At 65.1% G+C, this 57671-nt stretch carries 55 protein-coding genes (1 of these 55 running past the window's edge); 27 read left to right on the forward strand and 28 right to left on the reverse strand.

Annotated features, from left to right (window positions below):
• Nucleotides 1-521 (reverse strand): DUF222 domain-containing protein (locus DFR67_RS19615; protein ID WP_146240484.1); only part of this gene is annotated, 521 nt, incomplete at its 3' end.
• A gap of 100 nt (nt 522-621) precedes the next feature.
• Nucleotides 622-831 (reverse strand): hypothetical protein, encoded by a 210-nt coding sequence (locus tag DFR67_RS19620; protein WP_110471370.1) that lies wholly within the window; start codon nt 829-831, stop codon nt 622-624.
• Nucleotides 832-1523: 692 nt separating this feature from the next.
• Between DFR67_RS19620 and DFR67_RS19625 the strand changes: the two genes are divergently transcribed.
• From DFR67_RS19625 to DFR67_RS19645, 5 genes are read left to right on the forward strand one after another with little or no spacing between them, the layout of a single operon-like run.
• Nucleotides 1524-2060: an alternate-type signal peptide domain-containing protein gene (locus DFR67_RS19625; protein WP_158539994.1), complete on the forward strand. Its 537-nt coding sequence runs from the start codon at nt 1524-1526 to the stop codon at nt 2058-2060.
• Nucleotides 2061-2089: 29 nt separating this feature from the next.
• Nucleotides 2090-2641 (forward strand): hypothetical protein, encoded by a 552-nt coding sequence (locus tag DFR67_RS19630; protein WP_146240485.1) that lies wholly within the window; start codon nt 2090-2092, stop codon nt 2639-2641.
• The gene (locus tag DFR67_RS19635) at nt 2638-3222 is read left to right on the forward strand and encodes a signal peptidase I (protein ID WP_110471202.1); all 585 of its coding nucleotides are present in this window, start codon (nt 2638-2640) and stop codon (nt 3220-3222) included. The genes DFR67_RS19630 and DFR67_RS19635 overlap by 4 nt, the downstream gene beginning before the upstream one ends.
• Nucleotides 3219-3794, forward strand: coding sequence for a SipW-dependent-type signal peptide-containing protein (locus tag DFR67_RS19640; protein WP_110471203.1), 576 nt, complete (start codon nt 3219-3221; stop codon nt 3792-3794). The genes DFR67_RS19635 and DFR67_RS19640 overlap by 4 nt, the downstream gene beginning before the upstream one ends.
• Nucleotides 3775-5241, forward strand: coding sequence for a signal peptidase I (locus tag DFR67_RS19645; protein ID WP_110471204.1), 1467 nt, complete (start codon nt 3775-3777; stop codon nt 5239-5241). Before DFR67_RS19640 ends, DFR67_RS19645 begins: the two co-directional genes overlap by 20 nt.
• A 72-nt stretch (nt 5242-5313) precedes the next feature.
• Here DFR67_RS19645 and greA read toward each other — a convergent pair whose 3' ends face one another.
• From greA to DFR67_RS19665, 4 genes are all read right to left on the reverse strand, one after another.
• Nucleotides 5314-5808 (reverse strand): transcription elongation factor GreA, encoded by a 495-nt coding sequence (gene greA, locus DFR67_RS19650; protein WP_084838414.1) that lies wholly within the window; start codon nt 5806-5808, stop codon nt 5314-5316.
• A gap of 96 nt (nt 5809-5904) precedes the next feature.
• On the reverse strand, nt 5905-6678 hold the full coding sequence (locus DFR67_RS19655) for a queuosine precursor transporter (protein WP_110471205.1): 774 nt from the start codon (nt 6676-6678) through the stop codon (nt 5905-5907).
• Between the two features lie 19 nt (nt 6679-6697).
• The gene (locus tag DFR67_RS19660; RefSeq protein ID WP_158539995.1) at nt 6698-7270 is read right to left on the reverse strand and encodes an LppP/LprE family lipoprotein; all 573 of its coding nucleotides are present in this window, start codon (nt 7268-7270) and stop codon (nt 6698-6700) included.
• Between the two features lie 211 nt (nt 7271-7481).
• Nucleotides 7482-7910 carry a DUF4307 domain-containing protein gene (locus DFR67_RS19665; protein ID WP_110471207.1) on the reverse strand — a complete coding sequence of 143 codons (429 nt, stop codon included), beginning with the start codon at nt 7908-7910 and terminating at the stop codon, nt 7482-7484.
• A gap of 79 nt (nt 7911-7989) precedes the next feature.
• On the opposite strand from DFR67_RS19665, the gene mca reads away from it, so the two are divergent.
• The 3 genes from mca to DFR67_RS19680 are packed head-to-tail and all read left to right on the forward strand — an operon-like array spanning nt 7990 to nt 11157.
• Nucleotides 7990-8910, forward strand: coding sequence for a mycothiol conjugate amidase Mca (gene mca, locus DFR67_RS19670; protein WP_110471208.1), 921 nt, complete (start codon nt 7990-7992; stop codon nt 8908-8910).
• Nucleotides 8907-9158 (forward strand): hypothetical protein, encoded by a 252-nt coding sequence (locus tag DFR67_RS19675; protein ID WP_110471209.1) that lies wholly within the window; start codon nt 8907-8909, stop codon nt 9156-9158. The genes mca and DFR67_RS19675 overlap by 4 nt, the downstream gene beginning before the upstream one ends.
• On the forward strand, nt 9130-11157 hold the full coding sequence (locus DFR67_RS19680; RefSeq protein WP_110471210.1) for a thioredoxin domain-containing protein: 2028 nt from the start codon (nt 9130-9132) through the stop codon (nt 11155-11157). The genes DFR67_RS19675 and DFR67_RS19680 overlap by 29 nt, the downstream gene beginning before the upstream one ends.
• On the opposite strand, the gene rocD is transcribed toward DFR67_RS19680, so the two are convergent.
• Nucleotides 11147-12322 carry an ornithine--oxo-acid transaminase gene (gene rocD / locus DFR67_RS19685; RefSeq protein WP_245938063.1) on the reverse strand — a complete coding sequence of 392 codons (1176 nt, stop codon included), beginning with the start codon at nt 12320-12322 and terminating at the stop codon, nt 11147-11149. The two genes, DFR67_RS19680 and rocD, sit on opposite strands and share 11 nt — an antisense overlap.
• Nucleotides 12323-12378: 56 nt before the next feature.
• Complete coding sequence (ddaH, locus tag DFR67_RS19690; protein ID WP_110471212.1) at nt 12379-13236, reverse strand: dimethylargininase; 858 nt, start codon at nt 13234-13236, stop codon at nt 12379-12381.
• A gap of 133 nt (nt 13237-13369) precedes the next feature.
• On the opposite strand from ddaH, the gene DFR67_RS19695 reads away from it, so the two are divergent.
• Complete coding sequence (locus tag DFR67_RS19695) at nt 13370-13816, forward strand: Lrp/AsnC family transcriptional regulator (protein WP_110471213.1); 447 nt, start codon at nt 13370-13372, stop codon at nt 13814-13816.
• Between the two features lie 232 nt (nt 13817-14048).
• A complete protein-coding gene (locus tag DFR67_RS19700; RefSeq protein WP_110471214.1) occupies nt 14049-15116 on the forward strand; it encodes a 3-deoxy-7-phosphoheptulonate synthase in 1068 nt (355 codons plus the stop codon).
• A gap of 81 nt (nt 15117-15197) precedes the next feature.
• Here the strand turns inward: DFR67_RS19700 and trhA are convergent, their stop codons facing one another.
• Nucleotides 15198-15824, reverse strand: coding sequence for a PAQR family membrane homeostasis protein TrhA (gene trhA, locus DFR67_RS19705; RefSeq protein ID WP_110471371.1), 627 nt, complete (start codon nt 15822-15824; stop codon nt 15198-15200).
• Between the two features lie 103 nt (nt 15825-15927).
• On the opposite strand from trhA, the gene DFR67_RS19710 reads away from it, so the two are divergent.
• Nucleotides 15928-16710: an isoprenyl transferase gene (locus tag DFR67_RS19710; protein WP_110471215.1), complete on the forward strand. Its 783-nt coding sequence runs from the start codon at nt 15928-15930 to the stop codon at nt 16708-16710.
• Nucleotides 16711-16718: 8 nt separating this feature from the next.
• On the opposite strand, the gene coaA is transcribed toward DFR67_RS19710, so the two are convergent.
• Nucleotides 16719-17651: a type I pantothenate kinase gene (gene coaA, locus DFR67_RS19715; protein WP_110471216.1), complete on the reverse strand. Its 933-nt coding sequence runs from the start codon at nt 17649-17651 to the stop codon at nt 16719-16721.
• A 97-nt stretch (nt 17652-17748) separates the two neighbouring features.
• On the opposite strand from coaA, the gene DFR67_RS19720 reads away from it, so the two are divergent.
• From DFR67_RS19720 to DFR67_RS19730, 3 genes are all read left to right on the forward strand, one after another.
• Nucleotides 17749-18954 carry a DUF885 domain-containing protein gene (locus tag DFR67_RS19720; RefSeq protein ID WP_110471217.1) on the forward strand — a complete coding sequence of 402 codons (1206 nt, stop codon included), beginning with the start codon at nt 17749-17751 and terminating at the stop codon, nt 18952-18954.
• 71 nt (nt 18955-19025) lie between these two features.
• Nucleotides 19026-20324 (forward strand): serine hydroxymethyltransferase, encoded by a 1299-nt coding sequence (gene glyA / locus DFR67_RS19725; protein ID WP_110471218.1) that lies wholly within the window; start codon nt 19026-19028, stop codon nt 20322-20324.
• Nucleotides 20325-20364: 40 nt separating this feature from the next.
• On the forward strand, nt 20365-21228 hold the full coding sequence (locus tag DFR67_RS19730; protein WP_110471219.1) for an acyl-ACP desaturase: 864 nt from the start codon (nt 20365-20367) through the stop codon (nt 21226-21228).
• A 3-nt stretch (nt 21229-21231) separates the two neighbouring features.
• Here DFR67_RS19730 and DFR67_RS19735 read toward each other — a convergent pair whose 3' ends face one another.
• A complete protein-coding gene (locus DFR67_RS19735) occupies nt 21232-21909 on the reverse strand; it encodes a GOLPH3/VPS74 family protein (RefSeq protein ID WP_110471220.1) in 678 nt (225 codons plus the stop codon).
• 315 nt (nt 21910-22224) lie between these two features.
• Here DFR67_RS19735 and phoH2 point away from each other — a divergent pair, with 315 nt between their 5' ends.
• Entirely contained in the window at nt 22225-23535 is a 1311-nt protein-coding gene (gene phoH2, locus DFR67_RS19740) for an RNA 5'-3' helicase PhoH2 (RefSeq protein ID WP_110471221.1), read from the forward strand.
• 94 nt (nt 23536-23629) lie between these two features.
• Here phoH2 and DFR67_RS31405 read toward each other — a convergent pair whose 3' ends face one another.
• A complete protein-coding gene (locus DFR67_RS31405; RefSeq protein WP_110471222.1) occupies nt 23630-25210 on the reverse strand; it encodes a serine/threonine-protein kinase in 1581 nt (526 codons plus the stop codon).
• A 15-nt stretch (nt 25211-25225) separates the two neighbouring features.
• The gene (locus DFR67_RS31505) at nt 25226-25579 is read right to left on the reverse strand and encodes a hypothetical protein (protein WP_342766744.1); all 354 of its coding nucleotides are present in this window, start codon (nt 25577-25579) and stop codon (nt 25226-25228) included.
• Between DFR67_RS31505 and DFR67_RS19750 the strand changes: the two genes are divergently transcribed.
• Entirely contained in the window at nt 25569-26027 is a 459-nt protein-coding gene (locus tag DFR67_RS19750) for a L,D-transpeptidase family protein (RefSeq protein WP_342766745.1), read from the forward strand. The genes DFR67_RS31505 and DFR67_RS19750 overlap by 11 nt on opposite strands.
• A 67-nt stretch (nt 26028-26094) precedes the next feature.
• On the opposite strand, the gene DFR67_RS19755 is transcribed toward DFR67_RS19750, so the two are convergent.
• From DFR67_RS19755 to DFR67_RS19805, 11 genes are all read right to left on the reverse strand, one after another.
• Nucleotides 26095-26772, reverse strand: a complete 678-nt coding sequence (locus DFR67_RS19755) for a PIG-L deacetylase family protein (protein ID WP_245938051.1) — start codon at nt 26770-26772, stop codon at nt 26095-26097.
• 88 nt (nt 26773-26860) lie between these two features.
• Nucleotides 26861-28261, reverse strand: a complete 1401-nt coding sequence (locus tag DFR67_RS19760) for a class II fumarate hydratase (RefSeq protein WP_110471224.1) — start codon at nt 28259-28261, stop codon at nt 26861-26863.
• A 3-nt stretch (nt 28262-28264) separates the two neighbouring features.
• A complete protein-coding gene (locus DFR67_RS19765; RefSeq protein ID WP_245938052.1) occupies nt 28265-29974 on the reverse strand; it encodes a fumarate hydratase in 1710 nt (569 codons plus the stop codon).
• A gap of 87 nt (nt 29975-30061) precedes the next feature.
• The gene (gene glpX / locus DFR67_RS19770; RefSeq protein WP_110471225.1) at nt 30062-31069 is read right to left on the reverse strand and encodes a class II fructose-bisphosphatase; all 1008 of its coding nucleotides are present in this window, start codon (nt 31067-31069) and stop codon (nt 30062-30064) included.
• Nucleotides 31070-31123: 54 nt separating this feature from the next.
• A complete protein-coding gene (locus tag DFR67_RS19775) occupies nt 31124-32935 on the reverse strand; it encodes an NAD(P)/FAD-dependent oxidoreductase (protein WP_110471226.1) in 1812 nt (603 codons plus the stop codon).
• A gap of 96 nt (nt 32936-33031) precedes the next feature.
• The gene (locus tag DFR67_RS19780) at nt 33032-34210 is read right to left on the reverse strand and encodes a sigma-54-dependent transcriptional regulator family protein (RefSeq protein WP_158539996.1); all 1179 of its coding nucleotides are present in this window, start codon (nt 34208-34210) and stop codon (nt 33032-33034) included.
• Nucleotides 34211-34319: 109 nt separating this feature from the next.
• Complete coding sequence (locus DFR67_RS19785) at nt 34320-36572, reverse strand: MMPL family transporter (protein ID WP_110471228.1); 2253 nt, start codon at nt 36570-36572, stop codon at nt 34320-34322.
• A gap of 71 nt (nt 36573-36643) precedes the next feature.
• On the reverse strand, nt 36644-37246 hold the full coding sequence (locus DFR67_RS19790) for a DUF4245 domain-containing protein (protein ID WP_110471374.1): 603 nt from the start codon (nt 37244-37246) through the stop codon (nt 36644-36646).
• A gap of 72 nt (nt 37247-37318) precedes the next feature.
• Entirely contained in the window at nt 37319-37594 is a 276-nt protein-coding gene (locus DFR67_RS19795; RefSeq protein WP_211325111.1) for an exodeoxyribonuclease VII small subunit, read from the reverse strand.
• Nucleotides 37595-37656: 62 nt separating this feature from the next.
• Nucleotides 37657-38901: an exodeoxyribonuclease VII large subunit gene (gene xseA / locus DFR67_RS19800; RefSeq protein WP_110471230.1), complete on the reverse strand. Its 1245-nt coding sequence runs from the start codon at nt 38899-38901 to the stop codon at nt 37657-37659.
• A gap of 9 nt (nt 38902-38910) precedes the next feature.
• Entirely contained in the window at nt 38911-39552 is a 642-nt protein-coding gene (locus DFR67_RS19805; RefSeq protein WP_110471375.1) for a lipid droplet-associated protein, read from the reverse strand.
• Nucleotides 39553-39621: 69 nt separating this feature from the next.
• Here DFR67_RS19805 and DFR67_RS19810 point away from each other — a divergent pair, with 69 nt between their 5' ends.
• Complete coding sequence (locus DFR67_RS19810) at nt 39622-40590, forward strand: 4-hydroxy-3-methylbut-2-enyl diphosphate reductase (protein ID WP_110471231.1); 969 nt, start codon at nt 39622-39624, stop codon at nt 40588-40590.
• A gap of 113 nt (nt 40591-40703) precedes the next feature.
• Nucleotides 40704-41117 carry a TIGR03667 family PPOX class F420-dependent oxidoreductase gene (locus DFR67_RS19815; RefSeq protein ID WP_110471376.1) on the forward strand — a complete coding sequence of 138 codons (414 nt, stop codon included), beginning with the start codon at nt 40704-40706 and terminating at the stop codon, nt 41115-41117.
• Nucleotides 41118-41127: 10 nt separating this feature from the next.
• Here the strand turns inward: DFR67_RS19815 and mycP are convergent, their stop codons facing one another.
• Nucleotides 41128-42534, reverse strand: coding sequence for a type VII secretion-associated serine protease mycosin (gene mycP, locus DFR67_RS19820; protein WP_110471377.1), 1407 nt, complete (start codon nt 42532-42534; stop codon nt 41128-41130).
• A gap of 35 nt (nt 42535-42569) precedes the next feature.
• Nucleotides 42570-44054 (reverse strand): type VII secretion integral membrane protein EccD, encoded by a 1485-nt coding sequence (gene eccD / locus DFR67_RS19825; RefSeq protein WP_110471232.1) that lies wholly within the window; start codon nt 44052-44054, stop codon nt 42570-42572.
• A gap of 191 nt (nt 44055-44245) precedes the next feature.
• On the opposite strand from eccD, the gene eccCa reads away from it, so the two are divergent.
• The 8 genes from eccCa (at nt 44246) to DFR67_RS19865 (ending at nt 54507) form a co-directional block, all read left to right on the forward strand.
• On the forward strand, nt 44246-48286 hold the full coding sequence (eccCa, locus tag DFR67_RS19830; RefSeq protein ID WP_245938053.1) for a type VII secretion protein EccCa: 4041 nt from the start codon (nt 44246-44248) through the stop codon (nt 48284-48286).
• Between the two features lie 11 nt (nt 48287-48297).
• Nucleotides 48298-49497 carry a type VII secretion-associated protein gene (locus DFR67_RS19835; protein WP_158539997.1) on the forward strand — a complete coding sequence of 400 codons (1200 nt, stop codon included), beginning with the start codon at nt 48298-48300 and terminating at the stop codon, nt 49495-49497.
• Between the two features lie 185 nt (nt 49498-49682).
• Complete coding sequence (gene rplM / locus DFR67_RS19840; RefSeq protein WP_084838382.1) at nt 49683-50126, forward strand: 50S ribosomal protein L13; 444 nt, start codon at nt 49683-49685, stop codon at nt 50124-50126.
• Nucleotides 50123-50668 (forward strand): 30S ribosomal protein S9, encoded by a 546-nt coding sequence (gene rpsI, locus DFR67_RS19845; RefSeq protein ID WP_110471234.1) that lies wholly within the window; start codon nt 50123-50125, stop codon nt 50666-50668. The genes rplM and rpsI overlap by 4 nt, the downstream gene beginning before the upstream one ends.
• Before the next feature lie 154 nt (nt 50669-50822).
• The gene (gene glmM, locus DFR67_RS19850; protein ID WP_110471235.1) at nt 50823-52160 is read left to right on the forward strand and encodes a phosphoglucosamine mutase; all 1338 of its coding nucleotides are present in this window, start codon (nt 50823-50825) and stop codon (nt 52158-52160) included.
• 119 nt (nt 52161-52279) lie between these two features.
• Complete coding sequence (locus DFR67_RS19855; RefSeq protein WP_110471236.1) at nt 52280-52600, forward strand: type VII secretion target; 321 nt, start codon at nt 52280-52282, stop codon at nt 52598-52600.
• Nucleotides 52593-54119 carry a hypothetical protein gene (locus DFR67_RS19860; protein WP_146240487.1) on the forward strand — a complete coding sequence of 509 codons (1527 nt, stop codon included), beginning with the start codon at nt 52593-52595 and terminating at the stop codon, nt 54117-54119. The genes DFR67_RS19855 and DFR67_RS19860 overlap by 8 nt, the downstream gene beginning before the upstream one ends.
• 16 nt (nt 54120-54135) lie before the next feature.
• Complete coding sequence (locus DFR67_RS19865; protein WP_110471238.1) at nt 54136-54507, forward strand: hypothetical protein; 372 nt, start codon at nt 54136-54138, stop codon at nt 54505-54507.
• Between the two features lie 13 nt (nt 54508-54520).
• Here DFR67_RS19865 and DFR67_RS19870 read toward each other — a convergent pair whose 3' ends face one another.
• Complete coding sequence (locus tag DFR67_RS19870) at nt 54521-55378, reverse strand: dienelactone hydrolase family protein (RefSeq protein WP_110471239.1); 858 nt, start codon at nt 55376-55378, stop codon at nt 54521-54523.
• A 117-nt stretch (nt 55379-55495) separates the two neighbouring features.
• Between DFR67_RS19870 and DFR67_RS19875 the strand changes: the two genes are divergently transcribed.
• Entirely contained in the window at nt 55496-56908 is a 1413-nt protein-coding gene (locus DFR67_RS19875; protein WP_110471240.1) for an alanine--tRNA ligase-related protein, read from the forward strand.
• Here DFR67_RS19875 and DFR67_RS19880 read toward each other — a convergent pair.
• Nucleotides 56879-57671, reverse strand: partial view of a DUF2254 family protein gene (locus DFR67_RS19880; RefSeq protein WP_110471241.1) — the 3' portion only. It continues 635 nt past the right edge of the window; the window shows 793 of its 1428 coding nt (coding positions 636-1428); its start codon lies off the right edge, out of view; its stop codon occupies nt 56879-56881. The genes DFR67_RS19875 and DFR67_RS19880 overlap by 30 nt on opposite strands.

Here is a 57671-nt window from a genome sequence, read left to right on the forward strand (position 1 = left end):
AGGTCGGGGTCGCGGAGCATGATCATCGTGTCGACCATGTCGCGGATGCGGTTTTTCGACCATGATCCGCGGCGGCGTAGTTGTTCGGCGATGTCGCGGTCGATGTCGGCCATGTGCTCGGTGCCGTCGATGAGGTCGGTGCGGGAGACGATCTCGGCGATGTGGTGGGCTGCGACCTGTCCTCCTTTGAGCAGTTGTTTGACGTGGGGGAGACGGTCGCGCAGGGCGAGGGCGCGGGTGAGGTAGTTCTCGGCGCCTTGTTGGGTGATCTGTTGGGCGGCGGCCAGTTGCGCGGCGCAGACCGCGAATGGGTCGACGGCCCGCAACCCGACCGGGCTGTCTTCTAGGGGTGCGACGACGAGGCGGTGCAGCTGGGCGGCGCTGTCGTAGCGGACCCATTCGAAGTAGCTTTGCGCGGCCACCGACCGTTCACAGTTGCGCAGCAACTCGTTGGGCCGCAGCCAGTTGGCGGGGCCGATACCGGCCGCCCGCTGCACTTCGACATCCCCGCCCTCGAACATATGAGCGACTATGCCAGAAGGGTCGGACAATTTAATCGACGCTGGTCAGGGCATATTTGTCACAGTCACCAGAAGCGAAGGGTGACGGAATGGGAGGGTCCTACTGGTCCAGGACGCGTTGGACTGCCTGCGCGCTGATGTCACCGTCGACCACATGGATGCGCTCGCCCTGATGAGAACCATTGACCCAATCGCCAGAGGTCTTCCAGTCGATGATCTTGCCGTCGTTGTCGAAGGCGATGGCGGTGTAGTCGGAGTGTTGTTCGGCGAACTCGGCTATCTGGGTGGCGGTGGAGCTGAGATCAGTCATGAGATGGAACCTACCCATACATTGGGTGCTCGACACATGTCGGCGCATCGAATTCGATTCTGACCTCGATAAATCGCGCACTCGCCAATCTGTCATATCGAAAATGGAACACCTTATCGCTTGAGCAATGAGGGCAGAGATTCCAATGGACGGTCGTTCAGGGAATTATCTTTAATAAGCCTAACAAATAAACTATTCACGAGTCCTTGACCGTTAAAGTGTGCGCTTATGTGCTCCCTGAGGGCACGTTCAGCTGAATTCGGATGCAATAGTTGCGGACGTTTTCTCGGACTCCAACGCCGACCTGCGATGAATTCATCTACGGAACAAATCTGTACAGCAATCATGACCTCGAACTGCGTCGATGCGAAAGATTGAGGCCAGATTTTCTCGGTAAAGGCGTAGTAGTAGAAGTGATGACGATTCTCCAATTGGCTCGCCATAAAGACCCATTTGGCGTAGGGTCGGCATCGAATTGATAATTGCTGTTGAATTTGTGTAACGCCGGGCTCCCCGCGGGCGACATTCCCGGCGAGATACATGTGAACCGCTTCGGATTGAGTTCTTGCTAACCGATGTGGGGACCATCGTCTGGTGCGAATTCCGCGGCAGGGGGGTCGGATATTCACGTTGACCTCACCACCAATCCGATGCGGCTTGAAGGGCCGCCAGAGCTTTGTGAGGTTGAAGACATGAATCGAAACGCCAAAGGCGCTCTCGCTGCCGGAGCTGCTGTCGTCGTCCTGCTCGGCGGTGCGGGTTCGTACGCACTATGGAGTGACTCGGGCACCAACACCCCGGGGAACGTGAGCACCGGTGAGCTCGACCTGACGGCCCAGGGGACGCCATCGTGGACCGATGTGTCGACGACGGGGATCGTCGGCGGTACTGCGGTCGATCCGACGACTGACCTGCTGGTGCCGCTGGACACCTGGGAGTACACCTCGACATACACAGCTATTGCGACCGGCAAGAACATGGAGGCAGAGGTCACTGTCGATCCTGGCACCGCGGGGACACCGCCAACGGGCGTGACGGTGACCCCGGTCGCCACTGTCGACGGCACCCCGGCACCCGGCGGTAGCACCGTCACCATCACCCCCGGCGCACCCCACACCGTCGTCGTGAAGGTCACGGTCGCGTTCGCCGATGTTGGCGGCCAAACCAGCCAGAACGAGGCCGTCGACGTATCCGGGATGTCGGTGAACCTGAATCAGGTTCGTTCCTGACGATGTCCTGGTCGGGTACGACCCGGCTCGTGGTCGTAACAGTATTGAGTGCGGTCGCCGCCCTGTCCCTGGCGGCAGTGCGGTCGACCGACGCTCTGTGGACCGACAACGCCTCCACCGACAGCGCGACGGTGACAACCGGCCAGCTCAAGCTGTTGGCAGGCAGTGGGTCCGGGTCGATCTACCAGTTCGCGGGACTCAATGGGGCGGGAATACTCCCCGGCGACCAACGCCAGGCCCCGTTGGCGATCACCAATGGTGGTAGCACCCCCCTGCGGTATCGCCTCAATGCTGCCGGCCCACAAGTCAGTACGCCCGGCTCGGGCGTCACGTTGTCACTGTCCGGGACCGTCATGGCCGTCGGCAGCACGTGCGGCATCGGGACACTGCCCGGTGCCGCGGCGTTCACGACGTTCACCACAAGCGCTTCCGGTACGGCCGCCAGCAGTCCCTGGCGTTCGCTGGCAGAGGGGGCGACAGAGACCTGGTGCATGAGGAGCACGCTGCAATCGGTCACCGGAACCGGGTCAGCGACCTACACAGTACTTTTCGCCTTCGGGTCAGAGCAGAGGCGAACATGACCTCGAAACAGTCGGATTCGCACACCGCCACCCAAGACACCCCGCACAGAACCGGACCGCTGTGGTGGGCGTTCCAGGTCATCACGTGGGTACTCCTGCTGGCCCTGGTGGGGATCCTTCTCGTGACAATCGTCGTACCGAAGATCGCGGGGGCGCAGCCGTATACGGTTCTCACCTCGTCGATGAAGCCGGAATATCCGCCGGGGACACTCATCGTGGTCCGCAAGGTCGATGTGTCGACCCTCGAGATTGGTGATGTGGTGACCTACCAGATTCGTTCGGGTGAACCCGCAGTCGTCACCCATCGCATCGTCGGATTCAATTTCGACCAGCAAGGCAACAGGCTCCTCACGACGCAGGGCGATGCAGTCGCGGTCCCGGATGCACAGCCGGTGCGGCCGGCGCAGATACGAGGGGAGTTGTGGTACTCGATCCCGTACCTCGGTCACGTGAACAATTGGATCAGCGGCTCGACGCGACTGGTCGTTGTTTACGCAGTCGCTGCAACCCTCTTCCTTTACGCAATCGTTCAGTTCGCGGGCTCGGTCCGCGAACGCCGCGCTTCGCCGAGCGCGCCGTGAGTGCGTGGTTGCGTGCCGCGGGGTTGGTGCTGATCGGCCGCCGACTCCGCGCGGTGCTGTCGATCGGGATGGTCATCGGCATCGGCGTGGTGGGAACGCTGGCGCTGTGGTCATCGACCGTGAACACCCGGTCAGGGGAGTTCACCACCGCCACCGTCAATATCCTCGCCGACGGTGTGAAGGGCGGGTCCTTCAGCTTTGCCCCCAGTGGGATTCTCCCGGGGCAGTCGGCTGCGAAAACTGTCACGGTCACCAATCACGGGACTGCGCCGTTCAGTTACACAGCGTCGGTATCAAGTGACGACGCTCTCGGTCAGGGCGTGACGCTCACGGTGAGGTCCGAGGCGACCGCGACATCCGGCGGAATGTGCAACGGGGGAAACGTAATCACGACCAACAAACCCATCAAGAGTACGAAAGAGCCTTTTACGACTGGTCCCAGACCACTCGCGGGTGCCTCGGGCACTGAAATCCTGTGTCTTCAGTTGAACCTTCCGGACACTGCTTCGGCGGACCTTGCGGGCGTTTCGGGAAAGGTGATGTTCACCTTCGATGCCAGTGCGGGTACCTGAGATGTCCGACCGGGTGAAGAAAGTTGCGGTCGAGATCGCGTTGACCGTCGGCGCGCTCGCCGGACTGCTCTGCGTGATCATCGCGATCGTAGGTGTCTCATTCGGCCTGTCGCCGTTGATCTTCCGTTCGGATTCCATGTCACCGGCGATCGACGTCGGCGACGTGGCGATCTCCCGTTCCATACCCGCCGCCGACGTTGCGGCCGGGGACATCGTGAGTGTCTCGCGTCCGGACGGCACCCGCATCACCCATCGGGTGGTGTCGATCGATGCGCACGTCGGTAATTCCACCACCATGACCCTGCGGGGTGATTCGAACAACGTCGACGACCCGCAGCCGTACACCGTCACCACCGTCGACGAGATCCTCTTCCACATCCCCAACCTGGGCTACGTCCTGAGCTGGTTCGCCAATCCGTACTCGTGGGCTCTTGCAACGTTGTCCACTCTTGGACTGTTGTGGCTGGCGTTCCGACCAGACAAGCTGTTTCGTAAGACAAGCTCTGGTAGGCATGCAGTCTCGTCGCCGGTGCGCTCGCGCGGCACCGCGGTGGCCGCGCAGGCAGTGATTGCCGCGATCGTGGTTGCGGCAGCTGTCGTGGGCTTCGAGCGAACCCATGGCACTCTCGCTGCGTTGACCGACTCCGCGACAGCCTCTGGTTCGGTGTCAGCAGGTCGGCCGATCGTACCGACGGGCTTGACATGTAGGACGCAGGGCTCCAGCGCGGTGCTGTCATGGCAAAACCCGGCCGCGCAGCAGACCTATAGTTATCAGCTCATCTTCGCACCTGCGGTGCTTGGCCAGTCAAAAACCGTGGTCGTGGCGCCTTCATCAAGCAATCCGGCCACATTCGCGGTAACCACCAGCTTTGCTACAGGCTTGTTGGGTCTGCTCGGCTTCTACGATGTCGAGTTGCGAAGTAAGGTCGGCAACTTTCTGTCTGCAGGTGCGGTCACCATCCGAGTGAACGTCTTGTTGCTAAGTGTCCTATGTGGGCCGGGCACCAGTTCTCCCATAGCTCCGAGGGCCGCACCGGACGCAAAAATTTTTTCGTCTACGACACCCGCCGCCTCAACCGCATCCGACCCGGCTGGGTCGTCGACCTCCGCGGCCCCGAGCCCGAGCGCACCCGAGAAAACCACGACAAGTGTGTCTGAGCCGGCGCCGACCACATCCGTCGAGGAGACGCCCACCAGCGCGCCAAAGGTATCGACGGCCCAACCGGTCCCAGTGGCCGATGCGCCGTCGCCCGAAGGAACCTACATTGCCTCCGCCAGCGATGGCACCCTGGTCATCGAGGACAAGGAAGGTACCGAGGTGTTCCGCGCTGACGTGAATGCGGCCGGTCTGATTTGGGTGGACGACACGACGCTGAAGGTGACCGGCGACGACGGCACGGTGACCACGGTGACCCGGGGGGAAGGCACCTGGTCCGCATCTCCCTGAAACCAAAAATGGTGGCTTCTGGCGAACCCGACCTGCGGGTTTGCTCGCCAAAAGCCACCAAAATGGGGTCTTTTACGTGTGGTACGGCTCCGCGCTGACCAGCGTCACGGACACGGTGGCCCCACTGGGCACGGTGTACTTGCGGGTGTCACCGACCTTGGCGTCGATGAGCGAACCGCCGAGCGGCGACTTCGGGGAGTAGACCTCGAGCTTCTCATCTGATGAACCCTGTTCTCGGGTCGCGATCAGGAAGGTTTCGGTGTCTGACTCGTCGCCGTCGTAGTAGACCTTGACCACGGATCCGGGCAATGCAACGCCCGACTGGGTGGGGGTCTCGCCAACCTTGGCGGTGTTGAGCAGCTCCTGGAGCTGACGAATGCGGGCCTCTTGCTGACCCTGCTCGTCACGGGCGGCGTGGTAGCCGCCGTTCTCCTTGAGGTCGCCCTCTTCGCGGCGCTCGTTGATCTCGGCAGCAATCACCGGACGATTCGCGATGAGAGCGTCGAGCTCCTCTTTGAGCCGATCATGGGACTCCTGGGTAAGCCAGGTCACCTCGGTGTCGGTCATGCTCGTCACTCCCTCTCGTTAAATACAGCAACACGGCCCCTCTCGGGACCGTGTATCAGCCAAGAGTACCAGCACAGATGGACGGTTCTCGAATTCTTATCTAATTGTGGCCGCAGTTTCGAGCGAGGAACCGTAGGTGGGCTCGCGTTTTTTCAGCCAACCGACGAACAGGTAGGTCAGTGGCATGATCGCCACCTCGACCAGCGTTTTCCATACGAAGCCGATGATCGTGTAGTTCACGAAATCCGACCAGGTCGAAATGCCCAGTGCGGTAGCGGCAATGGAGCAGAAGACCAGCGTGTCGAAGAATTCGCCGACGACCGTCGAACCGAGTAGGCGGGCCCAGAGGTGCTTTTCTCCGGACCGTTCCTTCATTTTGACGAGTACCCAAGAATTGAGGAATTCGCCGACCACGTATCCGGCCAATCCTGCGGCGAGGAACTGTGGGACCACGCCTGCGACTGTCTTGAACGACTCCTGGCCGTCGTAGAAGTCGGCTGCGGGTAGGTGGATGGTGAGCCAGAAACAGAGGGAGGCGATGAGCAAGACGAAGAACCCGGCGAGGATCGTGCGGCGCATGGCTTTGAAGCCGTAGACCTCGCTGATCACGTCGCCGAGCACATAGGCGAGGGGGAAGAGGTAGAACGCGCCGTCGGTGACCAGGCCGTCCATGGACAGTGGGCCCAGATCGATGTGGAGATCGGTGAACAGCACCACACCTTTGGTGCCGGTGATGTTGCTGATCATCATCACGCCGACGAAGAGGCCGACGAGCATCGGGTAGTAGTGACTGGTGATGGTGGCGAACGCCGGACCCGGTCCCTTGGCGGTGGACGGGTCCGGCTGCCCAGACTGTGTTGTTGGTGTCATGGGTGCCGATTATGGGTGATCAGCACTCGCCGCGAGTGATCGCCTCCGGCAGTTCACCGAGCATGTCGACGCCGGAACCGTTCCAGTAGTAGCTCACATACACCTCTCCCTGCGGGTCGGCATTCGGTTCATCGCCCGTGATGTAGCGGTACCGGACGTCGATTCGGTCGTCTGCCGTTGCGGCCACGGTCTGGTAGCTCAGGTTGCAGGCAGTTCCGGTTCCGAGGAACTCCCCGTCGTGGAAGAGCAGGAGTTGATACGGCGACGACACGGTCCCGCCCTGGGTGTCCAAGGTCACGTAGGTGAGCGACGCGCATGTGTTGACGTTGCTTTCCCCCTCGACCCATCCCGAGCCCGGCATGGGTGGCGCGATCTGGGCGATCGCAGAGTCGATCATCGCCGTGTCGACGTCGCACGTGGCTTGGCTCAGCGGACTGGTCGCGGGACTGTCCTGTGCTGGAGGCGACGTGATCGTGGTGGCCGAGACCTCGGTTTCCGTCAGGGTGGTGATCGCCGGCGATGCGTTGCCCTCGTCGGCGGTACCGCATCCTGTCGCGACCGCCGCAGCGATCGACGCGGCAATGGTAATCACGCAGATTCGTGTCGAAAAACGAGCATTCGCAGTGGTTTTCATCGAGCAGATCCCTTCGTTGCCGACCCACTCCCACCGTCGCAATCGACGGCGAAATAGTTAGTCACAGAAAGGTTTCGAACGGTCCGGCTCAGCGGACGTCGCAGGTCAGGGCCGTGGGAGCAGCGACATGCGTCCGCTGTTCACACGACAGTCGGTCGGGTCTACCGGATCACGGGGCGACGAGGTAGTCAGGCACCGATTCGCTGCAGCCGTAGACCTCGCCGACGGCAGGAGCCGCCGACGTCCGGACCAGTGATGACAATGACAGTTGGGTCTGATCGGATGCAGGGATGTAGACCTCACGGCGGCCGGTTTCAGAGCCGTCTTTCGAGCGTGCTCGCAGGACGCAGGTCGCCGGCTTGCTCGGGTCCTTGCGATTCACCGTGAATTTCACCTCGACGGTAGAGCTGTCGATGATCAGGTAGCCGCTGGCTTCCCCTGAGATGTCGGGGTCGGAAAAGCGCTGGTAGCCGATCCAGGCCAGTAGTACGCCCGCTGCCACCACCAGCGTCGTGAGCACCACGAACCACCGGCGCCGAGATCGTGGTGAACGTTCGGAGGGGTAGCGCCCCTGCGGGAGGCTGCGAGCGCTGGTCATGCGTTCATACCTACCATGTAGAGAGAACCTGTAGGACCGGTGAGGGCGGGTCGCACGTTCGGTGGGAGTATTGAAGCCGATGACCAGCAGTGTGAAGGTGAGGGAACGCGTGGGTGGACTACGACTCATGGCGGTGCATGCGCACCCCGACGACGAGTCCAGCAAAGGTGCGGCCACGATGGCCAAATACGCCGCCGATGGCCATGACGTCTTGGTGGTGACTCTCACCGGCGGTGAGCGTGGCGATATCCTCAACCCGGCGATGGATCTGCCGGGGATCAAAGAACGGATGCCCGAGGTCCGCCGCGAGGAGATGGCCAAGGCCGCGGCAGCGCTGGGTGTGCAGCAGATGTGGCTCGGATTCGTGGACTCAGGGCTTCCCGAGGGCGACCCGCTGCCCCCGCTGCCGGAAGGCTCGTTCGCCACCGTGCCGCTCGAGGTCTCGACCGAGGCGTTGGTTCGGGTGGTCCGCGACTTCAAGCCGCACGTGATGGTCACCTACGACGAACTCGGCGGCTACCCGCATCCCGATCACATCCGCGACCATGAGGTCTCGATGGCCGCATATGAGGCCGCCGGCGATCCGGAGCAATTCCCGGACGCGGGGGATCCGTGGACGGTGTCGAAGATCTATTACACCCATGGGTTCATACGCGATCGCATGGTGTTGTTCTCCGACGAGTACGCGAAGATCGGCAAAGAGAGTCCTTTTGCGGAGTGGCTCTCGAAGTGGGATCCCGAACGCGGGAACCTGATGGGCCGGGTGACCACGCAGGTCACCTGCGGCGAGTTCTTCCCGCAGCGAGACGAAGCACTGCGCGCCCACGCGACGCAGATCGATCCGAACGGCGTGTTCTTCGCGGTGCCCATGGAGTGGCAGCAAAGGCTTTGGCCCACAGAGGAGTTCGAACTCGCTAAAACCAGGGTGAAGACCGCGATACCGGAGACGGACCTGTTCGCCGGCATCGACGCGGCGATCGCGGCCGGAGCCTCCGAATGAACACCACTCTGGCAGCGGCCCGACTCACGGATGTCCTCGCGAAGACCGAGGGCCCGGAGTTCGGCAAAGCCTCACCCATGGGGTTGCTCGTGGTGCTGCTCCTGCTGGCGGGGACCGTCTTCTTGATCTGGTCGATGAACCGGCACCTGCGGGGACTGCCGAAAAAGTTCGATTGGGACAACCCGGAGGCCGATCAGGCCGCCGACGACGGGACCGACGGTGACCCGCGGCAGCAACAGCCTCGCTGAGGCGACCAGCCCGTATCTTCGCCAGCACGCCGACAACCCGGTGCACTGGCAACAATGGAGTCCCGACGCCTTGGCCTGGGCACGTCAACGCGACGTGCCCATTCTGCTGTCGGTCGGATACGCCGCATGTCACTGGTGCCACGTGATGGCCCACGAATCGTTCGAGGACCCGGCCACCGCGGCGGTGATGAACCGGGACTTCGTCTGCATCAAGGTCGATCGTGAGGAACGCCCCGACATCGATGCGATCTACATGAACGCAACGGTCGCGATGACCGGCCACGGTGGCTGGCCCATGACCTGTTTCCTGAGTCCGGGCGGCGAGCCCTTCTACTGCGGCACCTACTTCCCGCCCGCGCCAAGGCAAGGCGTGCCGTCATTCGTGCAACTGCTGGAGGCGATCACGGCAACGTGGACGACCAATCGCGACGAGGTCGACCGGGTCGGTGCGGCCGTCAGCGAGCACCTGCAGGCCAATAACGCAGGCCTTCCTGAACCGCAACACCCGCTCGACGATGCGTTGCTGGCCAAGGCTGTCGCGGATGTGCTGCGAGACGAGGACCGCACTCACGGTGGCTTCGGCGACGCACCCAAGTTTCCGCCGTCGGCTCTGCTGGAGGGCCTGCTCCGCGAGTACGAGAGAGCAGGTGACCCGGCCGCGCTCGGTGCAGTGACCCGGACCGCGGATGTGATGGCCCGGGGCGGGATCTACGACCAGCTCGGCGGTGGGTTCGCCAGGTACGCGGTCGATCAGAACTGGGTGGTGCCGCACTTCGAGAAAATGCTCTACGACAATGCGCAACTGCTCCGCGTCTATGCCCATCTAGCACGAGTCACGTCAGATCCTTTGATGCGCAGGGTGACCGAAGAGACCATCAGATTTCTCGAGCGCGACCTCACAGTGGTCGGCGGGTTCGCGTCGGCGCTGGATGCGGACACCGACGGGCAAGAGGGACTGACGTACGTCTGGACACCGGGCGAACTGACCGAGGTCTTGGGGACAGCGGACGGGCTCTGGGCCGCAGAGCTTTTCACAGTCACGACAGCGGGAACGTTCGAAGCGGGTGCGTCGACGTTACAGTTGCGCGCAGACCCGGGTGATGCGGTCCGCTATGAGTCGGTGCGCAGCCGCTTGTGGGCAGTGCGCACCCGGCGATCGCAACCGGCGCGCGACGGAAAGGTGGTGACCGGCTGGAACGCCATGGCCATCACCGCGCTCGCCGAAGCCGGTGCAGGACTGGGCCGGCCGGACTGGATCGACCTGGCGGCCTGGTGTGGGCGCGAGATCCTGGCCCGTCATGTGGTCGAGGGGAGGCTGCGGCGTTCGTCGCTCGATGGTGTCGTGGGGGAGCCGCTGGCAGCCTTGGAGGACTACGGGGCACTCGTGACAGCCCTGCTGACCTTGCACCAGGTGACCGGGGAAGCGTCGTGGCTCGACGCGGCGCTCGGGTTGCTGGACGAGTCGATCGACCTCTTCGCGGATCCCGGGGCGCGGGGATCGTGGTACGACTCGGGCTCTGACGCCGAGGACTTGCTTACGCGCCCACGAGATCCGATCGACGGTGCGACTCCCGCGGGCACCTCTCTGATCGCCGAGGCCCTGCTGACCGCGGCACCGCTGACGCCGGTCGAACGGACCGGCCGATCCGCTGACGACTACGCGGCGCTCGCCGAAGCGACGCTGTCCAGAGGTGGGGTGCTGCTCGACAAGCTGCCTCGTTCGGCCGGTCATTGGCTCGCGGTGATCTCTGCGCGGCTCGCCGGCCCCCTGCAGGTCGCGGTATCGCAGCCTGGACACGAGGCGACAGAGCTTTTGGTGGCCGCTCGACAGTTGGTTCCCGGTGGCACCGTGGTCGTTGCCGGACCGGTCGACTCACAACCGCTCCTGGCAGGACGCCCGATGGTCGATGGGCGGGCGGCCGCGTACATCTGCCGGGGTTCGGTCTGTGGGCTGCCGGTGACAACCGCTGACGGCCTGGCCGCTCAACTCAAGACTTGAGCACCTTCGCGAACTGGTCCAGGGCCCAATCGATCTCGTCGATGGTGATCACGATGGGCGGCGCGAATCGAAGGGTCGAACCGTGGGTGTCCTTGACCAGCACACCGCGCTGCGCGAGTTTCTTGCACATTTCTTTGCCCGACCCGAGGGCGGGATCGACGTCGACTCCCGCCCAGAGACCCAGACCCCGCACCGCAGTCACCCCGGAGCCCACCATGTCCGAGAGCCTGCTGTGCAGATGCGCACCCATGACTCTCGCGCGGTCCTGCCAGTACCCCGTGCCCAGCATGCTCACGACCGTCGAGCCGACAGCGGCAGCAAGAGGATTGCCGCCGAAGGTGGAACCGTGTTCGCCGGGTGCCAGCACACCGAGCACGTCGTTGTTGCCGACGACGGCAGACACCGGCAGCACACCGCCACCGAGCGCTTTGCCCAGGGTGTACAGGTCCGGCACCACGCCCCAGTGATCTGAGGCGAGAGTTTCACCCGTTCGACCGAGGCCTGACTGGATCTCGTCGCAGATCATCAATACGTTGGCAGCAGTGCACAGTTCGCGGACCTTCGGGAGATAATCCGCGGGTGGCACGACCACCCCTGCCTCGCCCTGGATGGGTTCGATCAACACCGCGACAGTGGTGTCGTCGATTGCTGCAGCCATGGCGTCGGCGTCACCGAAGGGGACGATCCGGAAGCCCGGTGTGAAGGGACCGAAACCGCGCCGCGCGGACTCGTCGTCGGAGAAGCTCACGATGGTGGTGGTGCGACCGTGGAAGTTTCCCGCAGCCACCACTATCGAGGCCTGATCGGTCGGCACGCCTTTGACATCGGTACCCCACTTGCGGGCCACCTTGATCGCGGACTCGACTGCCTCGGCTCCGGTGTTCATCGGCAGCACCATGTCCTTGCCGCAGAGCGCCGCGAGATCGCGACAGAACGGTCCGAGTCGGTCGGAATGAAAAGCTCTGCTGGTCAACGTCAACCGGTTCAACTGATCGTTCACCGCGGCGATGATCTCGGTGTTGCGATGCCCGAAATTGACCGCGGAGTACCCGGCCAAGGCGTCGAGGTAGCGATTGCCTTCGACGTCGGTGATCCACACCCCGTCGGCTGTGGCCGCCACTACGGGCAGGGGCGAATAGTTGTGCGCAGCATGGTCGTCGACCATGGTGATGTGCTCGCCCGAGCTGTAGACCGGTCCGACGGCATTGGCGAGGTCGATGCTCATGATGGTGTTCCTGTCCTGCGTAGTTCGAGAGTGCAACATTTGATCCCACCGCCGCCTTTGAGGAGTTCGGACAAGTCGACCTCGATGACGGAGACGCCGGCGCCGGTGATGGCAGCGGCCAACCGCGGCGCGGCGTCGGTCATCACGACATTGCGACCGTCGGACACGAGGTTGAGACCGAGCACGATGGCATCGGCGTCATCGGCGACGATGGCATCCGGATAGAGGGTCGCCAACGTGTCCTGAGCCGCCGTCGAGAACGCGGCGGGATGGTAGGCGATGGTGTGATCGTCGAGGACCGCGATGACGGTGTCGAGGTGGTAGTAGCGGGGATCGACGAGTTCGAGGCTGATGACGGGCATGCCGGTGAGTCGCCGGACCTGTTCGTGGGCAACGGGATCTGTACGGAATCCGGAGCCCGCCAGGATCCGGTCACCGACGACGAGAAAGTCACCCTCACCTTCGTTGATGCCGTCGAGGTGATGGACGGGGCCCACCGCGGCCCCGGCAAGCCAGGCGGCGTAGGCCGGGCCCTCCGCCCGGCGTTCGGCATGGCGAAACCTGGCGGCGATCGCGACGCCACCCGCGACGAGGCCACCATTGGCGGCGTAGACCATGTCGGGTAGGCCGGGCTCCGCCGGTACGAGGTCCACAGTGTGCCCGAGGTCGAGGTAGGTGCGCCGAAGACGCTCCCACTGCTCGAGGGCCAGTGAGTTGTCGACCTCGATCGAAGGGTCCATCCACGGGTTGATGGAGTAGTTCACCTCGAAGTGGGTCGGGGTGGTCATCGCGTATGTGCGTGGGCGCGAGATCCGTTCACGCATAGGGGTGGGGGCGAAGTCGGTGATGGTCACCTGTTGATCGTATGAGGACTGCAGGCGCAATCAATCGACGGATATTGCGTCTACACCCGGTATCTGTTGTGTCTTCTGGCAGAATGGTCAGATCCGTTGCGTGTAGCGGCTAAAACCTCTGAGGAGGCTGTTCATGGCGGCGCTCGACGAACTCGACGAGTCGATCCTGGCGTGCCTCACGCGCGACGCCCGACAGACCTATGCGCAGATCGGCGAGCAGGTGCGACTGTCGGCGCCCGCGGTCAAGCGGCGGGTCGACCGTCTCGTCTCGTCCGGGGTCATCCGAGGCTTCACCGTCGTCACCGATCCGGCCGCGCTGAAGTGGACGACGGAGGCGTACGTGCAGGTTTTCTGCAGGGGCACCATCGCGCCGGACATCCTCGCGCGTTCGTGGGAACACATCACCGAGGTGGTCAGTGCGGCCACGGTCACCGGGCAGGCGGACGCGATCCTGCGTGTGGTGGCGCGGGACGTACAGCATCTCGAGGCGGCGCTCGAGAGGATCCGCGCGGCGGAGACCGTCGACCATTCCGAGAGCATCATCGTGCTGTCCCGGGTCATCGACCGGGGCCGGCCATGACCGGGATGTAGCCGCCCCGTCGCCCTCGTGCTAGATTGGCCGACGTGAACATCCGCGTACGTGCCTATTGGCGCTTTATCGAGGCTCCGGGTGGAGCCGCCGATACAGCGCTACGCTGACGCGCAACAACACCCGGAGCCCCGAGCAGTGACCGATCGCGGTCGCTGCTTTTTCTTTGTCAGGGCACCGGACGACAGTGTTGCGGTGCCGCCGAATCAGGAAGGCACACAACATGAGTAGCGAACAGGGAATCCTGTCCGGTCCCCAGACCTCCGACCGCCGTATCCGTTCGTTCCGCGAGATCCCGTCCCCGGACACCGTGCGCTCGGAGTTGCCGCTCACCGCCCGCCGAGCCGAGGTGGTGCAGCGCGATCGCGATGAGATCGCCGCCATTCTCGCCGGTAGGGATGACCGGCTGCTGGTGATCGTGGGACCTTGCTCCGTCCACGATCCCGTCGCTGCCCTCGATTACGCCCGTCGCCTCGCGCCGATCGCCACCGAGCATGCCGACCGCCTGAAGATCGTGATGCGGGTGTACTTCGAGAAGCCGCGAACCACGGTCGGCTGGAAGGGGCTGATCAACGACCCCGGTATGGACGGCAGTTTCGACGTCGAACGCGGCCTGCGCGTCGCTCGTTCGCTGTTGCTCGACATCATCGACCTCGGACTTCCCGTCGGCTGTGAGTTCCTCGAGCCGACCAGCCCGCAGTACATCGCTGACGCGGTGGCGTGGGGCGCAATCGGGGCTCGTACCACCGAATCCCAGGTGCATCGCCAGCTGGCCTCTGGTCTGTCCATGCCCATCGGGTTCAAGAACGGCACCGACGGCAACATCCAGGTCGCCACTGACGGTGTGAAAGCCGCAGCCGCAGAACACGTCTTCTTCGGCGTCGACGATTTCGGTCGCGGTGCCATCGTGGAGACCGCTGGTAACACTGATTGCCACATCATCTTGCGTGGTGGCACGGGTGGCCCGAACTTCGATGCCGCATCGATCGAGGGCGCCCTGGCCTCCCTGGCCAAGGCCGGTCTGGCCGAACTGCTGATGATCGACTGTTCGCACGCCAACTCGGGCAAGGACCACATCAGGCAGGCAGGTGTCGCCACCGAGATCGCCGCGATGATCAAGGGTGGTCAGCGGGGGATCAGCGGTGTGATGCTGGAGAGCTTCCTGGTCGCCGGTGCCCAGTCGACCGAGGCCACCCCACTCACCTACGGCCAATCGGTGACGGACAAGTGCATGGATTGGGACGCCACCCTCGAGGTGATCGGGGCCCTCTCGGCAGCCAAGCGCTGCTGAGCAATCCCTCCAAACGCTCCACAAATACAAGGACGCGCCACAAATAAGTGGCGCGTCCTAGTATTTGTGGAGCGTTTGCGGCTATTGGAACAGGACGATCCAGACCGCTATGTAGTGCACGAGCGCGGCGATGACTGTGCAGGCGTGGAAGAACTCGTGGTGGCCGAAGGTGGTGGGCCACGGGTCGGGCCAGCGGGTGGCGTAGAGGATGCCACCGATCGTGTAGAAGAGGCCACCGACCGCCAAGAGCACCACCACGGCTACCCCGACCGAGTCGATCAGCGCTGGTATCACCGCCACGATCGTCCAGCCGAGGAGGATGTAGAGGGGGACCCCGAGCCAGCGCGGTGACCCGGGCCAGAGCACTTTGAGGGTGACTCCGGCCAACGCTCCCGACCAGACGATGATCAACACGATCACCTGCTCAGGTGGTTCGAGGCCCATCACGCAAAAGGGTGTGTAGCTGCCGGCGATGAACACGAAGATCATCGAATGGTCTGCGCGTTTCATCCAGGTCCGCGCGACGTCGGATGTCCATTCGACACGGTGATAGGTGGCGCTGACACCGAAGACGCCGCAGACGGTCAGAGCGTAGATGCCACAGGCCAGGGCAGCCATCGGTCCGACCAGCGCCCACGCGACCGTGACCAGGACCACACCCGTGAGGATGGCGACGAATCCGGCGTACAGGTGGATCCATCCGCGCATCCGCGGCTTGATCTCGGCCAGTAGTGACAGTTCGGAATCGACCACAACTTACGGTACCGTAGGTTTTGGTCCTGCCGCACGGTCGCCGCGTAAGGTGTAGCGGGTGAAGCTGATTCCCGACGCCATGCGTGGACCCATGTACCGGGTCTACGAACGTCGGCTGACGCACTACCTGGACCCGGCGAGAAACCCGCGGCACATCGCCATCATCTGCGACGGCAACCGCCGGTGGGCCCGCGCGGCCGGGTTCGAGGACGTCAATCACGGTCATCGGGTCGGGGCGCAGAAGATCGCCGAGGTGCTGCGGTGGTGTAGCGAGCTGGGCATCGAGACGGTGACGGTGTACCTGCTCTCCACCGAGAACCTGAGCCGTGACTCCGATGAGTTGGGTGCTCTGCTCGAAATCGTTCCGGACATCGTCGAGGAGATCTCTGCACCGGGTCAGCCCTGGCGGGTGAACATCGTCGGGGCGTTGGACCAACTGCCGGATCACGTGTCGGCGCGGTTGAAGGCTGCCCAGCAGCAGTCCTCCGGGCGCACCGGGCCCAATGTGAACGTGGCCGTGGGATACGGCGGACGGCAGGAGATCGTCGACTCGGTGCGTACCCTGCTCGCCGATCGGATCGCAGCCGGCGACTCGCCGGATGAGCTGGTCGATGCGGTGAGCGTGGAAGCCATCGACCAGAACCTCTACACCAGAGGGCAGCCCGACCCCGATCTGGTCATCAGGACGTCGGGCGAGCAACGCCTTTCGGGGTTTCTGCTCTGGCAGAGTGCGTACTCGGAGATCTGGTTCACCGACGCCTACTGGCCCGCGTTCCGGCGCGTCGACTTCCTGCGCGCGCTGCGTGACTATGCCGCCCGCAGTCGACGTTTCGGTAAATAGCCGACGCGTCAGATCTTGCGCAAGCGGACCCGGTTGATCGCATGATCGGCGTCCTTGCGCAGTACGAGCGTGGCGCGTGGGCGCGTGGGCAGGATGTTCTCGACGAGGTTGGGGCGATTGATGCCGTTCCAGATGTCGCGGGCAGCCAACGTCGCCTGGTCGTCGGTCAGAGACGAGTAGTGGTGGAAATGTGACTGCGGATTCGCGAAAGCCGTTGTGCGCATGGCGAGGAACCGGGTGATGTACCAGTCTTCGATGTCTTCGATGCGGGCGTCGACGTAGATCGAGAAATCGAAGAGATCCGACACCATCAGCCTGGAGCCGGTCTGTAGGACGTTGAGACCTTCGACGATCAAGATGTCCGGTTGTTGCACGTGATGCTGGGTGCCGCGAACGATGTCGTAGGACACGTGGGAGTACACCGGCGCAGACACATCACGTGCTCCCGACTTCACCTCGGTCACGAAACGGAGCAACGCCCTGCGGTCGTAGGATTCGGGGAATCCCTTGCGGTGCATGATGCCCCGACGTTCGAGTTCGGCGGTCGGATAGAGGAAGCCGTCGGTGGTGACGAGGTCGACCTTGGGGTGACTCTCCCAGCGGGCCAACAGGGCCTGCAGCACACGGGCTGTGGTCGATTTGCCGACCGCGACGCTGCCTGCCACCCCGATGATGAACGGCACCTGTCGTTCGGGCTGGCGTTCCCCGAGGAAGGTCGAGGTCGCGGCAAACAGTCGCTGCCGGGCGGCGACCTGCAGATGGATCAGACGAGACAGCGGCAGGTAGACGTCCGCGACCTCGGTGAGGTCGATCTGTTCGCCGAGCCCGCGCAATTCCCGCAGTTCGCTCTCGGTGAGCACCATGGGCATGGACTGGCGCAGGCCACGCCACTGCCTGCGGTCGAGTTCGATGTACGGGCTCGGCTCGGTCATCCGTGACATGTCAACACTCGATCCGTGCGGCCCCTGGCATGCATTCAGTCTTACGAACGGGTCTGGACGAGGAAACGTCGGGGTGGTTTCGGTAGCGTTTACGCACATGAACACCGCTGCGCTCGTCGAGCAGTATCTACGACTCGGATTGGCCTTCGACCGCCTCGAACCCGGATTCGTCGATGCCTTCACCGGCGACCTGGCGCTGCGACGCGAGGTCGAGAACGCTCCGGCACCCGATCCGAGAGCACTTGCCCGGCAGGCGGCTTCGTTGCGCACCGAACTCCCGGGTGCAGGACTCGACGAGACCCGGGCGGAGTTCCTCGATTCCGCGCTGCGTGCACTCGAGTGCTCGGCCCGCAAATTTGCGGGGGACGACATCGGATTCGTCGACGAAGTCCGCAACTACTTCGACGTCGACATCGAGATGGGCGACCCGGAGCTCTACCGACAGGCCCACTCCGACCTCGACGCCCTGCTCCCGGGCGCAGGCGACCTATCGGACCGGTACGCCGCCCACCGTCGATCCGAGGAGATCCCGCGGGACAAGGTCGCAGAGGCGGTGTCCGCGTTCAGCGGGGCGCTGCGCGAAAAGGTCCGCGGCGCGTACCCGCTGCCCGCGGCCGAGATCGTCGAGTTCGAGGTCGTCTCGGACAAGCCGTGGTCGGGTTTCAACTACTACCTCGGCGACTACCGGTCGCGGGTCGCGATCAACGGCGATCTCACGCAATACATGTCGTCGCTGCCCCATCTGATCGCGCACGAGGCGTACCCGGGCCACCACACCGAGCACTGCCGCAAAGAACAGTTCCTGGTCGGCGCGGGGCAACATGAACAGTCCATTTTTCTCGTGAACACACCGCAGTGCCTGATGGCAGAGGGACTCGCCGACCATGCGTTGGTCGCAGCCATCGGCCCGGACTGGGGGGCGTGGGCCCAGGACATCTACGCCGATCTGGGGTTGCGATTCGACGGCCAGCGCGCCGAAGCGATCGCCGCGGCCACCGGGGGACTGCTCGGGGTCCGGCAGGACGCCGCGCTGTTGCTGCACGATCGGGGCGGTGATCAGGACTCGGTGGCCGCGTACCTGCAGAGGTGGCTGCTCGCGACCGACGAACGTGCGCGGCAGATGCTGCGCTTCCTGTCGTCGCCCCTGTGGCGCGCGTACATCAGCACGTACGTCGAGGGGTACCGACTGCTGGGGAGCTGGCTCGACGCCGCGCCGACGCCTGAACGGCTGGCGCGTTTCGGTCGACTGCTCGATGAGCCCCTCACACCCGCTGGCCTGCGGGCCGAGCTGGCAGGGGATTAACCCGGGCACGGGCAGGTCTCCTACACTGGCGGTTGCCGAATCTACCGCGCCGCGAGCGTCTAAGGAGACACATGACCGACGTCAACACCGCATCCCTGGCTGAGCTGGACCCGGATGTGGCGGCCGCGATGAATGGGGAGTTGACTCGGCAGCGCGACACCCTCGAGATGATCGCCTCCGAGAACTTCGTGCCGCGGGCAGTGCTGCAGGCCCAGGGCAGTGTCCTGACGAACAAGTATGCCGAGGGTTATCCCGGACGTCGCTACTACGGTGGTTGCGAATACGTCGACGTCGTCGAGGACATCGCTCGCAATCGCGCCAAGGAACTCTTCGGCGCGGAGTTCGCCAACGTGCAGCCACATTCGGGCGCACAGGCAAACGCGGCCGTGCTGGCCGCCCTCATGGAGCCGGGGGAGACCCTCCTCGGCCTGGATCTGGCACACGGCGGCCACCTGACCCACGGCATGCGGCTCAACTTCTCGGGCAAGCTCTACGAGAACGCTTTCTACGGTGTCAGCAAAGAAGACTTCCGTGTCGACATGGACGACGTCCGCAAGATCGCCCTCGACACCAAGCCGAAGGTGATCGTCGCCGGTTGGTCGGCCTACCCGCGCACACTCGACTTCGAGGCGTTCCGCTCCATCGCGGACGAGGTCGGGGCCCACCTGTGGGTCGACATGGCGCACTTCGCCGGGTTGGTCGCCGCGGGCCTGCACCCCTCGCCGGTGCCGTACGCGGATGTGGTCTCGACAACCGTCCACAAAACCCTCGGCGGACCCCGTTCCGGACTGATCCTGGCCAAGAAAGAATGGGCCAAGAAGCTCAATTCGGCAGTCTTCCCGGGTCAACAGGGCGGTCCGCTCATGCATGTCATCGCCGCCAAGGCCGTGGCGCTCAAGATCGCAGGCTCCGAGGAGTTCAAGGAGCGCCAGCAGCGCACCCTCGACGGTGCCCGCATCTTGGCGGAGCGCCTGAACGGCGACGACGTTTCGAAGGCTGGGGTATCGGTCCTGACCGGTGGCACCGACGTCCACCTGGTCCTGGTCGACCTGCGGAACAGCGACCTCGACGGCCAGCAGGGCGAAGACCTGCTCCACCAGGTGGGTATCACCGTCAACCGCAACGCGGTGCCCTTCGACCCGCGTCCGCCGATGGTCACCTCGGGTCTGCGTATCGGTACGCCGGCACTGGCCACCCGCGGATTCGGCGAAGAGCAGTTCCGTGAGGTCGCCGACATCATCGGCACCGCGCTGGCCGCCGGTCAGTCCGCGGACGTCTCGGCGCTGCGGGCCCGGGTTTCGCAACTCGCGCTCGACTTCCCGCTCTATGAGGGCCTCGAGCAGTGGGGACTGCTGAGCACTACGCAGTAGGCGGTTTCACATATGCGGGGTCGACCTCTACGCTGTCCGGGTGAATGATCTGACCCAGGACGAGTTGCTCTACGCCTTGGAAAAGGCGATCCCGGAAATCATGGAAGACCACTACGCAGCCGCGTCACCGTGGAATCCGCATGATTGGGTGCCGTGGGCCGACGGCCGCAACTTCGCATTCCTGGGCGGGGAGGACTTCGATCCCGACCAGCCCCGGCCGTTGCCCGAGGACGTCACGTCGGCGTTGCTCGCGCTGCTGCTGACCAAGGACAACATGCCGTCCTACCACCGGCTGATGGCCCAGAAGGCCTCGATCTTCGGTGCCTGGCAGGAGGTCATCGGCTCCTGGACCGCCGAGGACAACAGGCACGCCATCGCGCTGCGCGACTACCTGGTGGTCGCACGGCTCATGGACCCGGAGGTCGCGGAGACCCTGCGTCTGCATCACATGACCAAGGGCAAGCTGCAAACCCCGCGTTCGCTCACCGACTATCAGATCCTCGACGTCCTGGCGTTGTTGGCCGTTCATGAACTGCAGTGCGTCGCCTTCGAGGAGAAGCTCATCGCCGGGTCCGACAGCGAGGTGCTCGAGGGCATCGTCAGCAGGATCCTGCACGACGATCGAGTCCAGGCCAAGACGTTCACCGCCTTCATCAACGCCGGGATCGACGCCAACGTCACCGAAGCCCTCAAGTCGGTCGACAAAGCGTTGGCCGAACTGGAACTGATAGGCGCGGATGTGGAGAACTTCGGTCAACTGGACGCGATCGCGGAGTTCAACGCGGACGCTGCGGGGTTTGTTGCCCGCGCACTGGTCGAGGACCTGAAGCTGCAATCCCTCGATGGTCTCGACGAGGCCAGCGAAGCCGCCAGGCAACGAGTGCTGGCCGCCGCGGGGCTGTAGAACTCAGCTCCCGGAGGACGCCGCGACGGATGCCACCGTTGCGGCAGTGATCGCAGCTGTCGCCGCGGCGATGGCATCGGCGACCGCCTTTGCCGCCCAGTCGCCCTCCGCGATCGCCTTCGCACGCTTCTTGAGTTCTCGCCGGGGAACCTCGTCGGTGTCGACTGCCATATGCGCGCGGTTGATGCTCGAGAGCAGGGCGATCAGTCCACCGGTCCTGTCGTCGGGCGGGTTACCGTGCACGAGGACCGCGGTGATGTCGCGGCGTAGGTCGAGCTTGTGGCTGCGATTCACCGCAGGCCAGGTGGTATGGGGAAACGCCCCCAAGATGCGATCGGATCGGCGTTCGACGAAGCTCATCTTGGCCAGACGTGTACCGAGCTCGTCCTTGAGTCCCTTTCCGAGACGACCGAGCAGGCTCTGAGCAGGACGCTCCTTCTCCGCGACGATGCCGACGGCGCGACTCAAGACGGGGTCGGTGGCGGCCTCCGCCCGCGCGACCCTGACTTTCGCCGCGGTCCATTTGCTCGGCTTGCTTCCGATGGCGATAGCCTCGATGAGGGCGAGTTCCATCAGGATCGCCCCGCCGAGAACCGTGGGTACCGGCACGGATGCCGGGGTCGTGCCCTTGTCGTCGTCGAGAAGCAGCAACAGCAGGTCTTCGGCGATGAGGGTGCTCATACCTGTCGACGATAGCAACTGCGAGCAGGGCAAAAGGCCGCAAAAATACCACCAGTCGCCACGTCGAACAGTTAACCGATTATTCACGGACACGCGCCACTTCCGCCCTGCCGACACGCCGCATGCGGCGTACTTTGGCGTGTGACGGGCCGCGGGGAAGTGGTTCGTCCGGGAGGTTCGATCGTTGACTTGCTCACGTGAGTGCGAGAGGGCCGGTACCGGCCCTTGTGGAGGCGGCAGCTCTGCCGACTACACCGGAACCGACCGGTCCAGCAACACCAGCCTGTGTGGTGCCACCAGGCATAGGAGCCCTTCGTGACCACAAGCGATGCTCGTACCTACGTCCTCGACACGTCCGTATTGCTGTCCGACCCCTGGGCGGCAACACGTTTCGCCGAACACCATGTGATTCTCCCACTGGTGGTCATCGGCGAACTCGAGGGTAAACGTCACCATCACGAACTGGGTTGGTTCGCTCGCGAAGCCTTGCGGATGCTCGACGATCTGCGGCTGGAGCACGGTCGGCTCGACCGGGAGATCCCGATCGGGGATGTCGGTGGAACAGTTCAGGTGGAGCTCAATCACACCGACCCCGCGGTACTGCCGGCGGGCTTCCGGACAGATACCAACGATTCCCGAATCCTCGCCTGCGCCTTAAACCTTCGCGCCGAGGGCAAAGACGTGATCTTGGTGTCGAAGGACACGCCGCTGCGTATCAAGGCGGGTGCGGTCGGCCTGGCGGCAGACGAATACCACGCTCAGGACGTGGTGACCTCGGGCTGGTCGGGAATGGCAGAGCTCGAATGCGATTCTCGGGCGATCGACACACTCTTCGCCGAAGGCGTCGTCGACTTGGATGGGGCACGGGACATGCCCTGCCACACAGGAATCCGACTGTTGGGCGGGGGTTCCAGTGCGCTCGGCCGCGTCAATCCGCAGAAGCAGGTGCAGTTGGTGCGTGGTGACCGTGAGGTCTTCGGGCTCCGGGGTCGTAGCGCGGAGCAGCGAGTCGCACTCGACCTGCTCCTCGACGACAGTGTCGGTATCGTGTCCATGGGCGGCAAGGCCGGCACCGGCAAATCGGCACTGGCCCTGTGTGCCGGTCTCGAAGCGGTGTTGGAACGCCGCACCCAGCGCAAGGTCGTGGTGTTCAGGCCGCTGTATGCCGTTGGGGGACAAGAACTCGGCTATCTCCCGGGCAGCGAGTCCGAGAAGATGGGGCCGTGGGCACAGGCCGTCTTCGACACTCTCGAAGGGTTGGCGTCGACCGAGGTCATCGAAGAAGTTCTCAGCCGCGGAATGCTCGAAGTGTTGCCACTGACCCACATTCGCGGGCGATCACTGCATGATTCGTTTGTGATCGTCGACGAGGCGCAGTCGCTCGAGCGCAACGTACTGCTGACCGTCTTGTCGCGGCTCGGTTCGGGGTCACGCGTGGTGCTCACGCACGACGTCGCGCAACGCGACAACCTCCGCGTCGGGCGTCATGACGGTGTTGCCGCGGTGATCGAAAAGCTGAAGGGGCACCCTCTTTTCGCGCATGTGACCCTCACGCGAAGCGAGCGCTCGCCGATCGCGGCGCTCGTCACCGAAATGTTGGAGGAGTTCGCACCGAGCGGGATGTAGCGCCTCACCCACCCTGAGATCGCCCGTTTCAAGGTCGTGGAGGGCAATATGCCCTTCTCGGCACCTCAGGGGACGATCTCAGGGCGGGTCGGTATCAGCAATCCGCGGGCCAGATGGGAACATTCGGATCGCTGACGGTGTCGAGTACCTTGCCGTACCGGTTAGGGTAGCCGGGCAGCGCGTTGCAGACGGACGATTTTCCCTGTCCGACAACCACATAGGTCGCGTAGATGAGATTTCCTTGATTGTCGACGGGTCGCAAAGACGGACACGAACGGTCGGTCCGCAGGTACTGTGCGCCCGGGTTCTTCTGCAGCGCAGCGGCGATCACGTCGCGATTGGTCGCCGGATCGGTCGCGTTCTCCACGATGACGATGCCGATCCCGTCGCACGTCGGAGTGCTGATGGGCGTGGCCAATCCGAGGTCGGCGGGATTGGGTGCGGGCGCTGGCAGTGAACTGGTAGGCGGTGTGGCTGGCGCGGGCGTCTGGCTCAGTGGCAGTTCCTCGATGGCACCGGGGCCGATCGAACCCGGGGCCGGCGTCGGTTGGGTCGACCCCGACTGTGCCGCGCGCAGATCGGAGTCGTCCTCCTTCGGCCAGAACGTGACACCCGCGACGACTCCGAGCGCTGCCACTGTGATGACGGCAAGCAGCCCGAGGATCCATGGTGTACGTGAGGGGCGAGCCGGTGGTTGCGATTCGTGCTGGTAGCTCGGTGGCGCAGTGGGCGGCGGTGTGGAGGCGAACTGGGTCGGAGTGTTCTGTTGGGGGTCGGGCTGTGCGTCTGTGTTGGGTCTGGTGGTGGGAAGGCCGAGCAGGGTCGGTGCGTGTGACGCGTGGTCGTCTTTCGTCGAATCCGGGCCTGACGGCGGGGCCGGTTGTACCGGCGGGAGCTCCAAGGCAGCGCCGAGCTCGCTCGCGAATTGGGCGCACGTCTGTTGGCGCTGGGCCGGATCCGCTGCGAGGGCGCGATTGATCACCTGTGCCGCGGCGGGAGGCAGGTCGCGGCCGGCTCCGGGAGGCGCGCCCGTCAACAATGCTCCGGCGGTGGCGCCGAGCGCGTATACGTCAGCACGCGCGTCCACCGGCTGCCCGCGAAGTTGTTCCGGAGCCGCATAGGCGAGTGTTCCTACTGCCAGGCCTGTTTGAGTGATGTCGCCGACGTCGCCGATGGACCGGGCGATCCCGAAGTCCGTCAGCATGACCCGGTGTGGGGTGGCGTCGGTGAGCATGATGTTGCCGGGCTTCACGTCGCGATGGAGCAGGCCCTTGGCGTGCGCGTGATCGAGCGCCGCGGCGACCTCGGTGACGATTTGCAGCGCCAGATCCGGACGAACGCCCTTGGGGTATACCGCGAGTAGTTCCGCGGCATCGGTACCGGGGACGAAATCCATGCTGATCCACAGGCGGCCTTCGAACTCGCCGCGGTCGTGTACCGCCACGATGTTCGGATGCCAGAGTTTTGCCGAGAGATCGGCTTCGCGGACGAAGCGGCGGCGATAGTCGTCGTCGGAGGTGGCACTCGACCCGGGAAGGGAGGCGGGCAAGATCTTGAGGGCGTCTGACCGGGGAAGGCGTGGGTGCTGGGCCAGGTACACCTCACCCATACCGCCGGCGCCGAGTTGACGTTCGATTCGATAGCCGGCAAAGACGCTGCCCGGAGCGAGCGGCATGAAAGACCCCCGAAACTAGTGGAATATGCCAGCAGTGATGTGACGTACGTCGACGACCCCGCCGGCCTTGATCAGAATAGTGCAGCACTGTGACCGCTCCGATACGTAGTACGCCTTACGGCGCTGACATAATTTTGTGGTGCTGAAGTTGTCTATGAGGCGTATGTGGCTGATGTTTGCATTGGCTGCGCTCGTCTGTGCCGCGACCGTGATGGTTGCCCCTGTCCCCGCCCGAGCCGATATGACGACCCCATCGTCGTTTCCGACGTCGACGCAGATGATCACGGTGACCGCGGAGTCGGTCTCAGACACCACCGCGACGCTGACCGCCTGGAATCGCGACTCGTCGGGAGCCTGGGTGAGTGTCATCGGGCCGACCGAGGCGTACCTCGGATCCGAAGGTCTCGGCGTCCCCCGCGACAACGTCTGGCGTACACCGATGGGTACGTTCGCGCTGGATCAGGCCTTCGGCAATCAGCCGAATCCGGGCACCAAGATGTCGTACTTCCAGGCCGACGATCAGGACTGGTGGGACGCGCTGCCCGGATCGCCGACCTACAACAGTCATGTACGGCAAGCGGAAAATCCGGGCGGCGACAGCGAACACATTCTCTCGACCGGAGAGATCTACGACTACGTCGTCAACATCGCCCACAACCCGCAGCGCGTCCAGGGCTATGCCGCAGGCATCTTCCTCCATGTCAGCAATGGCGAACCGACCTGGGGTTGCGTCGCCATCGACCGCGACGTCATGCGCGAGATCGTGCAGTGGCTCGACCCGGCCAAGCAACCGGTGATCAGTATCGGCCTCGCTTGACCCCAAACCCCGAAATTGGGTCGTTCTGGCGAACATGAGGCCAGGCCGGCGTCGCCAGAACGACCCATCATCGGGAGCGGCGCTTGAGTTCGAAACCCACCACCCGCTGGTTGTCGTAGTCCTCGCGGGCGGCTGTGGCCATCTCGACCTGGGCGCGGGCCTGGTCGTTGACCGGAGTGTCGGGGTCGAGCACACTCAGGTACTTCCGGTGGGCAGCGAGTGATTGCACCGCTGTCTCCACGTGGTCACCGACCTCTTCGACGTGCGTGGCCTCCGGACTGTTCTCGAACAGCCACCGAGGTTTGTCGTCGAGGGCGTCATAGGCCTGCAGGACGGCGGCGGCGAACTCGATGTGATCGGACTGGTTCGGCATGTCCGGGCCCCACCCCGGGCCGCCGTACATCGAGACGATCACCTGCGGTCGCACGCGCTCGATCACCTCGGTGACCGCCGCGCGGAGTTCGACGGTGTTCATGATCGCGGAATCGGGGAAGCCCCAGAACTCGATCGACGCGACACCGACGATCCGGGCAGATTCGCGCTGCTCGATCTCCCGTGCAGGACCTGCCTCGGCCGGGGCCATGCCCTCGATACCGGCCTCGCCGCGGGAGGCCAGCGCGTACGCCACGGATTTACCCGCGGTTGTCCACTTCGCCACCGCCGCCGCGACACCGTATTCGGGATCATCGGGATGCGGCACCAGGACCAGAGCGGTCTGCCAGTCGGTCGGGAACGGGATCAACACCGCCCCACGATACCGATTTCGGTGGCTTCCGGCGAGCAAAAGCCCAGGTCGGGCTCACCAAAAGCCACCAAAATCGGGAGGCTGGCAGTTACCGCTCGCGGTCGAGGTTGGCCATCTTCAAGACATCGAGGCGCTTGTCGAGCTCTTCTTCGGAGAGTTTGTCGCCGATCAGGCCACGGTCGAGAACCGTCTGGCGGATGGTCTTCTTTTCTTTGAGGGCCTGCTTCGCGACGGCAGCCGCTTCTTCGTAGCCGATCGCGCTGTTGAGCGGGGTGACGATCGACGGCGACGACTCGGCGAGCTCTCGGAGATGGTCTTCGTTGGCGACGAGTCCCGAGATGCACCGATCCGCGAACAGTCGCGAGACGTTGGCCAGCAACTTGACCGACTCGAGGACGTTGCGCGCCATCATGGGGATGTAGACGTTGAGTTCGAACGCGCCGTTGCCACCGCCCCAGGTGACCGCAGCGTCGTTACCGATGACCTGGGCGGCTACCTGGGTAACCGCTTCGGGCAGAACCGGATTGACCTTGCCGGGCATGATCGATGATCCCGGTTGCAGGTCTGGGAGTGCGATCTCGCCGAGGCCGGTGAGCGGGCCCGACCCCATCCAGCGGACGTCGTTTGCGATCTTGGTGAGCGACACAGCGACCGTCTTGAGCGCGCCGGACAATTCGACCAATCCGTCCCGGGCGGCCTGTGCCTCGAAGTTGTCCTTGGCCAACGCGAGTTCGTCGACGCCGGTCAGCTTGATGAGTTCCGCGACGACCTTGGTGCCGAAGCCGTCCGGCGCGTTGAGGCCGGTGCCGACTGCGGTGCCGCCGATCGGCAGCTCGCCGACGCGGGGGAGGGTGGCGGTGACGCGTTCGACACCCGCTTCGATCTGGCGGGCGTAGCCGCCGAACTCTTGACCGAGGGTCACCGGTACCGCGTCCATCAGGTGGGTGCGGCCGGACTTCACGACGGTGCGCCACGCAGTCGACTTCTCCGCCAACGCCTTGTGCAGGTGCTCGAGCGCCGGGATCAGATCGGTGACGGCGGCCTCCGTGGCCGCCACGTGGGTGGCGGTCGGGAAGGTGTCGTTCGACGACTGCGACATGTTGACGTGATCGTTGGGATGTAGCTCTACCCCGGCGGCCTTGGCAATCGAGGCGATGACCTCATTGGCGTTCATGTTGGAGCTGGTGCCCGAACCGGTTTGGAACACGTCGATGGGGAACTGATCGTCGTGCTTGCCGTCGGCGATCTCGGTGGCCGCGGCGATGATCGCATCGGCCTTGTCGCCGTCGAGCAGTCCGAGGTCCTTGTTCACCTGGGCGCACGCCGCCTTCAGCAGGCCCATCGCGCGGATCTGCGTCTTCTCGAGCGGGCGGTGGCTGATGGGGAAGTTCTCCACGGCACGTTGTGTCTGTGCGCGCCACAGGGCGTCGATCGGCACCCGGACCTCGCCCATGGTGTCGTGCTCGATGCGATAGGACTGCTCACTCAATGTTCAGCGCTCCTTGGATCGGATCCTGACGCCACTCAGCGGAACGCTGACAGCGCCGCCGGGATCGGTGAAAAAGTCGTTGCCCTTGTCGTCGACGACGATGAAGGCCGGAAAATCCTCGACCTCGATCTTCCACACGGCTTCCATGCCGAGTTCAGGGTATTCGATGATCTCTTGGCTCTTGATGCAGTCCAGGGCCAGGCGGGCTGCGGGACCACCGATGGACCCGAGGTAGAAGCCGCCGTGACCCTGACAGGCGTTCGTGACCTGCTTGGAGCGATTCCCCTTGGCCAGCATGACCATTGACCCACCCGCAGCTTGGAACTGTTCGACGTAGCTGTCCATCCGACCTGCCGTGGTCGGGCCGAACGACCCGGACGCCATGCCCTCGGGGGTCTTGGCGGGTCCGGCGTAGTAGACGGGATGGTCGCGCAGGTAGTCGGGCATCGGCTCGCCGGCGTCGAGGCGCTCCTTGATCTTGGCGTGCGCGATGTCGCGGGCAACCACCAAAGGTCCCGTCAGCGACAGCCGGGTCTTGACGGGGTATTGCGACAGCTGCGCGAGGATTTCGCTCATCGGACGGTTGAGATCGACCTCGACCACCTCACCACTGGCGATGTCCTCGGCCACGCCGGCGGCCGGCATGTACTTCGCCGGGTCGGTCTCGAGCTGCTCGAGAAACACGCCGTCGGCGGTGATCTTGCCGAGCGCTTGCCGGTCCGCGGAACAGGAGACCGCGATGGCCACCGGGCACGATGCTCCGTGGCGGGGAAGGCGGACCACGCGGACGTCGTGGCAGAAGTACTTACCGCCGAACTGGGCGCCGATCCCGAAGGACTGGGTCAGCTTGAAGACCTCATCCTCCAATTCGAGGTCCCGGAAGCCGTGCGCCGCCATCGCCCCCGACGTGGGGAGATTGTCGAGGTAGTGGGCGGAGGCGTACTTGGCGGTCTTCAGCGCGAACTCGGCGGAGGTCCCGCCGATGACGACGGCGAGGTGATACGGCGGGCAGGCCGCGGTGCCCAGTGAGCGGATCTTCTCGTCGAGGAACTTCAGCATCCCGGCGGGGTTCAGGATCGCCTTGGTCTCCTGGAACAGGAACGACTTGTTCGCGCTACCGCCGCCCTTGGCCATGAACAGGAACTTGTATTCGGGACCTTTCGGTCCTTGCTCGGTGGCGTAGATCTCCACCTGCGCAGGCAGGTTGGTGCCGGTGTTCTTCTCGTCGTAGGTGGTCAGCGGCGCGAGCTGTGAATACCGGAGATTGAGCTGGGTGTACGCGTCGTACACGCCCCGCGAGATGGCCTGTGCGTCGTCAGCGCCGGTCAGGACACCTTCACTCTTCTTGCCCATCACGATCGCGGTGCCGGTGTCCTGACACATGGGCAGCACACCACCGGCCGAGATGTTGACGTTCTTGAGCAGATCCAGCGCGACGAAGCGATCGTTGCCCGAGGACTCGGGGTCGTCGATGATCTTGCGCAGCTGCGCGAGGTGAGCCGGCCGCAGGTAGTGGCTGATGTCGTGCATCGCCTCTGCGGTGAGCGTCCTGATGGCTTCCGGATCGACCTTGAGAAAGCGCTGCCCGTCCACCTCGAACGTCGACACCCCCTCCGAGGTGATCAGTCGGTAGGGGGTGTTGTCGCCGACGGTGGGGAGCAGATCTGAGTAGAGAAACTCTGGGGCTGAAGCTTGTTCACTCACGCGCAGCATCGTATCGCTGCGGTGTGCGGCGCCTCGTTCGAGGCGCCGTCCTCGCCGCGGCGTCCCGTTGACGAATCGCGGCGCGTCACCGGGTTGTCAGTCCTGAAAAGTGTTCTGAGCGATCTCGGCGACCTTTTGACGGGTGTGCCGGCCCTCGATGTTGCGGATGGTTCCGGACCGTGAACGCATGACCAGTGAGCGGGTCGTCGCACCGTTGGCCCGATAGCTGACACCGCGCAGCATGTCACCGTTGGTGACGCCGGTGGCGCAGAAGAACATGTTCTCGCCGCTGACGAGATCTTCGGTCTTCAGGACCCGATCCAAGTCGTGTCCGGCGTCGAGGGCCTTCTGCTTCTCGGCGGCATTGCGTGGCCAGAGCTTGCCCTGGATCTCGCCGCCCATGCACTTCATCGCCACGGCGGTGATGATGCCTTCGGGGGTGCCGCCGATGCCCATGAGCATGTCGACAGAGCTCTCCTCCTGGGCGGCCGCGATGGCGCCCGCGACGTCGCCGTCGGAGATCAGCCGCACCTTGGCGCCCGCCGCCCGGATCTCACCGATCAGGCCTTCGTGGCGTTCGCGATCGAGCACGACGACGGTCAGGTCGGCGACCTCGATGCCCTTGGCCTTCGCCACGGCATTGACGTTGAACTCGACCGACTCGTTTATGTTGATCAGGCCGGCCGCTTCGGGTCCGACTGCGATCTTCTCCATGTAGAAGACGGCCGACGGGTCGTACATGGTGCCGCGCTCGGACACCGCGAGCACTGCGATGGAGTTCGGGCGTCCCTCGGCCATCAGGGTGGTGCCGTCGATGGGATCGACGGCCACATCGACCTCAGGGCCCTCGCCGTTGCCGACCTCTTCGCCGTTGTACAGCATCGGCGCCTCGTCTTTTTCGCCTTCGCCGATCACGACGACGCCGCGCATCGACACAGTGGAGAGCAGTTGCCTCATCGCGTCGACCGCGGCGCCGTCGCCGCCGTTCTTGTCGCCTTTGCCCACCCAGCGGCCCGCCGCGAGCGCGGCTGCCTCGGTCACCCGCACGAGCTCCATCGCCAGGTTGCGGTCGGGGGCCTCGAACTGGGGGGAATCGGCTGACATGGAGGGCCTCCTGAAATCGCGGCGAAAGGGTGTGAGGCCATCCTTTCATGCCCGTTACTGCAGGTGGTGCACCGGTGCCTGGCCGTAGACGTTGACGTTCATCCCGGCTTCACGCGCCTTCAGTTGCAGCGACAGGTACCGCGAGTAGTGGCGCGACTGGTGCAGGTTGCCGCCGTGGAACCACAGGTTCTGTTGTGCGGTGGGCTTCCACATGTTGCGGAGCTCGCCCTCCCAGGGGCCCGGATCCTTGGTGGTGCCCGACCCCAGACCCCAGCACTTGCCGACCTTGTCCGCGACTTCTTGTGAGATGAGCTTCGCCGCCCAGCCGTTCATCGAGCCGTAGCCGGTGGCCAGCACGATGAGGTCGGCCTCCAGTTCGGTGCCGTCGGAGAGCACCACCGAATGCGGTTTGATCTCGGTGATGTGCGCCGGTGCCTTGAGCTTCACCTTGCCGTCGGCGATGAGCTCGGACGCTCCGACATCGATGTAGTACCCCGAGCCGCGGCGCAGGTACTTGAGGAACAGTCCGGAGTCGTCATCGCCGAAGTCCAGCATGAAGCCCGCGGCCTCGAGCTTGTCGTAAAACTCTTTGTCCTGCTCGCGAATCGTGTTCCACGCCGGGATCTGGAAGTCGGCGAGCAGGCCGTAGGGGATCGATCCGAAGATGAGGTCGGCGGTTTCGTGGTCGATCCCGTTGTCCAGGGCTTCTTCGGAGTAGAGCCCGCCGAGCACCTCTCGCATCAACGATTCGGACTTCACGATGTGCGTGGTGGAGCGCTGGATCATCGTGACGTCGGCGCCGTTCTCGAACAGGTCGCCGCAGATGTCGTGTGCGGAATTGTTGGCCCCCAGGACAACTGCCTTCTTGCCCCTGTACGCGGCGCCGCCTGAATGCTGCGACGAATGAACGAGGTCGCCCTCGAAGGTGTCGGCACCTGGGATCTCCGGGATGTTCGGGATACCCGACATCCCGGTGGCGAGCACCAGCTGGGTGGGTGTGAGGGTCAACGATTCGCCGTTACGCTCCACCTCGACGGTCCACTGCTGCGTCGCGTCGTCAAAGGTCGCCTTGGTGCAGGTGGTGGTGCTCCAATAGTCGAGCTCCATGATCTTGACGTAGCTCTCGAGCCAGTCGCCCATCTTGTCCTTGGGGGTGAACACGGGCCAGTCGTCAGGGAACGGTAGGTACGGCATGTGGTCATACCAGACCGGATCATGAAGGGACAGAGAGTAATAGCGACCACGCCACTCGTCGCCGGGCCTAGGATGCTTGTCGATGACCAGCGTCGAGACGCCGAGGCGGCGCAGGCGGGCGGCGAGGCCGATGCCACCCTGGCCGCCGCCGACGATGAGCGTGTACGGCTGGGTGGTGATGCCCAGGGTCTCTTTGTGCTCGGCGCGCCGATCGAGCCAGTTCTTCCGGCCTGGCACCACGCCGTGCTCGGCGCCCTTGATGCGGCGGGTGCGTTTGTTCTCCGGGAATTCCAGCAGTTCCTGCGCCGAGGTCAGGAAAGTCCAGCACTTACCGTCGCGCAGACGCATCAGACCCTTGCCGCGCAACACGGGGGTCGTGAAGGTGTACCAGGCGGTGGTGACGCCGTCGTCTTCCGTCGCCTCACCCTCGAGCTGGAAGTTGCCCGGGGCCGAGGTCGGCAGGGTCGCGGTCAGCATCGCGGCGAGGTCGTCCTTGCCCTCGGCAGTGGTGAGATTCCAGCTCAATGCCACCAGATCGCGCCAGTAGCAGTCGTCGACGAACAAATCGGTGACGGCTCCGACATCTCCGGTGTCCTGGGCGTGGGCAATAGCCTGCTCCAGGTCGGTGAGAAACGCCTGGGCCGTCTGGGTGGGAGAGACGGTGGTGGTCATGAACAACTCCTTCGCGTGAGGTGGATCACACCTGACGGTAGAAGGGTTCTCCGCTCGCCGGGAGGGTTGCAGGGAGTTGCAGAGGAGAAAGTGCGATCAGTGTGCCCAGGTCGCCGGAACGGTCAAGCGATAGGGGCGTGGTACCAGCAAAGGTCCGAGGGTGCGCCTGATCCGGGAGACCTCGGCCCGGATCGTCACGGTGTGGTCGCCGTCGCCGTAGAGCTCTGTCGACAATTCGCGGGCGCTGCGACCGAGGGGATGCGCGGCGAGGATGCGCAGCACGTCGTACTGACGTCGGGTCAGCGGATGAGCAACCTGTTCACCATCATCGGAAGTGATACGCGCACAGGGCGGATCGGACTGCAGGACCAGGGCGGTCGCGTGCTTGTCCGCCCGCCGCAGGTGCCACAGATCGCCCACCTGCTGCGCGTCGAAGTGGCCGAGGCTCGGAATCCACACGGTCCCGGTGTCGAGGCCGCCGGGGATGAACAGCCGGTCGCTCACCGCTATCCCGCGTGTCGCGATCACCCAGCCGTGCCGATCGATGACGAGGGCGTCGCCTGCACCGGTGTCGAGCAGACCTGCCGCGGCTCCGGACCGACTGCGCAGATCGTCGCGGTGGAGCAATCGCAGTTCGGCATTCACTGCGTCGAGCGTGGAGCAGACCAGCGACAGGGTGTGGGGGTGGGCGGTACGCAACCCGCCGGACAGCGTTATCGCACCGAGCACCGAGTCGTCGCGGGGATCGATGATCGGGGCGCCGGTACACACCCAGCTGTGGTGGCTCGGATGTGAATGCTCGGACCCGAAGATCTGCACGGGGGACCGGTCTGCCATCGCGGTGCCCAGAGCATTGGTGCCGACGGCCGATTCGGTCCAGGAAGCGCCCTCCACGAATCCCAGGTGCTCGGACCGCTTACGTACGTTCGGCGGACCGGCAACCCACAGCACCACCCCGTCGCTGTCGCAGAGGACGAGTTCGGTGGCGGTGTCGGTACAGCTGGTCAGCAGACGTTCGCGCAGAGCGGCCGACGCATGGTTCAGCAGCGGATCGGCGTCGCGGCGAAGGGCGACCTCGTCGGCGGGTCGATAATCGGGCCCGCGGTACCGGGCCGGCTGGCGTTGCCACGACCGGGCGACCTCGTCGCGGACACCTGTCGGGACGGCCCCGGTCGACGCCCACTGCTCGAACAACGAGTCCAGATGACGCAGATGGACTCGCGGATCCTGGTCGATACGCAGCGCGCTCGACGGTCGCATCAGCGGTGGTGGCACACGGTTCTCCGGAAGTTCGAAGGGTCGCCGCAATCCTACGTGAGACAGGTCACAACGCACGAACCCCCTCGGCCGCAGCCGAGGGGGTTCGTGCGTCGTACGAAGTCGGTCAGCTGGCGGCGCCCGCTTTGGTCGCCAGCGGCTTGCCATCGGGTGCGAGCGTGTCGTCGATCGGGATCTCGCGAATCGACGCCCCTTCGATGTCGACGTTCGGCACGATCTTGTCGAGCCACGCCGGCATCCACCACGCTTTGTCGCCCATGAGGGCGAGAAGTGCAGGCACGACGATCATCCGGATGATGAATGCGTCGAAGAAGACAGCCGCAGCCAGGGCGAAGCCCATCATCTTCGAGGTCGTGTCCGGCGCCAGCATGAACGCCGCGAACACCGAGATCATGATGACGGCTGCGGAGGCGACGACACGGGCACCGTGTTTGTAGCCGACCAGCACCGCCTCCTTCGCGGACAGGCCGTGGACGTATTCCTCGCGCATGCGGGTCACCAAGAACACCTGGTAGTCCATCGCCAGACCGAACACCACGCCGATCATGAAGATCGGCAGGAACGAGATGATCGGCTGGGTGTGGGTGATCAGCCCGAAGATTCCCTGCTGGAAGATCGCGACGGTGGCGCCGAACGTCGCACAGATCGAGAAGATGAATCCGATGGTCGCCGTCAAGGGCACCAGGATCGACCGGAACACCACCATCAGGATGATGAAGGCGAGCCCGACGACCAGGATCAGGTACGGGATCAGGGCCGAACTCAGCTTCGCCGAGATGTCCGACATGATCGCCGTCTGACCGCCCACATTCAGGGTCGCGCCCGCGGCTTCGGTGGTCGACGAGTATTCGCGGATCTGTTCCATCAACTCGTGCGTCTGCTCACCACTCGGTGACGTCTGCGGGGTCACCGCGATCAGCGCCGCCGTCGCCCCGGCTTGAGGGTTCGCCTGGTCGGGACCGTTTCCGATCCAGGTGAGCTGATCCGGGTTCGCCACGTTCGACAGTGTCTTGATGTGGTCGATCGTCTCGGTTGCGACCCCGGCCACATCGGCCCCATCCGTCTCGTTGAGGACCACCAGCAACTGTCCGTTGACGCCTTCACCGAATCCGCGCTTGAGCAGTTCGGTCGCCGGGACCTCGGCGTCCGAGGAGAAGGACAGACCCAATTCCAGTTTCGTCATCGGGGTGGCGATGATCGCGAGGAACGCCAGTGCGACCAAGGCGATGGGCAGTGGGTACTTGGTGAGGAACTTCGCGGTCCGTTGGCCGTTCGACACCCGGCTCTCGGGCTCGTCGCCGTGTCGCAGACCCTTGATGCGAGGCGAGAACGCAAATCTGCCGAATGCACCGAGCAGGGCCGGGATGAGCGTGATGGCCCCGAGGACGGCGATGACGACGGCGAGTCCGGCGCCCGCACCCATCTGCGATACGAACGGGATGCCCACGACCGCCAGTGCGACCACGGCGATCACCACTGTCAGACCGGCGAAGACCACGGCTGTACCGGCTGTTCCGACGGCACGTCCGGCCGCTGCCTCACGAGTGCCACCGAGATTGAGCTCCGTGCGGTAGCGGGACACGATGAAGAGCGCATAGTCGATCGAGACGGCGATACCGAGCATCGTGATGATGCCGGTCGCGCTCTCGTTCATGTTGAAGATGCCGGCGCCCAGGGTGACGAGATTGATGCTGATCAACACGCCCAGAATGCCCGTGATGATGGGGATGAACGCGGCGACCAATGCTGCAAAGGCGACGATCATCACCACGAACGCCACGACGAAGCCGAGCATCTCGGCCGTTCCGCCCTGCTCCTGGACCTGCATGAGCGAGCCCGTGCCGCGGACGTCGAGCCCGCCGGTGCGGAACTCGGAGAGGATGTCCTCGAATTGTTCTTTGTCTTCGATCGTGAGGTCTTCGACCTTGATGTTCTGTTGGACCTGGATCAGACCGACCTGACCCTTGTCGCCGAGGACCGACGCGGCGATCGCGGGTTCGGCGTCGGCCGCGGTCACCGGGTTGACGATGGTGTCGGGTTCGAAGATGTCAGGGAGTGTCTTGAGCTTCGCGACGAGCCCGTCGATGTCGGCGGTATGTGCCGCCAGCCCGTCGTCGGCGGCGATCAGGACGCTGGTCGATGCCTCCAGCTGTCGCTCGTTGACCGCTGTGAAGTCTTTCTCCATGATTGACATCGCCTTGTCCGAGTCGGTACCCGGTAGCTCGAAATCCTTGGAGAACTTCGGATTGAATGCCGCCACCAGAGCGATGACGAGAGCACCCAGCAGCAACCAGCTGACGATCACCCACCATTTGTGCCGAAAAGAGAACCGTCCCAGCCGATACAAGAACATTGCCATGGAAAGGGAGCTTATAGGGACCGCAGGACATCGGTCTTCACCCAATAGATGGATATCGAGCGACGAAAGTACTACTTGGTGGGGAGCACCTGTGGTCCGGTGCCCGGGCCCGGCAGGGGCGAGGCCGCCAGGGTGGCGGTCGCGAGGGTCGTGAAGTCCTCTTCCTTGCCCTTGTTCGACATCAGGCCGATCCGGACGTCGCCCAGGTCGGTCACCCAGACCGTGCGCCCACCATCGGGTTTGGCGTAGACGACCCACGACGATCCACCCACCTCGCGGGTGCCGGCCCCGAGCAGTCGTTCGTCTCCGGCGAGGGAGCCGACCAGCGAGTCCTCGGTGGCGTCGGTCTGGCTTAGCTGGATGTACACACCGTTGGACGTGATGTAACCGGAATTGGACACCGATGTGTTCTCGAGAGCGGTCGTCGTTCCGCTGTTCGGTTTCCAATCGTTCGGCGTCGCGGGGAGCCTGATCGGAAAGGCGAGGCTTCTGGCGTCGGCTTTGAGTCCGCTGTCGATGTCATAGGCAGGGACCTTGTCATCACCCGAACCACCCGAGAGACCGACCGAGCAGTTGCCCGACACCATCGCCACGAACACACACAGCAACAGCAAGGGGACCAAAGACCAGATCATGTCCTTGTTGTTGTTCAGGATGCGAGGTTTAGCGGCCACGCTTTCGAGTATTGCAGCACGTGCCGTCGCCACATAAACGTCCGGACCGCGCACAGGGCGTGTGCGCCCCGGTCAGTTCTCCTCGTCGAAGTCCTCGTCGTCGTCGAGGTCGCCATCTGCGTCGTCGCTGCCGAGTACCGACTCGATGCGTTTGCGGGCGCCTTCGAGATGTTCCTCACAGCGCCGAGAGAGGGCCTCGCCGCGCTCCCACATCTCCAGGGACGCGTCGAGGTCGAGGCCACCCTGCTCCAGGGTGCGCACGACGACGATCAGCTCGTCGCGGGCTTCTTCGTAGCCCAGTTCGGCAATCGGCGTGACGTCGTCGTCAGCCGGTTTCTTCGGTGGCACGTCTTCTTCCTCCAAGCATCGGCTCACATCGCGATCTCATCGGTAGACGACCGCGATGGTTCTCAGTTCTTCTTCTCCACGCCCATCACGGCGGCCCTGGTGGCGCCATCGGCCACCCGGACCCGCAGTTGACTGCCGATCGGCATGTCGTGCACAGAGTTCACCACATGGGGCTGCTCGTCGCTGCTGCTCGCCGCTCCCGGGACGCGTTGCACGACGGCGTAGCCGCGGGCCAGGGTCTGCGCAGGACCCAGGGTGGCAAGCCGGGCGGCCAGATGGTCGACACGTTGCTCCTCGCTCCCGACGCAGCGAGCGACGTCGCGCCGGATGTCGCGGGTCGCCCGTTCGATCTCGTCGACCCGGTCATCGACGATCCGAAACGGATTGGCCAGCACGGGTCTGCCACGCAGAGAGTCCAGACCGCGGACCTGCGTGGTCACCCAATTGCGAAGTGCACCAGCGCTTCTGGAACGCAGCTCTCTGATCTGGGAGAGCTCGGCGATGACGTCCGGGACCACTCGCTTGGCCGCGTCGGTCGGCGTTGCCGCGCGCAGGTCGGCGACGAGGTCGAGCAATGGCGAGTCGGGCTCGTGACCGATGGCGCTGACCACCGCCGTGGTCGCCTTGGCGACCGCGCGGCACAGCGCCTCATCGGAGAACGGCAGCAGGTCCTCGACGCTGCCTCCGCCGCGCGCCAGGATGATCACGTCGACGTGCGGGTCCGCATCCAATTGGGCGAGATGCCCGAGGATCTGCGGCACCGCGGACGGTCCCTGGACCGGTGCGTTGCGGACTTCGAATCGAACGGCGGGCCAGCGGGACCGAGCGACCGAGACGATGTCGCGTTCGGCCGCGCTGGCGCGGCCGGTGATGAGCCCGATGGTCCCGGGGAGAAACGGCAGCGGGCGCTTTCGGGCCGTGTCGAACAACCCCTCGGCGGCGAGTAGTTGACGCAGGCGCTCGATACGAGCAAGCAGCTCGCCGATGCCGACAGGGCGGATCTCTGTGACCCGTAAGGACACAGTGCCCCGTCCGGTGTAGAACACCGGCCTGCCGAGCATCACCACCCGGGCGCCCTCGGTCAGGGGAACCTGCGCGCGAGTCAGCAGGTCGGGGCTGCAGGTGACCTGGATGGAGATGTCGGCCGCCGGATCGCGCAGGGTCAGGAACGCCGTCCGGGTACCTGGGCGACGATTGATCTGGGTCAACTGGCCCTCGACCCAGACCTGCCCGAGCTTGTGGAGCCACTCGGCGATCTTCGTGTTGATGGTGCGGACGGGCCACGCTGATTCGGGCGTATTGCTCACGCGGGCAGGCTACTTGCTCGCAGCCGTCACGCGGTTGTCGAGCATCGTGAGGAACGGGGCCCGCGCGCGGTTGCTCTTCTCATACTCGGCCAGCTCTTTGAGTTCGGCCAGCCCGACACCGCGCAACTTCGCGCGTAGCTGCGCGAGTGTGAGGGTGTCGTAGTCGAGCAGCACGACGATTTCCGGGGCCTTCTTCGCGGATCGGCGCGCGGTCGGCGCGTCCTTCTCGATGTCGGGTGTCGAACTGTAGAGCGCGAACCGCCCGGTACCCACGGGTCCAACGGTGTTCTCGGGGTCGTCGTCGGCGGTCCCGGGTGTGTCATCGGCGGGCGTCACGGTGGTCGTGGCCGGGGTGATCGGCGGAGCGGAATTCCCGGTCACGCTGTCGTCGGGCTCGGAGAAGTCGTCGTCTTCGTCGAAGGTCGCCCACTCGGGTTCCTCTTCGGCCTGACCGAGCAGTGCCTCGAAGACGTCGTCCCCCTTGATCGCCATCTCGGCGATGCCCTGCTGGAAGCGCATCACGGCCTGCAGGGTCTGACTGACCGCACTCATCGGCAAAGTGATGGCGGTGGTGGGCAGTTTTCGCGTCTCTTCCAGCACGGTTACAACTACCCCGGCGGCGACCCTGGCGGCATAAGGTGGTCGAATCATGCCAATACTGTGCCTCATGCCACCGGTGGTGACCACCAGTAGGGTCGCAATGCCCGTACGCTGAACACCATGAGTTCGGCCGAGAACAGCCCATCGGGCAAGACAATCCTGCTCGCAGAGCCGCGTGGTTACTGCGCCGGCGTCGACCGCGCAGTCGAAACAGTGGAGAAAGCCCTGGAGAAGCATGGTGCTCCGGTGTACGTCCGTAAGGAGATCGTGCACAACCGCCATGTCGTGGAGACCCTGACAGATCGCGGCGCGGTCTTCGTGGACGAGACCGACGAGGTGCCTGAAGGCGCGCTTGTGGTCTTCTCCGCACATGGTGTCTCCCCGGCGGTCCACGACTCTGCTGCCAGCCGCAATCTGCGCACCATCGATGCCACCTGCCCCCTGGTGACCAAGGTTCACCAGGAGGCGAAGCGGTTCGCCCGCGACGACTACGACATCCTGCTGATCGGTCACGAGGGTCACGAAGAGGTCGAGGGGACCGCGGGCGAGGCGCCTGAGCACGTGCAGCTCGTCGACGGCCCCGAGAGTGTCGACGCTGTCACCGTGCGCGACGAGTCAAAGGTGATCTGGTTGTCGCAGACGACGCTGTCCGTCGACGAGACGATGCAGACCGTATCGCGCCTTCGCGAGAAGTTCCCGCTGCTCAACGACCCGCCCAGCGACGACATCTGCTACGCCACCCAGAACCGTCAGGTCGCGGTGAAGGCGATGGCTCCCAAGTGCGACCTGGTGATCGTGGTCGGTTCGCAGAACTCGTCGAACTCGGTCCGGCTGGTGGAGGTGGCGCTGCAGGCCGGCGCCAAGGCCTCGTATCTCATCGACTATGCCCGTGAGATGGATCTCGGATGGCTCGAGGGCGTGCAGACCGTGGGCGTCACCTCCGGTGCCTCGGTACCGGAGGTCTTGGTGCGCGGCGTGCTCGAGGTGTTGCAGGCGAACGGCTTCGACGGAGTCGAAAAGGTGACCACAGCCGAGGAGACCTTGACGTTCGCATTGCCCCGTGAATTGCGTCCGGCGCGCGCCACGTAGGCGTTCACCTTTCATCCACCGATTTCGCACCGCCCACCTGCTCTTACGGGTGGGCGGTGCGAATTCAGCTCGTTCAGCGGAAGAACACCGGTCGGCACGGCGTTGTGACGAACATGACAACGTCAGCTCTCGAACTCACCCCACGACAACGCGAACGGCTCGAAACCGAAGAAGTCGTCTGGCTCACCACCGTCAACGCTTCGCAGACCCCGGTCCCGACGCCGGTGTGGTTTTTGTGGTCGGATGATCACTTCCTGGTCTTCAGCGAACCCCGAACGCCCAAGCTCGCGAACATCGCCCGCGGCGGCGTGTCGGTCCACTTCAACTCCACCAGCGGGGGCGGCGACGTGGCGGTGTTCACGGCCAACGCCGCCCAGGACCCGGACGGACCGACCGAGGCCGAATGGAACGCCTACGTGGGCAAGTACGGCCAGTCGATGGCGGGCATGGACTACACGCCCGACTCGTTCCGGTCCGAATACTCGACGTTGATCAGGGTCACGCCCCGGCGCGTTCGCGGTTGGTGACCGATCGGCGTCAGTACTCGTCAGGGTTCAGGCGACGCACTCGGCGAGCCGGCATCGATACCGCCCACCCTGCCGCCAGGATCACCGCACAGACGCCGACGCCGATCGCTGCGATCGTATGCGGTCGGTGGTCGACGGGTGGAGCCGCGGTGGGTGCCGATATGGCCTGCGGCACAGTCCAATCCGGTTCGCGGTCGGGAATCTCGTAGGTGAGGGCGGCCACGGGGTCGATCACTCCATGGCCCACGGTGTTGTCGCGACCGGTACCCGGGGCATGAGCGGTGCGGGTGATGCGCTCGATGACCGCTCGCGCGTCGAGTTCGGGGAATTTCGCACGGACGAGCGCCACCACACCCGCGACGTACGGGGCGGCGAAGCTGGTCCCGTCGACACTCGTCAGACCACCTTCCACCTCTTGTGCGTTGGCCAACCGGTCCGAGCCGCGGGTGCTGTCGAGACTCAGGATCGACGTGCCCGGTGCGGCGATCCCGACCCAGGGGCCGGCAAGACTGAAGGCCGCAGGCGCTCCGCCTTCGGAATCGACGGCTGCCACGCTCAGCACGTAGGGCGTGTACCAGGCCGGGCTCGCGATCGTGGTGACAGTGTCCCAGCCATCCGATGCCGGATCGGCCGGGTTCGGCGGAGGATTCTGTTGTGAGCACTGCGAACCCTCGATGAGGTTGCCGGCCGCGGCGACCACCACCACGTTGCGGTCGAAGGCGTATTTCACCGCGGCGCCGAGCTGCTTGTCGTACAGGTTCGACCCCGCGGACCCGCAGGCCACCTCGGAGATGTTGATGACGGTCGCACCCAGGCCCACCGCCCGCACGATCGCGTAAGCGAGCGTTTGCACAGTCCCGAAGCCGGCGCCCACGCTGGGGTTGTCGCCCGGGTTGCCGGCGCGTCTGCGGTCTTTCGGTTCGAAGGCCGCGCTCGACTGCCTGATCGCGATGATCGACGATTCGGGTGCGACCCCGGCGAAGGCGTCGCCCGGTGCAGGCTGGGCGCCGATGATTCCGGCCACCAGTGTGCCGTGGCCGTCGCAGTCGTCGGTTCCGTCGGAGCGCGAGACGTAGTCACCGCCGGCGGTGATGCGCGGCAATCGCGGATGTCTGGTCACGCCGGTGTCGATCACCGCGACCTTCTGCCCACCGCCGCGGCTGAAACGCCACGCTTCGGGTAGCCGCATCATCGCCTGTGCAGCTGAGGGTTTGGTGACGTCCGTTCCGGGAGCCAGAACCGGCTTGGCACACAGCATCTTCTGCTCGGTGGGCTCTGGCGGTGCGATCGGCGCATCCCGCACCAGGGCCGCGATGTCGACCGCCGGTGGTGGGATCGCGGCGGCAGGTAGCGCGGGGAGGGCCGCCGCCGCGGTGATTGCCACGACCACCGTCACATGGCCGATACGCGAACGCATCGATCCTGTCCGGCCGCCGGCGCGGGGCCGGCTCGTCACAGGTCGCGGACCGCTGCGTAGAGGTCGAGGATCCAGAACAACAGCGGGACGATCGCCGCGATCAGCAGATACTCGAAGATCTCGACCAGGCGGCGCATCACGGGAGAGAAGTCCGATTGTGGTGCGAGGACTCCGCACAACAGCGCGAGGACCGCTGTACTACCCAAAGCGACTGCCGCCAGAACGGTGTGTTCGCCCGGTCCGAATGCCATCTCGATGCAGACCACGGCCCACCCGACGGCGCCTGCTGCGATGAGCACGGATGCCTGGGCGAGATCGGTGTGGGACCGGCCCCGCAGGCAGAGCACGATCGCGATGATCGTCGCGAACACCGTGGCGCGCCAGCTGAAGTCCGGAGTGGGGTACGCGACCATCGCGATACCGGCCACGGCGGCCGACGAGGTCCCGATGATGAGTCCGGTGAGATATCTTCCGGCCGTTCGGGTGCGCTGTTCGAGTGCGGCAGCAGAGGGGAGCGCCATGGCTCCGATTGCTCCGATGCCCTCGATCGCCGGGCGGGGCGCCGAGTCCGCGGGGTCGATGGCGGCGCCTGCCGTCGGCACCGGGGGCAGAGGCAGTCGCGCCAACAGAATGGTGATTCGCGATGCGTAAGAGATCGCGAGAATCGCGATGGCGCACAACAGTGCTCCGATACGGACGGTTCCCGGCGACCACAGCATCTGCACCGCGGCTGCGCCCGTCCCGAACAGGGCGGCCGTGATCACCGCGGCATTCACCAGGGGACCGGCGGCCCCGATCCGGTAGGACATCGCGGCAACGACCACGGTGACCGCGCATCCGAGCGTGAGATGGGCCGCCCCGAACGGCCCTGGCGGCAACATCATTCCGGTCGCGAGTGCACAGGGGGCCGCACACAGCGAGCTGATCGCAGCGGTGGTGCGATCGAGGTAGTACCGACCGATCACGGCTCCGGCGACCACGTAGGCGAGGGTGACGAGCGCGGCGATCACCGGCGGCCACCAACTCTCGTGTTCGCTGCGTTCGCGTAACAGCGCCAGTACACACAGGGCCGATGCCGCGACGGCGACCACGTAGCCCATGACCCGGGCGGCCGTCGCGTTCCAACTCGCGAACTGGGCCTCGCCGAGTCGTGCGACGGCGTCGATCACATCGTCGAAGAGCACCGCGGTCTCGCGGGCGGGTACCGAGCGCAGGATCAGCAGATCGCCGTCTCGCACCCCGGCCTCGGACAGCGTGCGACCGGGCGCGATGGGCTCGCGGCCGACCCGTGACAGCGTCCAGTGATCCCGGATGGGCGTCGGCCGGGTGTCGGCGTCCTCGACATCCGGCGTCCGGGAACTGATCAGCGCCACCAGGTCCGGGATCAGCGCGGCCACCGGCACCGCGGCCGGAAGTCCGACGTCGAACTGAGTCGTGCCACCGATGACCGATACCCGCGCCAGCGCAGGTTCGGCAGCGGCAGCGGCGTCCAACTCCGCCAAAAGGTCAGCAGCGGTCATGATTCCCCCCAAGAGATCCCCACCCGATGTCGAAACAATAGCGAATGCGTCCGACATCTGCCCCGCCGGATCGTGGCGGCCTGTGGATGAATGGCACCCTTCGGGGTGCCCCGCACGAGCTCATGGTGAATGATGTGCGGCCAGGGGATTCATTAGCTCAGGGGTGGGGTTCGTACAACCATGATGTTTCGGTGACGGCAGGGACGACCGAGGGATTCGTGCGGCGGGCACGAGTGCCGGTACCGCGTGCGCCCGGCGGAGAGGTCAACATCCAGGTGCCCCCGGATGTACCGCGGGTCGTGCCCGGCAGCCTGCTGATGAAAATGATGCCCGTGGTGATGGTGATCGCCGTGGTCGGCATGATCTCGATGATGTTCGTGACCGGCGGGCGCAACATGCTGTCGAATCCGCTGTTCATGATGTTCCCGATGATGATGCTCATGTCGATGTTCGGCATGTACGCGGGCGCCGGGAATCGCGGCGGCGGCAAGCGCGCGGCCGAGTTGAACGAAGAGCGCAAAGACTACTTCCGCTATTTGTGCCAGGTTCGTGACGAGGTGCACGAGACCGGTGCGGCCCAGCGCGACGCCCTCGAGTGGAGTCATCCCGAACCGGCAGCGCTGCTCGCGGTGGTGGGCGGACGTCGTATGTGGGAGCGGCGGCGCGGCGACAGCGACTTCGGCCATGTCCGGGTCGGGGTCGGATCGCAGCGACTCGCGACGCGTCTGATGCCACCGGAGACGGGGCCGCTCGAGGACATCGAACCGGTGTCGGCGGTGGCGCTGCGCAGATTTGTCCGAACCCACTCGGTTGTCCACGGATTGCCCACCGCGGTGTCGCTGAGGGGGTTCCCGGCGATCAACATCGAGGGAGCGCGCCAGGAGACGCGGCAGCTGGCGCGGTCGATGATGCTCGAACTCTGCGCGTTTCACGGTCCTGATCAATTGATGATCGCCGTGATCACCGCTGACCCCGGGGCCGAGGCGTGGGACTGGTGCAAGTGGCTGCCGCATCTACAGCATCCGTACGAGCGCGACGGTATGGGTTCGGCCAGGATGGTCTACCGGTCACTGGCGGACCTCGAGGACGACCTCGCCGTGGATCTGCTCGAGCGCGGCCGATTCTCGCGGTCGGCTCCGCCGAGCGCCGCGCGGGCACAGCTCGTGGTCGTCATCGATGACGGATTCGTCTCGGGCGACGAACGTATCGTCGGCGACGCGGGCATGGAGGCGGTGTGCATCCTCGATCTGTCCGCACCCACCGATGGCCTGGCTGTCCGTCGGGGACTGCAGCTGGTGGTGCGCGAGGGAAAGATCGGGGCCCGTAGCGCTTTCGGCGTCGAAGAGTTCGCCGACATGGATTCCCTCGGTGTCGCAGAAGCCGAAGCGTTCGCCAGGGCGATGGCGCGGTACCGCCTCGCCACCGCGGCCCAGTTGGTGAACCTCGAGCAAGAGGCCACCCCGTCGGATCCGGGTTTGATGAATCTACTCGGCATCGCTGATGCGACGCGGCTCGACCCGCATACGGCGTGGGCGCCGCGCAGCGCGCGCATGCGGCTGCGAGTACCCATCGGGTACTCGGCGAGCGGTACCCCGGTCGAGATCGACATCAAGGAAGCCGCCGAAGGTGGGATGGGTCCGCACGGTCTGTGTATCGGTGCCACCGGGTCAGGTAAATCGGAGTTCCTCCGGACCCTGGTGTTGTCGATGATCGCGTCCCATTCACCGGAGGCGCTGAATCTGGTTCTCGTCGACTTCAAAGGTGGTGCAACATTTCTGGGTCTCGACTCGGCACCCCACGTGGCAGCTGTCATCACGAACCTCGAAGAAGAGCTGTCGATGGTCGACCGCATGCGCGACGCGCTGTCCGGGGAGATGAACCGGCGCCAAGAGGTGCTGCGCGCAGCGGGGAACTTCGCGAACGTGGGGGACTACGAGCGGGCTCGCGCGTCGGGCGCGCCGCTGGAACCGCTGCCCGCCTTGTTCATCGTGGTCGACGAGTTCTCCGAACTGCTGGCGCAGAAGCCGGATTTCGCTGATCTCTTCGTCGCGATCGGCCGACTGGGGCGCAGCCTGCACATTCATCTGCTGCTCGCCTCACAACGCCTCGAAGAGGGCAAGATGCGCGGACTCGACAGCCACCTGTCCTATCGAATCGGTCTGAAGACGTTCTCCGCGAACGAGTCCCGGTCGGTACTCGGTATGCCTGACGCCTACCATCTGCCTAATGTCCCCGGCTCGGGGTACCTCAAGTGCGACTCGGCCGAACCCATCAGATTCAACACGTGTTACGTCTCGGGTCCCTACACCCCGCCTACCGCGCTCGGACTCGAATCGCTTCCCTCGATGGCGACGGCAGGCCGGCTGAAGATGTTCACCGCCGACCGCATACCGGTGGATCTGGTTGCCCCTCCGCAGATCTCGCTCGACCCAGTGCCCGATCTCGTCGCAGATCCGTCGGTGGCAGGTCCGGCGGTTGCACACACCCCCGGTGTAGGTGCTGCGGTGCGGACCCTGCTGGAAACCGTGCTCGACCGCATGGCCGGACAAGGTCCTGCAGCACACGAGGTGTGGCTGCCCCCGCTCGACCAGCCTCCGACGATCGACATGCTCGTCCCACGGTGGCGCAGCCCCCAGGACGGTCGCCTCGAGTTCCCACTGGGGATCGTCGACCGGCCCTACGACCAACGTCGCGACATCCTGACCGTGGATGTGTCCGGTTCGCGAGGCAACGTCGCGATCGTCGGTGGGCCCCAATCGGGTAAGTCCAACGCCGTCCGGACCCTGATCCTCGGCGCCGCAACCACCCATACGCCCGAACAGGTCCAGTTCTACTGCCTCGATTTCGGTGGCGGCAGCCTGGCCGGGATCGCCGGGCTACCGCACGTCGGATCCGTGGCGGGCCGATCGGACATGGATGCAGTGCGACGTACGGTGGCGGAGGTCGCCACCCTGATCCGCCGGCGGGAGTTGCGTTTCGCCGATGCGGGCATCGAGTCGATGCGCGACTTCCGGTCTCGACGCCGAGCCGGCGATCCTGTGCTCGCCGACGACGTATTCGGCGACCTCTTCCTTGTCGTCGACGGGTACGCGGTCATTCGTGGCGAGTTCGAGTTCCTGGAATCTCAGATCAATACCATTGTGGCGCAAGGTCTGTCCTACGGTGTGCACGTCATCCTCACAGCCGCGCGCTGGGCGGAGGTCCGGCCGGCGATCAAGGATCTGATCGGCAGCAGACTGGAACTGCGGCTCGGGGATCCGCTCGATTCGGAGATGGGTCGCAAGGTCGCCGGTCTGGTGCCCGAAGGCCGCCCGGGTCGCGGTCTCACGGCGCAGCAGCTCCACATGCTCGTCGCGCTGCCCCGCACCGATTCGGAAACAGGACTCGACACCCTGAGCTCGGCGCTCGCGAGCACCGTCGCAACCATCTCGGCCCTGTACCCCGGTCGCGCGGCGATGGCAGTCCGCAAGCTGGCCACGCACCTCGAACGGTCCGAGGTGCACACGCGCTTGCGGGACGCCGACATCACGCTGGCACCGGGAGAGGTCGCCATCGGTGTCGGGGAGGCCGAACTCGCACCGGTCATCCTCGACTTCCGGACCGGGCCGCATTTTCTGGTGTTCGCCGACGTTGAGCACGGCAAGACGAACTTGCTCCGCAACATCGTGGCCGGATTGATCGAGAACTCGTCGTCGACGGAGACAAAAATCGTTCTCGTCGACTACCGGCGGACGATGCTCGGCGTGATCGACACCGAGCATCTGGCCGGATATGCCACCTCCGCCCAGACCCTGACCCCGATGGTCACCGAGCTCGCCGCCTACTTCACAGCGCGTCTACCGGGGCCGGACGTCACCCAGCGACAGCTCCGTGACCGCCGGTGGTGGTCGGGACCGGACGTCTACATCGTCGTCGACGACTACGACATGGTGGCCACCGGAAGCGGGAACCCGCTGGCGCCGTTACTCGACCTCTTGGCCCAGGCCCGCGACATCGGCCTGCACCTCATCGTCGCGCGGCGTTCGGGCGGCGCAGGCCGGGCCCTGTTCGACCCGATCATCGGCCGCCTCAAGGATCTGTCGTGTGACGGGCTGTTGATGAGCGGAGACCGCGACGAGGGGTACCTGCTCGGCAGGGTCCGCCTGCAGAAGCTGGTGCCGGGTCGGGGCGAACTGGTGTCGCGTTCGCGTCCGCAGGAAATGATCCAGGTCGCCCACATGCCTCCGCTGTGATGGCGTCACCGATGCGTTGGGCGGTGGCCGACGTTGCCTATGACCATCTCGAGGTGGGCGGCAGCTCGCCGGAGCGGGTGGGGGCGCTGGTGGCGGCGATCAATTCGCCGACCGTCGTCGTCGACGGTGAACGCATTCATGCGATCGAGGCCTGGTCGAGGCTGTTCGGCCGGGTGCTGACCGGTAGCGATCCCGTCACCGTGGCCCATCCCAGCACGTGGGGGACGAGACGGGCCGCGGTGCTGGGGCAGGCGGCCGCGGCGGCGGGCCGTGAGGTGGAACTCGTCCCACGTGCCGCGGTCATCGCGCGTTCGCATCTGGACGCGACTGCCCAGCGAGCGCTCGTCATCGAGGTCACCGACCGAGTCGACATCCACGAGGTCCGACGGGCCGGTGGTGATTGGCTGATCGCGTCGACGACTGTCGCGACCGAGAGGACCTACGCAGAGTTGGTGGCAGGTCTCGCCGACAACGGGGTCGAGGCGATCCTGGTCGACGGCACCGACCCCGCAGCGGTGCAATCGGTGCGTACCCGGGTCGAGGCCGTGACCGTGGTCGGCCGGGTGGCGTGCGTGCGACGCGCGCTGGTGCATCGATACGGTGGCGCACTGGCCGCCCCGGAGCCAGGCTCCGAAACCTGGCCGCCTTCTCTCGCGGTGGGGCGCACCCGTCGCGGGTCGGTGTTGGCGGCGGCAGCACTCTTGGTTGTGGTGGCCGTTGCTGCGGCGATCGCCGTCGTCGTCGTACGAGACGGCTCCCGGACGCCCGTTGCCGCGGTCGATCGACAGGCGCAGGTCGGCCGGGTGTCGTTGGTGGTGCCCGCCGATTGGCGGCAGAGTAGCGAACCGGCGGCCGAAGGGGTCGTCTCACGCGCCACCTTCGCCGCCCCGCAGGATGATCGGCGCATCATCCTGCTCCAGAATGCGGTCCGCAGTACGTCGACGCTGTCGTCCGTGGCCGGCAGTCTCCGCAACCGGATCGACCAGCGCGGCGACGACGTGGTCCAGGAGTTCTCGGCCAGCACCCGCTATGCGGGCCGGGAGGTCATCAGTTACCGCGAGGTGCCGGTGTCCGGTGGAGCCATCCGCTGGTATCTCCTCGTCGCAACCGGTCTGCAGGTCAGCGTGGGTTGTCAGGCAGGATCGGCGGGGGAGTCCATCGACGAGCAGTGCGTCGTGGCGGTGGCCTCGGTGCGCATCGCGGATCGCTGACCCTCTGCGATCGAGCCCGCAGGTCATGAGCGTTTTGACCCACCGTGTCCCTGGCCGGTACTGTTGTCGGTTGGTACGCGACCGCCTCAAATCGGTGTAGTCGAGGCCTGGGTCCCCACTGGTCGCCAGGAACAACCTCTGCCGCATGCCCGACCAGCTCCATCCGATCAGACAGAGGACTATCTGTGCCTACTTACACCCCGAAGGCCGGTGACATCACCCGTACGTGGCATGTCATCGATGCCACCGACGTGGTGCTCGGCCGCCTCGCCGTGCAGAGTGCAACGCTCCTGCGCGGGAAGCACAAGCCGACCTACGCACCCCACATGGATGGCGGCGACTTCGTCGTCATCATCAACGCCGAGAAGGTTGCCGTCAGCGGAAACAAGCGCGACGACAAACTGCTCTACCGTCACTCCGGTCATCCGGGCGGCCTGAAGTCCCGCACTGTCGGTGAGACCATCGCTACCCATCCGGAGCGCCTCGTCGAGAAGGCGATCATCGGGATGCTCCCGAAGACCAAGCTCGGCAACGCCATGGCCTCCAAGCTCAAGGTGTACGCCGGCCCGAATCACCCCCACGTGGCTCAGCAGCCCGTCCCCTTCGAGATCACCCAGGTTGCCCAGTGACGGCGCCGGAGGAGCAGAACGTGTCCGATCAGACTGATGTCGCCGCAGAAGAAGTTGTGGCCGAAGAGGTTGTTGCCGAGTTCGGTGCGGACGACTACTCGGTCGACGACAGCGTCGACGCCGAGCCTGCCGTCACCCGCGCACCGGTCGATTTCGATCGTCCGATCCAGACCGTCGGCCGTCGTAAAGAGGCCGTCGTCCGCGTCCGGATGTCGCCGGGATCCGGCGAGTTCAAGCTCAACGGTCGCACCCTGGAGGAGTACTTCCCCAACAAGGTGCACCAGCAGCTGATCAAGGCTCCGTTCGTCACGGTGGAGCGCAGCGATACATTCGACATCGCCGCAAACCTCCACGGTGGAGGCCCGTCGGGACAGGCAGGCGCTCTGCGTCTGGCCATTGCCCGTGCGCTCATCGAGGTCACCCCGGATGATCGTGGTGCCCTCAAGAAGGCCGGCTTCCTCACTCGTGACCCGCGTGCGGTGGAGCGCAAGAAGTACGGCCTGAAGAAGGCCCGTAAGGCATCGCAGTACAGCAAGCGCTGATTTCTTTCCAGGGCCCGCGAGCACCAAGGCGGTCTTGGGCACAGGCAGGCGTTCAGGATTCACTGGACGCCTGCCTGTTGCTTTTTGCAGGCGTACTCACCGGCCACGGGGCCACCGATCGAACGCGTGAAGATCTCGAAGAAAGGAATGGTCGATGGGGCGACTGTTTGGAACCGACGGAGTCCGCGGGCTGGCCAACGCCGACCTGACGCCGGAGTTGGCGTTGTCGCTGGCCGAGGCCGCTGCCCGGGTGCTTCCCGCCGAGGGCGCGGGGGGCGGCAAGCGCCCGGTCGCCGTGGTCGGCCGCGACACCAGGGCATCCGGTGAGATGCTGGAAGCGGCGGTGTGTGCGGGGCTGACTGCCGCGGGCGTAGACGCCGTCCGGGTCGGGGTCGTCCCGACCCCGGCTGTGGCCTACCTGACCGATTTCTACGACGCCGCATTCGGCGTCATGATTTCCGCGTCTCATAACCCTATGCCGGACAACGGCATCAAGTTCTTCGCCGCGGGTGGACACAAACTCTCCGATGCCGCAGAGGACGCGATCGAAGCGGCCGCGGGGGCCGCGGTCGTGCGACCTACCGGTGCTGCGGTGGGGCGGGTTCGCGATGCTGCGGACGGCATCGACGCCTATCTCGATCATCTGTCCGGCGTCGTCGACGTGAACCTCAAACCCGTGACCGTGGTCGTCGACTGTGCCCACGGTGCGGCGTACACCGCGGCGCCACGGGCGTACCGCAGTGCCGGCGCCACCGTCATCGCGCTCAGCGCCGATCCTGATGGCGAGAACATCAATCTCGACTGCGGCTCAACACATCTGGACCAAGTCCGTGCCGCAGTTCTCGACTACGGAGCCGATCTCGGTTTGGCCCACGACGGAGATGCCGACCGGTGCCTGGCCGTTGATGCCACCGGTGCCGTCGTCGATGGCGATGCGATCATGGCCGTTCTTGCCAGCGCGATGAAGGATGCAGGCAGCCTCAAAGACAACACCCTGGTCGCGACCGTGATGAGCAACCTGGGCCTGCACCTGGCGATGACCGCTGCGGGAATCACCGTGCGCACCACCGCGGTCGGTGACCGATACGTGCTCGAGGAACTCCGATCGGGCGGGTTCTCCCTCGGCGGAGAGCAATCAGGACACGTGGTCATCCCATCCCACGGCACCACCGGTGACGGCATTCTCACGGGCCTGGCCCTGATGGGCCGCATGGCCGGCACCGGGAAGTCGTTGGCGGAGCTGGCCTCGATCATGAGCGCACTGCCGCAGGTGCTGATCAACGTCCGCGTAGCCGACAAGAATGTCGTGGCGGAAGCGGAATCCGTCCGCGCGGCCGTCATCGAGGCCGAAGCGGAGCTGGGTGCAACGGGCCGGGTCCTGCTGCGTCCTTCGGGTACCGAGCAATTGGTGCGTGTGATGGTAGAGGCGGCCACCGCAGACCAGGCGCAGTCGGTCGCGGCGAGGATCGCAGCTGCTGTCGAGGCTGCCTGACTCGTCCGCCGCCGCGGGCGTGTGGCGCCCTCACCGTCCACTGACGACCTTTCCAACCGCTGCGGTCCGAACACGGAACCGTCCCGGTCCGCGATGCGTCTGATCCACGGGAGGATGAGATGACTGAGCAGACCAGAGTGGACCCTGAGGCGTTGCGGAAACTGGGCAACGCCTTTGGCCAGACAGCATCGTCAGTGGACATCGCCGCGACGGAGTTCGTCGACTGCGACTTCGGAGCGCATATGGGCAGTCGTTACGGCACCCACTCGATGGACTACGCCGCAGGCGTCCTTGCGGTCGTGAGGTCGGTGAGCGCACTTTCGCAGTCGTCGCGAACGTTCGGCGATGCCCTGACCGCAGCGGCCGACACACTGTCGGACCAGGACTCGACGAACGCGACCGGGTTCGTCGGTGGCGATCCGGGGCGCGCCGATGGGTAATGCGCCTGCGCCATCGGTGAGTGCTCTCGATGAGGAATTGCTGGCGGCGCGCGAGGTTGCCAGGGGAAGCGTCTGCTTCTTCGACAATGTCGCGCCGCTGGCGCGGCAGGTGGGCATCGAGGCACTCCCGGCTTTCGAGGCGTTCAGGTCGCGATTCTCCGAAACCGAGGACATCAACACACATCGACTGCGTGCTGATGGGCTGATCCTGCAGAACGTGCACACCACCGCCGCAGCGCAGATCGCCTACCAGCACGAGCAGGAGGCGGTGCTCGTCGACTGCTGGCCAGACGGATCCGGAACCGTTGCCCGCCGACAGTTGCTGGCACACCTGCCCCGGGCCGACGCAGACCTGACGTTGCTGGGGGAGCTGGCATCCGGATTGCTCGTTGCCGCGGACTGCATCGACATCGCACGCCTCGCCAAGTTCAGCGCGATCGGCACCATCGACGCGAACATCCTGCTGGGTATGCCGATCAGCGCGTGGACCGCCATCGTCGAATCGCTCGCCGCCGCTCCGCGAGAAGAATTGCGTGCGGCGATCACCGCGGCGGTCGACCTGTTCACCTGTGCGGTGAACACCTGTGATCAGGCGGTCGAGGCGGTTCTGGTCGGAGTCTGCACGGGTCTGCAGGGGGTCGACACCGCCCCGTACCCGAGCGGTCAGCAGAGCCCGTGCGCTCCGCCTCCCTGCCCTGAGGTGGCTCCCGGTCCCGTGTGTGCCGACAGCGGCCCCGATGTGCCGGGTGCATCCGGTGGGTCTGGAGCGTCGGGCGGATCATCCTCGAGCAGCGGTGTGCCGACGGGGACGGTGAGCACTGCGTCAGCGACTCCGCTGGCGCCCGCCACTCCTCCTGCTCCGATTTTCGAATCCCGGCCAGCGTCGGTGATAGCGTCCGGATCCGGTGCTGTCACAGGTCAATTCGCTGCTTCCTACGCTTCGTCACCCGGTGGCGCCGAGCTCACCGGCATCTTGGCCCCGCTGGCCGGAGCGATCGGCCAGGTGCTGACCGGAGCGATGATCGGGATCGTCGAAGCCGTGGCGTCCGCTCACTCCGACATCCAGGGTGAACCGCCGGCCCACGCAGACCCCGGCGCCTCACCACCCGCTGGGCCCCCGGATGAGGAATCGGGTACGCCGAAAGAGCGGGCGACACCGGGGGAGACGGCGACGCCGGGGCCGAACGGACCTGCGGACCGAGCATCCGATGACTGCCCATCGGAGTCGGAGGGGTCGGGTGATCCTGTCGCGATCGGTCCGGCCGATGCAACAGCACCCACGGGGAACCCGGCCGTGGTGCGGGATCCGCCGCCCGTTGCGCAGGCGCCGCCCGGTGCCGGGGATTGTCCGGTGCCGCTGGGTTCTCCGGGAACTGCTCCCGGCGGGCCGGCCCCGACTCCACACCCGGCGCGACTGTCGGAGCCGGAGCCGGGCACGCAGGTCGCGCCACAGGCCGCCGACCAAGGCCAGCCGGCACCGGGAGACGAAGGTGTTCTGGCCCTGGCCGGTGACCAATGAATCCGCCGGGTGATCGATGAGTATCTCGGATCTCTTCGACGCGATCGCCGAACGCGCACGGACGGACACAGAGGCCGCGGTGCGCACCTATCGCAACCGACAGCGGGCTCTCGAGGAACGACTACGAATCGCAGCGGAAAACGCGGACCGTCGCCGCGGGAGTACTCGTGAAGCGATCGCGGCCCGAGGTGTAATCCTGTTGCCGGCCGACGACATCGATCTCAGTCCGCATACGCCCGCAGCGGCCGCTCCCGTTGGCGACGAATCACGGCCGGCCCTGGACAACTACCAGGAGGACAACGACCAGGAGGGCAACGATCACGAGGACGTCGATCAGGAGGACGCAGACGACTTCTCGTTCTCGAACGGCTGGCTCACCGACCGGTGAGCCACAGGCGAAACTACTTCCGCAGTAGTCGGGTCAGCGGATCGATCAGATCTTCTGCGCCCGGGGGAAGTGCGTCGGGGTCCACGGTCAGGAGCTTGCCGAGTCCGGCATCGGGGTCACTGAACGGGGCGTACTTGCTGTCGTCGGTCAGCTGATGGAGCAGGAACCCGGTCAGCACACCTCGGCTGATCTTCTGGGTCTTCCTGTCGTTGCCGCCCGCGCCGAGCCTGGACCGCACACTGAAACCCTCGGCAAGACCTCGATTCTCGGTTCGCGGCGCCATCCGGAGGACGGCAGGATCGGAGCCGAGGGCGCGCCGCAATGCGAGCGCGTTGGATGTCATCGACTCCAGCTCGCCCGGCGCGACGATGATCAGAGCAGGAATCGTGACCTCACGCGCAGCGGGCAGGACCGCGCTGCTGGTCGGCGCCGGGAAGAGTGCGGCCAGTGCTTTCGCCCGACGGCTCCGCGCAGCGGCCAGAGTTGCGGCCGACGCGCCGAAACCGTGGCCGGCCAGACCCAGTCGATCTTTGTGCACGGTGATGTTGCCGGCGCCCAGCCGGACCTCGCTGATCACGGACAACGTCGTCTCGAGGTCGGCGGCCAGCCCCTGATCCGACGCCAACAGGCCCTTCTCGGTGGTCGGAGCTGCGGCGACAATGCCCCACGACGCCAGATGCGCCAGGGTCTTGTAGTACTGCTTGGCGCCCGTGAGCCAGCCGTGGCCGAATGCGATCCCGGGGAGGTCTTTCCCTTCGGCGGGGGTGTAGAGGGTGCCGGGTAGTCCGACGATCGCCATGTCGCCGCGCAGAACCTTGTGCGGTCCGGTCTTGGACAGCTGCGAAAGGAGCTTCTTGGGGTTGGCCACCATCTGACTCTAGGGGATCGTGCTACCGACCGGCAGCACCCCCGGCCCCTACCCTGTGTATTTTGACGGACCACGCGATTCACCGCGCATTCGGCGCGTGAACTTGGCAGAGTAATCACCATGGATGCCAATGAGATCCGCAGTGCCTACCTCTCGCTGATGGCCGAACGCGGCCACACCGTGATTCCCCGGGCGCCGCTCGTGCCCAAAGACGACCCCACCACGCTGTTCACGGGCAGCGGGATGCAGCCGCTTCTCAAGTATCTGCTCGGTGCCGAACACCCCTCGGGAAAGAGGCTCGCCGACTCGCAAACCTGCCTGCGGTCCCAGGACATCGAAGAGGTCGGCGACAACCGGCACACCACGTTCTTCGAGATGCTCGGGAACTGGAGTCTCGGTGATTACTTCAAGAGCGAGCAGATCCCGCTGTTCTGGCATTTCCTCACCGAGGTCGTCGGCCTCGACCCCAATCGCATCTACGTCACCGTGTTCTCGGGTGATCCCGCGAACGGCATCCCGCGCGATGACGAAAGCGCCGACATCTGGACCGAGTTGTTCACCAAGGCGGGGGTTTCCGCCGATCGCGTGGTGTTGCTGACCGAAGAGCACGGCAACGAGGTCGGCAACCAGGGCGCCCGGATCGCGTATTACAGCGACAAGAACTGGTGGTCGCGGTCGGGCGGGCCCGACACGATGCCCGTCGGCGACCCAGGTGGGCCCGACAGCGAGGTCTTCTACTACTTCCCACAGGTCGAACACGACACCGCGTTCGGTAAGTACCCACACCAGAACTCCGACGGTGGGCAGTACATGGAAATCGGCAACTCGGTCTTCATGCAATACGCCAAGACGGTGGAGGGCTTTGCCGAATTGCCCAAACTGAACGTCGATTACGGCGGCGGGCTCGAACGTATCGCGGCCGCATCCATCGACAGTCCCGACGTGTACCGGATCAGCCTGCTGTGGCCGATCGTGCAGAAGATCGAGGAACTGTCGGGGGTCGGCTACGACGACAACACCGTGGCGATGCGCGTCATCGCAGACCACATCCGTGGAGCGGTCTTCCTCGCGGTGGACGGCGTGGTGCCGTCGAACAAGGAACAGGGTTACGTGATGCGCCGCCTGGTGCGCCGGGCCATCCGGTTCGCCCACCAGCTCGGGGTCCAGGACAATCTGCTGACGCAGCTCGTGCCGGTTGTCGCCGATCTCTACACCGAGGCCTATCCAGAGGTCGCCGAGCGCCGCGAGACCGTGATCGCCGTGCTGGAGAAGGAAGAACGATCCTTCCGTCGAACCCTCGGTAAGGGTTTGCGAGAACTCAAGCGCCTCGGTAAGACCGGCGAGACGGTGACCGGTAAGGATTTGTTCAAGTTGTCCGACACCTTCGGCTTCCCGGTCGAATTGTCCGCCGAAGAAGCCGTGACCCGCGGGATGCCGATGACCGTGAACTGGCGGGCGGAGTTCGACGGGGAGATCGAGGCGCAGCGTGCCCGTTCGCAGGCGTCAACCAAGCTCGGAGCCACCGTCGACTGAGTGAGGGCCGCCGGGAGGCTCGGGGGCGTCCGGCTGCCCCGGGGCGACCCGGGGTGACTGGCCGCCCGACTCGGAACCGAGACCCTGCGGATCGGCGACGCTCGCGAGGCGGATGTCCAGCTCGCTCTTCCACTCCCGTCGCACCTGCTGGTCGAGTGCTTCGAGCCGCTCGACCAGCGGAGGATGTTGCGTAGGTGGCGTGCTGGCCTGCAACGTGAGCAGAAGCGACCGCAGTCTGCGCTGCACCTGTGTCGAATTGGTGCTGAAGTGGCGGATCTCGTCGGTGGCGAGCGAGACATAGTCGTTCCACGTCCGCCGGTAGCCGTGCACCCGCGACATCATCTCCAATGTCCGGTCGCTACGTACCCGCGGAGCGAGAAGAAGCAGCAGGTCTTCGAGATGGTCGATGGCCTGGACGGCGCGCCCCGGGTCGTTGATGGCGGGCGACAGGGCTTTGAGGGCGACGTCCACGATGGCCTGCAAGGCGGCCGACGGACTGACCGCCGGGCGGTGCGCATCGCCGAAACACATGGTTGCCAGCAATTGTCTCTGCCTGAGCTCGCTCAGGTCGTCGGGGAGGCCGTACACCGCGAACAACGGGGCCTCGTAGGCCACGAAGTCTCCGATGCGGGGCAGGACGTCGAGCTGTACCCCCCACCGTGTCCCGAGCCGTTGCAACTGAGGCAGATTGATGGCCACGAGAACCCGGCCCTTGGACGGCAGCCGGCGCAGTCGGACGAGGGTCATCGGGGCATCGGGATCG

This window comes from Williamsia limnetica, assembly GCF_003217475.1.
GTDB lineage: Bacteria > Actinomycetota > Actinomycetes > Mycobacteriales > Mycobacteriaceae > Williamsia > Williamsia limnetica.

What these genes read in the sequence shown, in the direction of transcription:
- DFR67_RS19620 (WP_110471370.1), bottom strand. Translation starts at nt 831, where the DNA reads ATGACTGATCTCAGCTCCACCGCCACCCAGATAGCCGAGTTCGCCGAA.
- DFR67_RS19625 (WP_158539994.1), top strand. Translation starts at nt 1,524, where the DNA reads ATGAATCGAAACGCCAAAGGCGCTCTCGCTGCCGGAGCTGCTGTCGTC.
- DFR67_RS19635 (WP_110471202.1), top strand. Translation starts at nt 2,638, where the DNA reads ATGACCTCGAAACAGTCGGATTCGCACACCGCCACCCAAGACACCCCG.
- DFR67_RS19645 (WP_110471204.1), top strand. Translation starts at nt 3,775, where the DNA reads ATGCCAGTGCGGGTACCTGAGATGTCCGACCGGGTGAAGAAAGTTGCG.
- greA (WP_084838414.1), bottom strand. Translation starts at nt 5,808, where the DNA reads ATGACCGACACCGAGGTGACCTGGCTTACCCAGGAGTCCCATGATCGG.
- DFR67_RS19655 (WP_110471205.1), bottom strand. Translation starts at nt 6,678, where the DNA reads ATGACACCAACAACACAGTCTGGGCAGCCGGACCCGTCCACCGCCAAG.
- DFR67_RS19665 (WP_110471207.1), bottom strand. Translation starts at nt 7,910, where the DNA reads ATGACCAGCGCTCGCAGCCTCCCGCAGGGGCGCTACCCCTCCGAACGT.
- mca (WP_110471208.1), top strand. Translation starts at nt 7,990, where the DNA reads ATGACCAGCAGTGTGAAGGTGAGGGAACGCGTGGGTGGACTACGACTC.
- DFR67_RS19675 (WP_110471209.1), top strand. Translation starts at nt 8,907, where the DNA reads ATGAACACCACTCTGGCAGCGGCCCGACTCACGGATGTCCTCGCGAAG.
- rocD (WP_245938063.1), bottom strand. Translation starts at nt 12,322, where the DNA reads ATGGTCGACGACCATGCTGCGCACAACTATTCGCCCCTGCCCGTAGTG.
- DFR67_RS19695 (WP_110471213.1), top strand. Translation starts at nt 13,370, where the DNA reads ATGGCGGCGCTCGACGAACTCGACGAGTCGATCCTGGCGTGCCTCACG.
- DFR67_RS19700 (WP_110471214.1), top strand. Translation starts at nt 14,049, where the DNA reads ATGAGTAGCGAACAGGGAATCCTGTCCGGTCCCCAGACCTCCGACCGC.
- trhA (WP_110471371.1), bottom strand. Translation starts at nt 15,824, where the DNA reads ATGCGCGGATGGATCCACCTGTACGCCGGATTCGTCGCCATCCTCACG.
- coaA (WP_110471216.1), bottom strand. Translation starts at nt 17,651, where the DNA reads ATGTCACGGATGACCGAGCCGAGCCCGTACATCGAACTCGACCGCAGG.
- DFR67_RS19720 (WP_110471217.1), top strand. Translation starts at nt 17,749, where the DNA reads ATGAACACCGCTGCGCTCGTCGAGCAGTATCTACGACTCGGATTGGCC.
- glyA (WP_110471218.1), top strand. Translation starts at nt 19,026, where the DNA reads ATGACCGACGTCAACACCGCATCCCTGGCTGAGCTGGACCCGGATGTG.
- DFR67_RS19735 (WP_110471220.1), bottom strand. Translation starts at nt 21,909, where the DNA reads ATGAGCACCCTCATCGCCGAAGACCTGCTGTTGCTGCTTCTCGACGAC.
- DFR67_RS31405 (WP_110471222.1), bottom strand. Translation starts at nt 25,210, where the DNA reads ATGCCGCTCGCTCCGGGCAGCGTCTTTGCCGGCTATCGAATCGAACGT.
- DFR67_RS31505 (WP_342766744.1), bottom strand. Translation starts at nt 25,579, where the DNA reads ATGACACTCACCCAGGCTCCCGACGAGTCGCGATTCCAGGCGGTCAGC.
- DFR67_RS19765 (WP_245938052.1), bottom strand. Translation starts at nt 29,974, where the DNA reads ATGCTGCGCGTGAGTGAACAAGCTTCAGCCCCAGAGTTTCTCTACTCA.
- glpX (WP_110471225.1), bottom strand. Translation starts at nt 31,069, where the DNA reads ATGTCAGCCGATTCCCCCCAGTTCGAGGCCCCCGACCGCAACCTGGCG.
- DFR67_RS19775 (WP_110471226.1), bottom strand. Translation starts at nt 32,935, where the DNA reads ATGACCACCACCGTCTCTCCCACCCAGACGGCCCAGGCGTTTCTCACC.
- DFR67_RS19785 (WP_110471228.1), bottom strand. Translation starts at nt 36,572, where the DNA reads ATGGCAATGTTCTTGTATCGGCTGGGACGGTTCTCTTTTCGGCACAAA.
- DFR67_RS19805 (WP_110471375.1), bottom strand. Translation starts at nt 39,552, where the DNA reads ATGATTCGACCACCTTATGCCGCCAGGGTCGCCGCCGGGGTAGTTGTA.
- DFR67_RS19810 (WP_110471231.1), top strand. Translation starts at nt 39,622, where the DNA reads ATGAGTTCGGCCGAGAACAGCCCATCGGGCAAGACAATCCTGCTCGCA.
- DFR67_RS19815 (WP_110471376.1), top strand. Translation starts at nt 40,704, where the DNA reads ATGACAACGTCAGCTCTCGAACTCACCCCACGACAACGCGAACGGCTC.
- mycP (WP_110471377.1), bottom strand. Translation starts at nt 42,534, where the DNA reads ATGCGTTCGCGTATCGGCCATGTGACGGTGGTCGTGGCAATCACCGCG.
- eccD (WP_110471232.1), bottom strand. Translation starts at nt 44,054, where the DNA reads ATGACCGCTGCTGACCTTTTGGCGGAGTTGGACGCCGCTGCCGCTGCC.
- DFR67_RS19835 (WP_158539997.1), top strand. Translation starts at nt 48,298, where the DNA reads ATGCGTTGGGCGGTGGCCGACGTTGCCTATGACCATCTCGAGGTGGGC.
- glmM (WP_110471235.1), top strand. Translation starts at nt 50,823, where the DNA reads ATGGGGCGACTGTTTGGAACCGACGGAGTCCGCGGGCTGGCCAACGCC.
- DFR67_RS19855 (WP_110471236.1), top strand. Translation starts at nt 52,280, where the DNA reads ATGACTGAGCAGACCAGAGTGGACCCTGAGGCGTTGCGGAAACTGGGC.
- DFR67_RS19860 (WP_146240487.1), top strand. Translation starts at nt 52,593, where the DNA reads ATGGGTAATGCGCCTGCGCCATCGGTGAGTGCTCTCGATGAGGAATTG.
- DFR67_RS19865 (WP_110471238.1), top strand. Translation starts at nt 54,136, where the DNA reads ATGAGTATCTCGGATCTCTTCGACGCGATCGCCGAACGCGCACGGACG.
- DFR67_RS19870 (WP_110471239.1), bottom strand. Translation starts at nt 55,378, where the DNA reads ATGGTGGCCAACCCCAAGAAGCTCCTTTCGCAGCTGTCCAAGACCGGA.
- DFR67_RS19875 (WP_110471240.1), top strand. Translation starts at nt 55,496, where the DNA reads ATGGATGCCAATGAGATCCGCAGTGCCTACCTCTCGCTGATGGCCGAA.